Origin of the sequence: Hymenobacter translucens, assembly GCF_020685205.1 — a bacterium.
GTDB classification, from domain to species: Bacteria; Bacteroidota; Bacteroidia; order Cytophagales; family Hymenobacteraceae; genus Hymenobacter; species Hymenobacter translucens.
Genome location: NZ_JAJERB010000004.1, coordinates 114,422 through 170,315 on the forward strand (window position 1 = coordinate 114,422; position 55,894 = coordinate 170,315).

The following is a 55,894-nucleotide window of genomic DNA, read 5'->3' on the forward strand; positions in this document are numbered from 1 at the left end:
CCAGGAACACCACGGTCAGGTGGCGGTCCACCATCACCGTCACGAACAGATTGCCTTCCAGGGCCTTCAGGTCAAAGATGTCCCGGCTCAGGCGGGTGTCGAAGGAAGCGGCGCGGATCAGCCCCTGGCGGCCGTCGAGGCTGGCTACCCACAGGCGCTGCGGGGCGTATTCCGACTGAAACAGGGCGTACACATTGGTGCCTTCGGCGCAAAGCCGGGAGAAGGCGTACTCCTTGGGCACGTCGATCGGCCTGGTCCACACTTCTTCCAGGGCCCGGTTGTACTTGCGGAAGCTGAACGTGCCGCGGTAGGACATCAGGTTTTCCTGCTCTACCAGCAAGATCAGGCTGCTGTCGGCAGGCAGGGCCTGCACCCGTACCTCACTGTTGTACGAGTCCAGGGGCAACTCAATCCGGGCGGGCTGGGCCGGCTGAGACCAGCCCGGCAGCGCAGCCAGCAGCACCACAAACAGAACTCCCAAAGTGTGTTTCATAGAGGATGCGCCGTCAGGTAGGGCGCGGACCTCTAAGATACGGCAAAACGCGGCGACCCGCCTACCTTTTTCACCCGCTTCCGAATTGGATTCCGGGGGGCTGATGTAGCCAGGCAAACCTAGCTGCCCAGCTCCAGGATCAGGTCAAACTCTTCTTCCCGCAGCGGCATCACCGACAGGCGGGACTGGCGCAGCAGCCCAATCTGGCCCAGGCGGGCATCCTGCTTGATCTGGGCCAGACTGACGGGCCGGGGCAGGGGCTGGTGGGGCTGCAGCCGGACGGCCACCCAGCCACTGTCGGCGCCGGCGGTGGCATCGGGGGCGGGGGCGGCGGCAACCCGGGCCACGCCCACCACGGTTTTCTCCGTGACGCTGTGATAAAACAAAACCAGGTCCTGGGGCTGCATCTGCTGCAGGTAGTTGCGGGCCTGGAAGTTGCGCACCCCGGTCCAGTCGGTGGCGCCGTCGCGGGTAAAGTCAGACCAGGAGTAGGCGGCGGGTTCGGATTTAACGAGCCAGTAGTTCATGCCCGCAAATTACGCAGGAACCGTCGGGCTAGGGCAGGCGGCGCGCCTTGAGGACGTCGTTGGCCAGGGAAATCAGCTCCAACCGGTAGCTCACCACCTGCCCGCGCATCGTATAGGTGAGGCGGTAGGTGCCGGCGCCCTCCTGCTCCCAGCGTCCGGGGTAGGTTTCGGGGGCATCGGCCGGCGAGGCTCCGTAGGCAGTAAGAACGCCTCCATCGTCGAAGCGGAAGCCTTGCCGGGGCCAGGAGGGCGGAAAGGCGTAGGTATCGGGTCGGTACACCTGTACGTCGGAACCCGCCGGCCGCTCTTCGTGCGACTCCAGCCAGGTCCGGCCCGTCAGGTCCGCCGGAGCAAGTAGGTCGGCATCAGGCTGGCAACTCAGCAAGGCGCCAATCAGGCAAAGCAGAAATAAGATCAGGGTGCGCATAGTCAGGAAGGAACGTACCTCCCCATGATTTCAGTATGCGCGGCGGGGTTGCAAGCGCTAGGGCAGGCGCCGCACTTTCAGCACGTCGTTTTCCAGCGACACAATCTCGAGGCGGTAGTCGGGCTCCCGGTGGTCGTCGAGGGAAATGCGCAGCACGGTGCTGCTTTCGGCCTTCCAGACGCCCCGGTGGCCTTCCAGCCCATCGGTAGGGGCAATGTCGTACTGCGTGAACAGGCCGTTGTGGTCGAAGCTGAAGCCGGTGCGCCCCCGCGACGGCGGAAAGGCGTAGGTGTTGGGCCGGTACACGCGGATGTCGCCCTGGTCATCTTCGTGGGCATGCAGCCAGGTGCGCTCGAGCATTTTCATCTGTGGCAGTTTACGGGGGTCGGGGTTGCATGTGCCCGCCAGCAGGACTATACTAAGGCAGCCGAGCAGAAGGAAGAGGCGCATAAACGAAAAATAGGAGGGAAGTCAGACAACAGGCCCGGCCGCCGCGTAAAGCGAATGTACGACATTGCCCCGTACCTTTACTTCCGCCACCCGGCCCCGGTTGCGGGCCACAGCCACTATTTGCCTTGGACAACCGCGCCCTTACCCGCGCCTTCCGCCTGGCGGCTTCGCTGCTGGAGCTGCATGACGAGAATCCCTTCAAGATCCGGGCCTACGAAGGCACCGCCGCCGTGCTTGAGCGCCTGGAGTTTCCTGTTGCCGACCTCGACCGCACCGGCCTGCCCGACCGCACTGGTCTCAGCAAAACCGCCGCCGCCCGCGTGGCCGAGCTGCTCGATACCGGTACTTTCCCCGAGCTGCAGCGCCTGCTGGAAATCACCCCGCCCGGCGTCGTGGAAATGCTCAAGATCAAGGGCATCGGACCCAAGAAAATCCGCGCCCTGTGGCGGGAGCTGAACATCGAAAGCCCCGGGCAGCTGCGCGAGGCCTGCGAGCGGGACGAGGTCAGCAAGCTCAAGGGCTTCGGCAAGAAAACCCAGGAAAGCATTCTGGCGGCACTCGAGTTCACCCAGCAAAGCCAGGGCAAGCTCCTGTATCCGCAGGCCGAGGAACTGGGCGAAGACCTGGCCCGCCGCCTGCGCGACGTGCTGGGCACCGGGCAGGTGGAAGTGGCCGGGGAAGTACGCCGCCGCCTCGAAATCGTAGAAACCATCGTGCTGGTGGCCGCTACTACCCAGCCCTGGTTGGCCCACGACCTGCTCAATGCCCTCGATGGCCTTACGCCCGACCCCGTGCGCTCGGGCCCGTTTGCCTGGCGCGGACAGGCCACGGCCTCGGGTGTAAAGGTAGAAGTGCGGATGGTGGCCAAGGAGTGCTACACCAACGAGCTGTTTCTGCTGACCGGCACCGAAGCCCACCTGAGCGAGCAACTGCCCCAGGCCGGTCCAGGCCAGGCGGGTACGCTGCGTCAGCTGCTCAAGCGCGACAAATTCTACCAGGAAGAAGCCGTTTACCAAAAGGCAGGGCTCCAGTATATCGTGCCCGAGCTGCGCGAGGGGCTGGGCGAAATTACCCTAGCCAGCGAGCAGAAGCTGCCCGCTCTGCTCGTAGACAAAGACCTGAAAGGCAGCCTGCACAACCACAGCACCTGGTCGGACGGGGCCCACTCCATCCGGCAGATGGCCGAGTGGCTGCGCGACCACGGCTACGAGTACCTGGGCCTCTGCGACCATTCGCAAGCCGCGCACTACGCCAATGGCCTCAACGCCGAGCGGGTGCGGCAGCAGCAGCGCGAAATTGACCAACTCAACCAGGACCTGGCGCCGTTCCGCATCTTCAAGGGCATCGAAAGCGACATTCTCGGCGACGGCGCCCTCGACTACCCGCCCACGGTGCTGGCCTCGTTTGACTTTATCGTGGCCTCGGTGCACAGCAACCTGAAGATGGACGAGGCCCGGGCCACCGAGCGGCTGCTGCGGGCCATTGCCAACCCCTACACTACCATGCTGGGCCACCCCACCGGCCGCCTGCTTTTGCGCCGGGAAGGCTACCCGCTCGATCACAAAGCCATTATCGACGCCTGCGCCCGGCACAACGTCATCATCGAAATCAACTCCAACCCCTGGCGGCTGGACCTCGACTGGCGCTGGGTGCGCTACGCTCTCGACCAGGGCGTGCAGCTCAGCATCAACCCCGACGCCCACCACACCGACGGCTACGCCGATATGCGCTACGGCGTAATGATGGGCCGCAAAGGCGGGCTCACGAAGGAAATGACGTTCAACGCCAAGTCGGCCGCCGAAGCTGCGGCATATTTTGAGCAGCGCAAAGCCGGCATCAAGCCCGCTGAAGAGTTTAAGGCGACGCTGTTTGGGTAAAGGAGCGGCAAGCTTCAAGCCGCAAGTTTTTTTCGTTCGGCTGTAAGGAAGCATCGCGCCAGATAAGGGCCTGCACAACCCCTCCTCATCTGTGTTCAAGCGTAAGGTTTGCAGCTTGTAGCTTGCGGCCTGTAACTCTCATCCATAAAAGCTTGCAGCTTGTTGCTTAAAGCTTGCGGCTTAACCATGAAGATTCTCATCCTGCGGTTTTCCTCTATCGGCGACATTGTCCTCACCACGCCCGTGGTGCGGGCTATCCGGCAGCAGGTGGCCGGGGCGCGGGTGCACTACTGCACGAAGCCCGCCTACCGGGTCATTCTGGCGTCGAACCTGTACGTGGACAAGGTGCACTGCCTGACCGGCTCCCTGGCCGAGCTGGTGGCGGAGCTAAAGGCCGAGCAGTTCGATTTCGTGGTGGACCTGCACAACAACCTGCGCACCACGCTGCTGAAGCTGCGGCTGGGCGTGCCGTCAGCCTCGTTTGAGAAGCTCAACCTGCGCAAGTGGCTGCTGGTGCGCTTTAAGTGGAACACCCTGCCGCCCGTGCACATCGTGGACCGCTACCTGGCCGCGGCGGAGGTGCTGGGCGTCCGCAACGATGGGCGGGGCCTCGACTACTTTATCCCGCCCGCCGACGAGGTTGACCTCGAAACCCTGCCGGCGGCGTTTCAGCACGGCTACGTCGCCTTTGCCATCGGGGCCCAGCACGCCACCAAGCGCCTGCCGGTGGAGCGCATTATCGAGCTGTGCGCCGAGCTGCGCCGGCCCATTGTGCTGCTCGGCGGCCCCGAGGACGAAAGCACCGGCCACATCATCGAGCTGGCGTTTGAGAAGAATGCTGCCCCGGCTCCACTCCCGGCATTGCCGGGCTTTCCTGCGCGGGCCGATGCACCGGTTCGCGCGCTTCCTCACTCCCTGATCTACAACGCCTGCGGGCGCTACAACCTGAATCAGTCGGCCTCTCTGGTCAAGCAGGCCCAGCTCGTGGTCAGCCACGACACCGGGCTGATGCACATTGCAGCGGCGTTTAAAAAGGAAATTTTCAGCGTGTGGGGCAACACGGTGCCGGAGTTTGGGATGTACCCCTACCGTACCGAGTTTCGCATCCTGGAGCGCCCGAATCTGTACTGCCGGCCCTGCTCCAAGATCGGCTACGAGAAGTGCCCCCAGGGCCACTTTAAGTGCATGCGCGAAATCAAGTTCGACCTCGACCTGCCGCCCACCCAGGACGGCCGCTAACCAGCTGCTTTTACTTTATGCCCGACGTCTGCCAGCACCTCGCCTCGGTTCAAAGCCTGAAAACCGCCCCGGAGTACGTCTGCCCTGAGTGCGTGGCCCGCAACGAAACCTGGGTGCACCTGCGCGTGTGCCAGGAGTGCGGGCACGTCGGCTGCTGCGACTCCTCTAAAAACAAGCACGCCACCAAGCACTTTCACCGCTCCGGCCACGCCGTGGTTGCCTCCGCCGAGCCCGGGGAGCAGTGGCTATGGTGCTATGAGGACGAGCAGATGGTAAAGTATTAAGACACATTCTCTCCGCCTGCCGCCGGACCAACACAAAAAGGCCCGGCTACTGCGGTAGCCGGGCCTTTTTGTAATCGAGAAGCCGTGGGCTACCCAATCTGGCTGAATCCGCAGTAGCTGTGCAGCACTTCGGGCAGGCGGATGCCGGCTTCGGTCTGGTTGTTTTCCAGCAGGGCCGCTACGATGCGCGGCAGCGCCAGGGCCGAGCCGTTGAGCGTGTGCAGCAGCTGGTTTTTGCCGTTCTCAGCCCGGTAGCGCAGCTTCAGGCGGTTGGCCTGGTAGGTTTCGAAGTTCGAGCAGGAGCTGACTTCCAGCCACCGGCCCTGGGCGGCGCTCCACACTTCCAGATCATAGGTGAGGGCCGAGGTAAAGCCCATGTCGCCCCCGCAGAGGCGCAAGACCCGGTAGGGCAGCTCCAGCTTCTGCAGCAGCCCTTCGATGTGGGCCAGCATGTCTTCCAGGGCGGCATAGCTTTGGTCGGGGTGGGTGATCTGCACGATTTCCACCTTGTCGAACTGGTGCAGGCGGTTCAGGCCGCGCACGTCGGCGCCCCAGGAGCCGGCCTCCCGGCGGAAGCAGGGCGTGTAGCCGGCGTTGCGGATCGGCAGCTTGTCCTGGGCCACGATTTCGTCGCGGTACAGGTTGGTGATGGGCACCTCGGCCGTCGGAATCAGGTACAGGTTGTCCTGGGCGTCGTGGTACATCTGGCCTTCCTTGTCGGGCAGCTGGCCGGTACCGTAGCCCGAGGCCTCGTTGACCAGAATCGGGGGCTGCACCTCGAAGTAGCCGGCGGCCAGGGCCTGGTCGAGAAAGAAGTTAATGAGGGCGCGCTGCAGGCGGGCACCCTGGCCCTTGTACACCGGAAAGCCGGCGCCGGTAATCTTGTTGCCCAGCTCGAAGTCAATGATGTCGTACTTCTTGATCAAATCCCAGTGGGGGAGGGCTGAGGCCGCCAGCTCAGGCTTGGCGCCTACTTCACGCACTACCTCGTTGTCCTGAGCCGAGCGTCCTTCGGGCACCGAGCTATGGGGCAGGTTGGGCAGCTTGTAGAGCGTGTTTTGCAGCTCCTTTTCCACTTCCAGCAGCTCTTCGGCGTGGGCTTTGGTTTGCCCCTTCAGCTCGGCGGTGCGGGCCTTGAGCGTTTCGGCCCCGGCCTTGTCGCCCGACTTCATCAGGCCCCCAATCTGCCGGGCCAGCTCGTTGGCTTCAGCCTGGGCTGAGTCGTGGGCGGTTTGCAGGTCCTTCCGGCGCTGGTCGAGGCTTAGGATGGCCTGCACGTCGGCCTCGGCGGTTTTGTAGTGCTTCTTGGCCAGCCCGGCCAGCACCAGGTCGGTTTGCTCTTTAAGAACGGAAACTTGCAGCATAAGGCAGAAAGCGCGGTTTAGTCGGTGGGCAAAAGTAGGGAGAACAACCGGAAGGGCCGGCGCCCCGGCGTGCACTTTGCAAAGCGGGCCTGTAGCGGGCCGCGAGGAGCTGCCTGGATGGGGGCCGGGACGCCAAATAAAGCGGCGTTGCAGGCAACTCAAAATTCGCGTATCCCGTTTGGCAGTTTGGGCGTATTACCCTAACATTGCGTTAGCAAGCCGGCGGCTGATGCCGGGCCCGCAGCAGTTTACTGCGCTCTTGGCCCGCTCTTATTTCCAGCGCCTTCCCTCGTTATCACCCCCGTTTTTCCCGAATCCTGTGCTTCGCGCCGCCCTGCGGTAGCCATAAGCGCCCAGACCGGCCCGTGCTGTTTGATTCTGGTTTCGTACCCGCCTGATTTTCCCTCCCAGTTTAGTGTATGTACAATATTGAAGAGTTGAAGGACCGCCTGCTTTCCGAGCTAAAGGAAATTGCAGAACAACTGAACGTCGGTAACTTCAAAAAACTCAGCAAGCAGGATCTGATCTACAAGATCCTCGACCAGCAGGCCGTTACTCCCGACGACCAGCTGCCCAAGAAAACCCGTCCGGCGGCGGCTAAAGCCCCGGCCGTCGAACAGCCCTTCTCGGATGTGGCCGTTGCGGCTGCCCCGGTGGCGGTAGCTGCTCCGGCCACGGCCGCCCGTGCTCCCCGGGCCGCCGCTCCCCGCCGCGAGTCCAGCACCCTGCGCAACAGCCGTGTGGCCGCTGCCGTAGCGGCCGTGCCGGTTGACGCACCGGCCCCGGCCGTAGAAGAAGCTACGGCAGCCGCGCCGGCTCCCGTAGCAGAAGTTGCGCCCGACAATGTGCCAGCCGCTGCTGAGACTGCGGAAGCGCCGCGCCCGGTTAAGCTCTACCAGCGCCCCGAGCGCCGGCCCCGCAACGATGCGCCCCGGGGGCAGGACAACGGTCAGCCCGCGCCGGCCCCCGCAGCAGCCGAAGACAACCCCACCTCCCTGACTCCGGAGACGGAGCCGACGGGTGCCACCACCAGCTTTACCCCCGAAGTAACGGCCCAGGTGCCCGCCGACCAGGCGGCTCCCGAAGTGCCGGCGGCAGCGCCCTCCAACGGGCAGGCCGATCAGCACGGCCGCAACGGCCGGGAATTCCGCGAAAACCGGGATGGTCGTGAAAACCGGGACGGCCGGGAAAATCGCGAAAACCGCGACGGTCGTGATGGACGTGATGGACAGGTCCGGGAAAACCGCGAAGGCCGTGAGCCCCGGGGCGATGCTCCCCGCGAGCCCCGGGAAGGCCGCGAGATGCGCGACCAGCGTGAGCCCCGGGGGCTGCGCGACCAGCCCCGGGAAGGCCGCGAAGGTCGTGAGGGCCGCGAGCCCATGCGCCGGGAAGACCGGTTTGCTGCCCGCGACCTGCAGCGCCAGCAGCGTCAGGCCGAGCGCCAGGCCCAGGGCGAAGGCCAGGGTCCGCGGCAGGGCGACCAGCCCGCCCGGCAGGGGGAGCAGCGGCCCCAGCGCAACGAAATCGACATCGTACTGCCCAGCGAAGGCACGCTGGAGATGATGCCCGACGGCGGCTACGGCTTCCTGCGGTCACCTTTCTACAACTACCTGGCCTCGCCGGACGACATTTACGTGGCGCCCCAGCAGATCAAGCAGTTTGCCCTCAAGGCCGGCGACACGGTGAAGTGCACGATCCGCCCGCCCCGCGAAGGCGAGAAATACTTTGCCCTGGTCGGTGTAGAAGGTATTAACGGCCGCTCGGTGGAAGAAGTCCGGGACCGGATTCCCTTCAGCCACCTCACCCCGCTGTTTGCCGAGGAGCGCCTCAAGCTCACCACCAAGTCGACCCTGCTCAGCACCCGCATTCTCGACCTGTTTGCTCCCATCGGCAAAGGCCAGCGCGGCCTGATCGTGGCCCAGCCCAAAACCGGTAAGACGGTGCTGCTCCAGGAAATTGCCAACGCCATTTCCGAGAATCACCCCGAAGTATACCTCATCATCCTGCTGATTGATGAGCGTCCCGAGGAAGTGACGGACATGGCCCGCTCGGTGAAAGCCGAGGTGCTCAGCTCCACCTTCGACGAAACCGCCGACCGTCACGTCAAGATTGCCTCCATTGCCCTCGACAAAGCCAAGCGCCTCGTGGAGTGCGGGCACGACGTGGTGATTCTGCTCGACTCCATCACCCGCCTGGCCCGGGCCTACAACACCGTGCAGCCTGCTTCCGGAAAGATCCTGTCGGGCGGTGTGGACGCCAACGCCCTGCACAAGCCCAAGCGCTTCTTTGGCGCGGCCCGCAACGTAGAGGACGGCGGCTCGCTCACCATCATTGCCACGGCCCTGATCGAAACCGGCTCCAAGATGGACGAGGTAATCTTCGAGGAATTCAAAGGCACCGGCAACATGGAACTGCAGCTGGACCGCAAGCTGGCCAACAAGCGCATCTTCCCGGCCATCGACGTGCCCGCCTCGGGCACCCGCCGCGAAGACCTGCTGATGGACCGCGACGAGCTCAGCCGCATCTGGATTCTGCGCAAGTTCATGGCCGACATGACGGCTTCCGAAGCCATGGAGTTCCTGAAGGACCGCATGAAAGGTACCAAGGACAACACCGAGTTCCTGACCTCGATGAACGGCTAGCCTCCCGGTTCAGCTTTCAATAAAAAAAGCCCGCTACAGCAATGCAGCGGGCTTTTTTGTGCCTTGTTTTCCTGCCGGTCAGGTGGCCGACCAGTAGCAGACCATGAACAGCACGAAGCGGTAGGGCACCAGGAGCACCAGCAGGAAAGCCACGCTGTAGAGCAGGCCTTTGCCCCAGCGCAGCAAGGCGGGTTGGTGAGAGAATGCTCCCTTAAAAAACAGGCTGGCGTAGGTAATCGTCAGCACCAGCATCACCGGGCTGATCAGGTCATCATTATTGAAGAACCGGAGCAGGGGCGGAATGCCTGTGGATACCCAGGCCATCAGTGACATCAGCGCATACAAAAGCAGAATGCCGGAGAAAAGGTACGTGCTAACCATGATCCACTCGACGAAGTAGCGCCGCTGCCGCCAGAACATCAGCCATAGCGGAACCATCAGCAGCGGAATAAACAGGAAAACCAGGCTCTTGGAGTAGCTGTGGGCCAGAGCGTCGAAGGCCGGGGCAAAGGTTTCGTAGGCAGTGCCGGTCCGGGTAAGGTGCGCTTCGACCAGGCGCTGGGCAAACCGGTTAAACCCGTTCAGGGAGTGCAGCTGGCTTTGCAGCCCTGACTCGAACGGGCTGAAGTGCGACACGCTGGCCAGCAGGTAGAACAGCAGGTTGGTAATCAGGAACAGCTGCACCGGCGGGGCGTGCCGCACACGCCGGCCCAGCAGCCACTCCGCCGCTAGCAGGCCCGGCCGCCGGAGCTGGGTCCACAGGTCACGCAGTACCCGCAGGTCGAAGTGCGTAACGGTGTCGATGGTGTGCTCCAGGAAGTGCTTGAGGGCGTAGTCGTGGCGGTGCAGGCGCTTTTCGCCGCAGGCGTGGCAGTAGGCCCCGGCCAGCCCGGTGCCGCAGCTGACGCAGGCTTCCGGCGCCGGCGCGGCAGATGAGGTGGTGGAAGCAGCGGGTGGGTGCGTCAGCGTCGGGGTTTCCATCAGAAGGCTGGTTGCCAGGATAAATCCGGTAAAAATTGCCCTTTCCCGGCCTTATTTCCTAGCTCTGGGCCGCTGGGCGCTGAAACTTGCACCGGCCGGCGGCAGTAAAGACCTTTGCACGCCATGGAAAACAACCCCGAGCTTCCCGAAGTCCTGTACATCTACGACCCGCTCTGCGGCTGGTGCTACGGCATGAGCCCGGTCATCCGGCGCGTCAAGAACGCGTTTCGGGGGCGCATCACGGTATCGGTGCTGAGCGGCGGCATGGTTACCGGCGACCAGGTAGGTCCGATCCGGCAGATGTGGCCCTACATCAGCAGCGCCCTGCACAACGTGGAGCAGGCCACCGGCGTCACGTTCGGCGAAGCCTACCAGCAGCTCGGGGCCGAAGGCAGCTACATCCAGGACTCCGAGCCGCCCTGCCGGGCCCTGACGGTGTTCCGGCAGCTGGACCAGCAGAACCGGGCCATCGACTTTGCGCACGACATCCAGAAAGCCCTGTTTGAGCACGGCCACGATCTGAATGACTCAGTGGTGTACGAGGCCCTGGCCGCCGATTACGGCCTTGATGTAACGGAGTTTAGCCGGGAGCTGGCCCGGCCCGAAACGGCCACCGCTACCCGCCAGGAGTTTGCCGCGGTGGGCCGCATCGGCGTGCAGGGCTTCCCCACGGTCATTCTGCGCGTCGGGGCGCAGGGGTACGTGCTGGCCCGCGGCTTCCAGCCCTACGACCATTTCGCGGCCGGGCTGGAGCAGGCCCTGCAGGACCTGGCCGACGGTAAATAAAATTTAGCCGCCGAAGGAGCCCAGACGCACCACCTGCTTTTTCAGGGGCGACCAGGCAATGCGCCGCCGCTCCTCCTTGCCCACGAGGTACTCGAAGCTCACGGCGTCGGCGCGCTGCTTGAGGTCGTCCCAGGTGGGGCGCTCCAGCTCCCCGTTTCGGTAGGCTTCGCCGGGGCTGATGGCAGGCCGGTGAAAGTTCTGGTCGGCGAAAAAGCTGTCCATCCGCCGCCGGATAAAGGCTTCGCGCTGAGCCGGCGTGGCCGACGGCGTCTTGAGCTCATACACCAGCGCGGCCTCCAGGTCGGCGGCGGGCAGGGCCTCGCGGAAGATTACCTGGCCGGCGTGGTCGGTGATGGTAAACGTGGCCTCGCCTTCGAGCACCGACGGGCCGCGCAGCTGCAGCGTAAACAGGTCGGGCGTGCCGGGAGAGGAGAAGACGTGGCGCCGGCGCACGGTTTTAAGCGTATCGGAGTGGGCATCAACCTGGGAAGCCCCGGCGGTGTCGAGCGGCTCTACGGCCACGGGAGCAGGCGGGGCGGTGGTAGTCGGGGCCTCTTCGTTGCGGGAAGAATCGGGGGCCGAGCAGGCAGCCAGCAGCGCCACCGGCAAGGCCAGCAAAAGAGTTGTGCGCATAGCGGGTTTCATTAAGCTACGGAAGACTAGTATACGCCCGGCGGTTTCAGGCCCTACAGGGAACGAAGCAGCAGAATGGCTATGAATGCTCCGCTCATACACAGCGACGATACCTGATTCATCTGCATGGTATGCTCGAAGTCGGCGGCGGCGGGGTTGCGCCACACCTGCCACACCCAGCGGCTGAACAGAAAAACGACCGGGCCGGTAGCCACCAGAAAAATCAGCAGACTGCGGGTTTCCTGACGCAGCAGATACGCCAGGGCCAGCACCGAAGCTCCTACCAGTAAACCCACCCCGGCAAAGACGAACGTGCCCCGGATGCCCAGCACCAGGCTCAGCGTCTGGTCGCCGCGCTGCCGGTCTTCCTGGTGCTGGTATACCTGCGTCAGCGGATAGGATCCGCACAGAAACAGCGTGCTCACCAAAGCCAGCAGCAGGTTGGTGGGCTCCCGCAGCTGGGCCAGGTCCGCGCCCGTGCCCAGCTGGGTGAGCAGAAAGGTAAAGGCGCCCTGAAATACGACCACGACGGCCGTGCTGATGAGCGGATACTTTTTCAGGCGGATGCCCTCGTAGCTGTAGGCTTTCGAGACGAGCAGGTACACGAGCAGGCCGGCGGCAAACCACGGGGAAAGCAGCAGGGCGCCGAGCAACGCCAGTGCGTCAAACAGCCAGACCAGGTGAATCAGCTCCTCCGACACCTTGGGCGGCTGCTTCAGGCCCCCGATGCTGCCCTCGTCCCGGTCGTAGTAGGAGTTGTAGCCGTTGGAAGCCGGATACGCCAGCAGGTGCAGCACCACAAACACGCCCAGAGCCCGCCAGGGGCTGAACGGCTGCGGCAGGGCGCTGAGGCCAAACCAGAACACCGGCATCAGGTACACCGAAAACGGTATCCGCAGCAGGGGCAGGGCGTTTTTATAATTAGTAATTGACAATTAGTAATTAAGAATTGAGGGTGGAGAAAAGTTTGGGCTGCAAAAGGTGAGTAAAAGCCGCAAATAGAGTCAGCCGGTGCTTAGCCAGGCTGACTTTCAATTCATGCTACTGACATGTTAGGCTGATTCAATTCTTAATTGCTGATTCTTAATTATTCATTAAAAATAGGCCAGCCCACCAGATACGTAACCTGGGACCCGGACCAGTGCTTCACCTTGCCGGCCTGCCAGTGGAACTGACCGGCGGGGTCGGCGGCGCGGGCCAGGGCCAGGAGCTGGTCGGGCGGGTACATGCGCAGAATGGACACGGTACCGTCCCAGATGGTAAACAGCGGAATCAGCGGGATGATGTAAGTGAAGAACAGCCGGCTCAGGCGGAAGGGCCGCATAAAGGGCGTCGCCAGCAGCTGGAGCACCGGCAGAATCGTCCATGCCAGCAGGATTTCGTGCCAGTGCTTGCCGGCGCCTTCGAAAATGCCGATACCGGCTTTTTGCCGGACGGCATCCGCCAGCAGCGCCTCGGCGGCAGCGGGGGGGAAGTGGTGGAAGGCGGAAAACACCGTCCGGAAGCCGGTTAGGTTTGCCGGCACATTCAGGGCGTCCACGGGCGCGGGGGCAAGGCCAAGCAAACCCTGGGTGCGCCGGGCCAGCAGCTCCCAGGCGGCGGGCTGGGGGTAGAGGTCGGTGAGGGTGACGCGCAGATCGGCCAGCCCGGGCTGCTTTTGCAGTGTAAGCGCCACGCCTTCGGTACCGCCCCCCGCCCCTGCGCACAGCTCCAGTAAATGCTGCTGGCCGGTGGCTTCCAGAGCTTCTTGCAACAAAGGCACGATGGGCTGGTAGATGCCCAGGTGGCTGATCATAAAGCGCAGGTAGTCCATCATGCCTGCCCGGATGACGCCGGGAAAGCAGGGCAGGTCTTCAAATTCGAATAGCTGGAGCCGAAGGCGCATGAATAGGGGAGTAGGCTCTACCGGAGCCGGGTTACTGCAAGCTTACTAAGCCAGGGGCATTTTGTTTTGCGGCCGCGTTGTGTGCTTCGCGCCCGGCCCAAATAAAACGGTGCGGTAACGCCAGCCAGTTACGGCCAGACCAGCCAGCAGGTAAGGAATTGCGGCCACTGGGAAATACAGAAAGGGTTCAAGTTTGGACGGCTGCGGGAAAAAGGGTGTTTTGGCCGGCTTGGTCAGCAAGGCTACCGCCAGGGCAGGCAGACACAAAGACAGACACCGCGTAGGCCACCAGAATCAGCCCGGTAGTTCCTGTCAGCCGCCGGCGCTGCGTAGCTTGGTGAACGGCCCGGTGCAAACCCAGGCGGAGCAGGAAGGCCCCGGGCACCGAGCTTACGGTGGCCGCCACGGCAATACAAATTGATAGGGTCAGCAGCGTAGCGTCGACCGGGCGGGCGTCCGACGTTTCAGGTTCCGTTAATGAAGCGAATAAGATAATCAGCGGGTAGACCAGAGTTCCGGCCAACAGGTTTTTCCCCAAAGTTCCAGGGATGCAACTGATTTAGACGAATTGAGCATACGAATCGGCCTTATTCAGAAAAAATATGCAGCCTCAATGATACAAACCCACCGGCTTCTACGTTACTTTGCAGCACAAAGCACTCTGAAAGCATGAAGCCAGCCGTCGACCCATTAGCCCAGCTCACCGAGATTCGCGCCATCATGGAGCGGTCCTCGCGGTTTATTTCCCTCAGCGGCCTCTCGGGCGTAGGGGCCGGGGTGGTGGCACTGGCGGGCGCGGCGTTTGGACATTGGTACCTGCACAACCAGTTCGAAGGAGCCGGTAGGGGCGGGGAGTACGGCAGTTCCGTCGTCGATGCCTCCGGGTTTGTGCGCCTGATGGAAGGCTCCGAGGCCGACCGGCTGGCCACGCTGCCGTTTCTGCTGGCGCTGGCCGTGGGCATTGCCGCCCTGGCCACGGTAGTAGCCTTCTGGTTTACCCGTCGCCGGGCCCGGCGCGAGGGGCTGCCGCTGTGGGGCGCCGTGTCGCGCCGCCTGTTCTGGAGCATGGCCGTACCCCTGGTGGTGGGCGGGCTGTTCTGCATCCAGCTTTACCTGCGCGGGGCCGCCGGGCTGGTGGTGCCGGCCATGCTGCTGTTCTACGGTCTGGCGCTGCTCAACGCCAGCAAGTACACCGTCGACGAAATAAAGCTGCTGGGCATTAGCCTGCTGGCGCTGGGGCTGGTGGCCGGTTTGCTGCCCAACTATGCTTTCCTGTTCTTTGCCCTCGGTTTCGGGTTTGGCCACATCGGTTACGGCCTGATCATGTACAACCGCTACGAACGTACGCCCCGCCCGCAGTGAAGCACCTCATCCATACCCTCAATAAGGCGTTCGACAACCGCGTGCGGCTGGGCGTGATGGCCGTGCTGATGGCCAATGACTCGGTGAGCTTCAATGAGCTGAAGGAAGCCCTGGATCTGACCGACGGCAACCTCGCCAGCCACGTTGCGGCCCTCGAAAAGGCCGAGTACGTGCAGGTCACCAAGCAGTTTGTGGGCAAGAAGCCAAATACCACCTACTCGGCCACGGATGCGGGAAAAACGGCCTTCAAAGACCACCTGACAGCCCTGGAAAAATTGCTGCGCAGCTGAGGCGCCCTTTTTTTTGTCTTATCACTTTGAAACACAAAGTTCTTTTTAAATAAAACCTCTCATCTATGACCACTTATTCTGCCCTGGCGCCGGCCGCCACCCGCCCGGCCGCCCCGCCGCTCACGATTCTGCAAAAGGTGCTGCTCCTGCTGGGCGCGGTCCTGTTCGACGGCCTGTTCTGGGAGCAGCGCGCCGCCCTGAACATGCTGCTCTTTACGCTCTTCGTCGTGGCGGCCGTGCTGGCCGGCCTGCCGCGGCACGCCCCGCAGTGGCGCTCGGGCTACTTCTGGCTGACGCTCGGCGGCACCGCGCTCAGCGCCCTGATGGTGGCCGTGTACGGCTCCAGCGCCGCGCTGCTCGCGTGCTGGGCTTCCCTGACGGCCTGGCTGGGCTACGTCAACCAGCCCAAGCTGAAGCTGGTCGGCTTTGCCTTGCTGACGGGCTTAGGCAACGTCTGGAACGCCGCTGACCGGCTGCTGCAGCTGGTGCGGGTGCCTCACAACCTGAGCGGGCAGATGAGCCGCTCGCGCTATTATGGCCGCCTGCTGCTTTTGCCGCTCGGTGCCCTGCTGCTGTTCCACTTCCTGTTCGTGCTGGCGAATCCCCGCTACGCCGCTTTCACCGGCCGCCTGCTCACGTTGCTGGGCAACATCCTTACCCGCATTTTCGCCCATCTTTCCGTGCCCCACCTGCTGTTTATGCTGCTGGGGCTGCTGCTCACGGCCGGGGCGCTGCTGATCCTACCCCTGCATTTCTTTACCGACCAGGAATCGGCCTTCGGAGAGTTTGTGCGCCGGCAGCGCGACCGGGTGGCATCCTTCGCCGTGCCCCGGCCCGACTTTCGCACCCAGACGTTCCGGGTGCTGGACCTGCGCAAGGAGTACCAGATTGCCCTGGCCATGCTGGCTTTGGTAAACCTGCTGCTGCTCGTCGTCAACGCCATCGACATCCGCTGGCTGTGGTTTGGCTTCGTGCCCGCCCCGGGCTTCGACCTGACGCAGTTTGTGCACGAGGGCACCTATGTGCTGATCCTGAGCATCCTGGTGGCCATGGCCATTGTGCTGCGGTTTTTTCGGCGCAACCTTAATTTCTACCAGGCCGGGCTGCCTGCCCTGCGCTGGGCCGCCACGATCTGGATTGTGCAAAACATGGTGCTGGCCGGGTCGGTGGGGCTGCGCAACTACTACTACATCGTGCACACCGGGCTGGCCTACAAGCGCATCGGCGTCTACGGCTTCCTGCTGCTGACGTTGTTTGGCCTGATTACGATTCTGCTGAAGATCTGGCAGCAACGCTCGGCTTACTCCCTGGTGCGGCTCAATACCCTGGCCGCCTACGCCGTGATGCTGCTTTTCGCGGTGGGCAACTGGGAAGCGTGGATGGTGCGCTACAACCTGCAGCCCCGGTTCCGGCAGGTCGACTATGGCTTTCTGCTCGACATGCCCGACCGGATTCTGCCCCAGCTGGCTGCCCGGGAAGCTTCCCTGACCGGCCGCGCGCTGAACCGCGACAATGGCTACGGCCGCTGGGAAACCCTGCCCCTGGGCGAGGCCCGGTATCACCTCCACGCCCGCATCCGCGCCTTTCAGGCCCAGCAAGGCCGGCGGAGCTGGCTTAGCTACACCTGGGCCGACTACCAGGCCGCCCGCTACTTCGACGCCCACCCCGCCACCGACGTTCGCTATGCTGCAGTTTGCCATTAGCCTCGGAATGGTGCTGCTCTGCGGGGGCGGAGTGGCCATGCTGGCCGTGCTGCTGGGCTGGCAGGAGCAGGCGGCGGCTCCCGACGTGCGCCGGCAGCGCCTGTTGCTGCTGGTGCCGGCCGCCAGCGGCGTGCTGGCCCTGCTGCTGCTCGCCGTGTTCGTGCTCATGATGCTCTGGTCGCCGCAGGGCGCTGATCTGCTGGCAAGCCTGTAAGGAAGAAGCTTTTGCCAATGACCGACCCTCTCCCGCGCCAGCTGCCCCAACCCGTAACCTTGAACTTCTACCAGCGCCTGGTCCGCCAGTTGATTGCAGCGGCCTTCAACCATGTACTGATACCAGCCTTATGGTGGCTCTACGGACCCCAGGACACCCAGGCCCTGGGCGACTACCTGCCCCGGCTGCCCATCGGGACGCTGGGCCGGGGCGTGGCCGACCTGCTGGTCCGGCACGAGCTGCAGCTTATTCCGCACTACCAGGACCACGACCTCAAGCACGTGCTGCTGGGCTACGACATGACGTCGGAAGACGAGCTCCGGCTTAAAGCTTTTATGCTCGGTAACGGCGACTGGTCCCTGGCCTGCCTGGGGCTGCTGGCGTTTGCCCTGCTCACTCCCGAGCTCTGGCCCGGCTTGTACCTGCACTACCGCCGGGGCCGGCGCACCCAGTCGGTCGTGCACTGGCGGCTGGCAGATTATGCTGCTGAGTCAGTGGAAGCCCTGCGTTACCAGATCGGCTTCTACGAAGCGCAGGAAAACTGACTTAACTGCCGCCTTGCCAGTCACAGCCATCAGGCTGACAATCTTCAACCCTTATGCCCGTATCCTATGCTGACTGATGCCCCACTTTCAGATCGACTGCTTGCTTTTGCATTGCGGGTAGTGCGCCTGGTTCCACCCCTGGCCTGGTGGGCGCTGGCCGGGCTCGTGCTGGGGGTGCTCAATACCTCCCTGCACCAGGAGCTGTGGCCCAACACGCCCGGAGCCAGGTATTTCTTTACCAGCCTGAGCATCGTCAGCGGAATGTTGCTGCCCTGGCTGGGTGCCCGCACCTGCTGGCGGGTGGCCGATACGCTGCCGTTCGGCTTCTGGCAGGTGCTCTGGCGGCTTACCGGCGTGGGAGCGTACGGCGGGGCCTGCGTGGCAACGCTGCTGGGGTTGATAGTTCTGGCGGTCAAACTTTAGCGGCGTGGGGTAGGGCGGGTGGCCGGCAGCACCGGAATTTTACGTTCTTGCCGACCCTCACCCTGCATTCTGTTCCTGATGGCCCGAACCGCGCTGCTGCTCCTTCTCGCTCTGTCCTTGCTGCTGGAGCTGACCCTGGCCGTGGGCGGCTTTGTGATGCCCGATGTGCTGCTGGCGAAGTTTGGCGTCGGCAACACCCCGGATACGCAGTTTATGGCCTTCGTCCTGGCCTGGCTGCTGGTGTTTGTCTCCCTGATGATCGGGCTGGCGCTGGTCTGGGCCTGGCGGCGCCACCCGGGCTACCCGGCCCTGTGCTACGCGCTGGGTTTCTGGTGGATAGGCATCGGGCTGGGCCTCTACCTCGGCTACGGGCGCTTCGACAATCTGCTGCTGGATACAGTGAAGGGGCTGCTGCTGGTAGGAGCAACCCGGGCTAGCCGGCAGGCGACTCTGGCCGCAACGGCCGGCCGCTAAGCCCGACTTTGTAGCCGCCGGGCCGCGCCCGTCTGGTATATTTGTAGCTCCTTTTCCGATCTTGTGGTCCGCCACGGCTCAACGTGACCTGAATGTCCGCTCCCGACCAGACTCCAACCACCCCCGAATCCCGTCCGCGCCGCCGCTGGCCCAACATCCTGACGCGGTCCATCTGGGGCATTTTTGTGGTCGGGCTGGGCCTGTTTCTGCTGTACCCGATTCTGGTCAGCACCAACTTTCTGTTTCTGTTCGGGAAGTCGCCAAGTCTGGAGGACCTGGAAAACCCCCGGGTCGAGCAGGCCTCCCAGCTCTACACCTCCGACGGCGTGCTGATCGGCAAGTACTTCCGCGAAAACCGGGTGCCGGTGCCGTTCAGCAAAATGTCGCCCCTGCTGGTAAAGGCCCTGGTGGCTACCGAGGACGTGCGCTTCTACGAGCATTCCGGCATCGACCCCAAGGCCATGGTGGCGGCCGTAGCCGCCACGCTGCGCGGCGAAAAGCGCGGGGGCTCCACGCTCACCCAGCAGCTGGCTAAAAACCTCTACAACACCCGCCGGGGCCAGACCCGGGGCGGGCTGGGCTACATCCCCGGCGTGAGCCTGATTGTCGCCAAAACCAAGGAGTGGCTGACGGCCGTGGAGCTGGAAAGCCGCTACACCAAAGAGGAGATTCTGCGGATGTACCTGAACACCGTGGAGTATGGCTCCAAGGCCTATGGCATCAAGGTGGCCGCCAAAACCTACTTCAGCACTTCGCCCGACTCTCTCAGCCCCGAGCAGGTGGCTACGCTCGTGGGCGTGCTCAACAACCCGACCGCCTACAATCCCCGCTTTCATCCCGAGGCCTCCCGTAAGCGCCGCAACGTGGTGCTCGAGCGCATGGCTCAGGCCAGACTGATTTCCGAAGAGGAAGCCAACCGCCTGGCTCAGGAGCCCATTGTGCTTAAGTACCAGGTGGAGCAGCACATCGACGGACCGCCCACCTACTTCCGCGGGGCTGTAAGTCAGTTCGTAAACAAATGGTGCGAAGCCAACGGCTACGACATGTACCGCGACGGACTGCGCATCTACACTACCATCGACTCGCGGATGCAGAAGTACGCCGAGGAGTCGGTGAACAGCCGGATGAAGCGCCTGCAGCGGGAGTTCGACAACTTCTGGCGCAACCGGGGCGGCAACCCCTGGGTCGACGACGAAGGCAAGGAAATCCCCGACTTCATCGAAACCCAGATGAAGCGCACCGAGGTGTACAAGTCCCTGGCCAACCGTTACAAAGGCCAGCCGGCCCACCTCGACTCGGCTTTGCACGCCAAGCGTCCCATGAAGGTGTTTACCTGGAAAGGCGACGGCGACACCACGCTGGTCATGTCACCTATCGACTCCCTGGCCTACTACAAGCACTTCCTGCACGCGGGCATGATGACGATGGACCCCTTCACCGGCTACATCAAGGCCTGGGTGGGCGGGCTGAACTACCGCTTCTTTCAGTACGACCACGTCAAGCAGGGCAAGCGCCAGGCCGGCTCCACCTTCAAGCCCTTCGTCTACCTCACCGCCATCGACAACGGCTACTCGCCCTGTGACCGGATCCGGGACGAGCGCGTGACCATCAAGTACGTGGAAGACGGCAAGGACATGGAGTGGAAGCCCGACAACGTGACCCGCGAATACACCGGCATTAACATGACCCTGCGCCATGCCATGGCCCGGTCGGTGAACTCCGTGACGGCCCAGCTAACTGAGCTCGTGGGCTGGGACAAGGTGGGCGAGTACGCGCACAAGGTGGGCATTACCAGCAAGTTGCTGCCCGTGCCCAGCATCGGCCTGGGCTCGGCCGGCGACGTAAGCGTGTACGAGATGGTGAATGCCTACAGCACCTTCGTCAACAACGGCTTCCGCACCGAGCCGCTTATCGTGACGCGTATCGAGGACCGCAACGGCAACGTAATTCAGCAGTTTGACCCCCGGCAGAAGCGTGCCATCTCCCCCGAAACAGCTTGGCTGATGCTGTACATGCTGCGCGGCGGCATGGACGAGCCCGGCGGCACTTCCCAGGCGCTTTGGGACTACAAGCTCTGGCGCAACAACAACCAGATCGGGGGCAAGACCGGCACCACCTCCAACTATTCCGACGGCTGGTACATGGGCGTTACCAAGGACCTGGTGACCGGCGTGTGGGTAGGAGGGGAGGACCGCAGCATTCACTTCTTCCGCTCCCAGCAGGGCGAAGGCGGCCGCATGGCCCTGCCCGTGTTCGGCACCTACATGGAGAAGCTGTACGGCGACGAGTCCCTCGACATTACCATGGGCCCCTTCCCCAAGCCCCAGACCAAAATCAACAAAAAGTACATCTGCTCGTCGCCGGCCGAGCCCCGCAAGCGCAAGGCCATTGCCATCGACACCGTAGCGGCCGACGACCTGCTGGAGCAGCTGAACAGTGGCGCCGTGCCCGTGCCGGACAGTCTGTAGCGGTAGCGCCGCCTGCTCGCCCGTCGTATCCGGTCCGGGAACTACTTTTTCTGCGCGTAGGCCACGCTGTCCAGTACGATGCGCCCAGGCGCGGCCGTGAGGTGGTAAGTGGCCTTGAACTGGCTGGAGTCCACTTCGGCAATACCGCGCTCTACCAGCTCCGCCAGGCTTCGGGTCGAATCCTTCCCCGGTGGCCGCAGAAAACGGAAGTTCACCAGCATATAGTCCTGGTTGACCAAGCGCAGGCGGGCTACCAGGGAGTCAGGATACGCGCTGATTCTGCCCCGGTAGGTGTAAAAGCCCCCGTCGGAAGCGGAATAGCCCTTCTGGTGATTTTTGATTACGACGGGCAGCTTTTCCAGGAAGACGGAGTCGCTGCGAATGGTAAGCCGGTTTTCGTGGTACCATCGGTCGGTGGTATCCTCGGGCGTGATGTCGGCGTGGCTCGGGCCCATGCTTTCCAGGCCCACGTAGAAACCGGAAGCCGGTAGCGCCAATGGCTTCGGGGCCGGGTTGCAGGCGGCCAGCACCAGTAAGGCAGGCCACAGTTTCCGGCTGAGCATTACTCTTCCTTGGTGTAGAACGACTCCAGCGCGGCACCCAGGTGGGGATACTCGAACGTAAAGCCCTGGCGCAGCACTTTGTCGGCACTCACGCGCTGGGAGGCCAGCACGATCTCGCTCATCTCGCCCAGCACCAGCTTCAGGCCGAAGGCCGGAACCTTGGGTAGCACCAGGGGCCGGTGCATCACGGCGGCCAGGGTTTCGGTGAACTCCTGGTTGGTGACCGGGTTGGGCGCCACGGCATTGTACACGCCTTCCCACTGGGGCTCTTCCAGCATCTGCAGCAAAAGCCGGCACAGGTCATCGATGTGAATCCAGGACATAAACTGCCGGCCCGAGCCCAGCGGGGCACCGGCCAGCAGCTTGATGGGCCGGGCTATCTGGGGCAGGGCGCCTCCTTCCGTGCTCAGCACAATGCCGATGCGGGGAATCACGGTACGGATGCCCAGGGCGGCGACGTGCCGGGCCGCCTGCTCCCATTCCTGCGTCACGTCGGCCAGAAAGTCGTGCTGTGCCGGGGGCGTTTCCTCGTGCAGCAGCTGGCTGCCGGTGTCGCCGTAGATGCCGATGGCCGAGGCCGAAATCAGCGCCCGCACGTGATGGTCGCCCCGGCCCAGCGCCTCGGCCAGCAGGTTGGTGCCCTTGCGGCGGCTGTCCATGATGTCGCGCTTCCGCTCATCGGTCCACTTGCCATCCGACACGCTGGAGCCGGCCAGGTTGATGATGTAGTCGGCATAGGCAATGGCAGCCGGGTCGAGCTGGCCTTTCTCGGGGTCCCAGCGGAAGCGGCGCACGCGCCCGGCTTCGCTGTGGCGGCTGAGCAGCGCTACTTCGTAGCCCGCGTCAATGAGCAGCTCCGACAGGCGGCTGCCAATCAAACCAGTACCGCCCGTAATCAGGACTTTTCGCGACATGTTAGAGAAGCCGGAAGCCGGGGCTTTCAGCGGATGGCGTTTACCAGGATGGGAAAGAGAAAACAGACCGCAAGCTACTCGTTGGGCGGCAATAGCCAACCGTTCAGCTTATTTTCCCAGCTGCCGCAGAAATTCGGCCCGCAGGTCGGCATCAGCGTTGAAAACTCCGCCGTACTCGGCCGTAATGGTGCTGCTGCTGGTATCGTTCACGCCCCGGCTCATCACGCACAGGTGGTCGGCCTCAATGAGCACGGCCACGTCGTCGGTGCGCAGGCTTTGTTTGAGTTCCTCGGCAATCTGCCGGGTCAGGCGCTCCTGCACCTGGGGCCGGCGGGCGTAGTACTGCACCACCCGGTTCAGCTTCGAGAGGCCCACCACGTTCTTGCCGGGCAGGTAGGCCACGTGGGCCTTGCCGATGATGGGCACGAAGTGATGCTCGCAGCAGGAGAACAGCGTGATGTCGCGCTCAATCAGCATCTGCCGGTACTGGTAGCGGTTCTCAAACAGCTTCACGTGGGGGCGATGGGCGGGGTCGAGGCCCCGGAACCACTCCTGCACAAACATCTTGGCAACCCGGCGGGGCGTACCATCGAGGCTGTCGTCGGTGAGGTCCAGGCCCAGCACCGTCATGATCTCGCGGAAATGCGTGGCGATGGTGTCAATCTTCTGCTCATCGCTCAGGGCAAAGGCATCGGGGCGGAGCGGGGTGCGCAGCTCGGCGGGCAGGTGGGCATCGGCCAGAGCCGACGCTTCGGGCACGGAGTTATCCATGGTATTCTACAAAGTTGCGGTCCGTCTCGTAGAGCGTAACCGACAAGGCGAGGTTGGATTCGAGGTGGGGCCGGAGCCGGAGCCAGATGACGCGGGCAATATTTTCGGCCGTGGGGTTGAGGGTGCGGAAGTCTTCCGTATCCAGATTCAGGTTGCGGTGGTCAAAGGTATCCAGAATCTCGCGCTTGATGAGGTCGCTGAGCCGCTTCAGGTCGTACACGTACCCCGTGTCCGGGTCGACCTCCCCAGTCAGCCGGACCGTCAGATTGTAGTTGTGGCCGTGGTAGTTGGGATTGTTGCACTTGCCGAAAACGCGCTGGTTCTGCTCGTCGCTCCAGGCCGGGTTATGAAGCCGGTGAGCTGCGTTGAAGTGCTCGGTACGTCCTACTGTTACTTGCATAGAGGCTTAGAACAGGGCGACCCGGGATTTGGTTGTTGTTCTGCTTATAATCTTCCGGTTTAATTATTAAGGTTTCATATGTAAGGACAAATTCTTGAAATACACTTGGATAAGGTTGTTGTATAATAGGATTTAATCAACAAAAACCGAAATCAAATCAAAAAAAGCGGGTCTTAGTCGCTGATATGAAAGCAGTCTGGTTAAATTTGGTGAACCGGATTACCTGCGCCGGTGCCGGATCCTTCTGCAACACCATTTTTCAATCAGACCATTTAGTATGAAACCAGGCGTACTCCTCTCCTTGCTTCTTGTCTTCTTCCTCTCCGTGACGGGCTTCGCCCAGAAGTCGCCCGTGGACGAGACGGATATGGCAATCAAAGGCATTCCGCGTAAGGGCCAGCGCGTAACTATCCAGCTGGATAGCAAACGTGTGGATGACTCGTGGAAAAAGCAGCTCGACGAACGGTTTGGCGGTAAGGTAAAGGCCGACAAAGGCATTTACCAGATGACGGCGGTGGTGATTGAGGACATCTCGAAAACGCCGATTACCATCATCAGCAAAGTAGACGCCGTTCCCACCGGTACCACCGTGTGGTGGTCGATTGACCTGGGCAACGCCTACCTGAGCAAGGATGGCACCCCCGCCCAGTGGAAGGCTTCGGAGAAGTACCTGAAGGACTTCGCCCGCATGCTCTACCGCGAAGACCTCGCCATCCAGGTTTCGGAAGCTGAAAAAGCGCTCGTTTCTTCTCAGAACAACCACATGGCCGTAATTGCCAAGGCTGACGCTATCAAGAAGGACATCGAGAAGAACAAGGCCAAGAAGGCTGAAATTCAGCAGATGCTCGCCCAGAACGCTGCCGAACTGCTGCAGTACAACAACCTCATCGACTCCAACCTGAAAGAGCAGGAAGCCGCCCGCGCCGACATTGTCAACATGCGCGTGGCGCTTGAAGCTGTCAAGGAGCGCATGAACAAGATCGAGTAGTCCTGCTACTTCGCTTCAAGCAAAAAAGCCCGGCCTCTGCAGGCCGGGCTTTTTTGTGCACTCCGGTGACGCTTACTGCATGGCAACCCGGACCTGCTGCTCGGCGGCTTTCTCGTCTTTCCAGCCCATCACCCGCACTTCCCCGTCGTTCCCGCGGTGCTGAAACCAGATGCGCAACGACTCCTTGACGCTGGGGTACTGCTTAAGCAGCTCTGCCCAGGTGGTAATGTCCGGGAGGATGCGCTGGCTGGGCCGGGCTGGTACGGCCAGCACCACCTGCTCCAGCATGCCGGCATTGTCGAGCAGCAGCAGACCAACGGGCAGCACTTCCACCACTGTACCGGCCGGCTGCGTTTCGGCGAGCAGCAGGATCGGCAGGGGGCGAGAAGGTACCGCTGCGGAATGGGTGCCGGGCACGAACCCGTAGTTGCCGGGAAAGGGCAGAAACTCCACCTGCCGGTCCGTACCAGCCCGCTGCACCCGCCGGAATTCACCGGTAGCCGGGTCGTAAAGCTGCTCGTGGTTGGTGCCGGCCGGAATCTCGACTACCATCTGCAGCAGCTTGCGCTCCGTCGAAAACGTGGGCAGCTCGGTTAGCTTGGGCTTGCAGGCCGGTAGAGCCGCGGACAGCAGCCCGGCCGTAAGCACCACAACAGGAATGCGCATAGGCAGGAAAAGGGAGTAGCCATTTAAAAGCCGGGGTCCGCACGCTGCGGCGCGGACCCCGGTCGGAAGCTTGGTTTACTGACCCAGCTGCTCGTCCATAAGGGTAAACGGGTTCAGCTGGTCCAGGCGCAGCACAAAGCGGACCTGGTCGGTAAAGTTCTTGAAGTTGCTCGGCAGCCCGTTGCTGTACTGGGAGCCGGCTACGGGCAGGTAAATACTGACGACGTTCTTAATAAGCGGAAACGAAAGACCGGCGTCGTAGTAGAGGCGCTGGGGGTTCCGGCCGGCTGCTACCGTGAATTTCTCTTTGGTGGCACCAAAGTCAGCAAAGACGGAGTAGCTGGTGTAGGGAATGGTGGCTTCCAGGTTCAGGGTAGAAAGCCACCGGGTGCTGCCTACCGGCATATACGCCTTGAAGGCTCCGTCGCGGTTGTCGGTCTGGTGCAGCTGGGCCGTGAAGGTCTGGGAAATCTGCTGCCGGTCGAGGAAAGCCGTCTGCCGCCGGTAGTCGGGGCTGCCGCTGAGCCCGATTACGAACGGGGCCTGGTTTTCATCCTGCAGGAAGCGGCCGCCGAACAGCCGGACCCGCACGCTGCTTTTCGGCGAGTAGAAGAACTCATAGTTGGCGGCAGCCCGGATCATCCGGCCCTGCTCGGAAAAGTTTTCTACCGAAAGGTCCGGCGTAAGCTGGTTGAACTCCACGTGGGCGCCCCACTTCTGCCGGGCGTGCCCGCCCCGCACCTGGTACTCCACGGTCTGGATGCTGGTCGTGAGCTTGGTATCGTCGGAGCGGATGGCGGTGTTGGCCAGGCGGAGCAGGTGCTGCGGAGCGTCGAAGGCATCGTGGGGGAAGCGGAAGGTAATGGCGGGCTCCACCTTCCGGTACCGCTCATACCGCTGCACCGTGGCGCTGGTCACAATCAGCCGGGAATACTGGCTGGGCAGGATGTTCAGCTTGAGCGTGGCGCTGCCGTTGAGCTCATTGCGGCTGAAGCTGTACATCGGCATCACCACGAAGTTAAAGCGCCGGGTGATGAGCGGGCTGTTGTAGAACGCCGCGCCCAGCATGAACTTGTCGGAGGTGTTGGCGCCCAGCACGGGCAGGTAGTTGAGCGTACCCCGGTCCCACCGCTCCACGCTGGCCAGGGGCTTGATCTGGATAGGCTCAAACTTGCGGAAAGCGCCGGTCACCTTCATCCGGTCGTTGCGGCGGTTGAGCTGGGGCGTCAGGTACTCGGCGTCCACGACCACGGCGGCCACGCCTTCGCGGCGGAAGTCGAGCTGGGTGTCGAGGTCCTCGTCGGTGCGGCCAAATACCGGCGTCCAGAGGGTCTGTAGCACCTTGCCCTGGGCATCCACAGTGGATACGGGCACGGCAAACGGGGCCGGCGACTCGTTATGCACCAGCACTTTTACCTGCGTGTCGGTCACCTGCATATCCGAAAGCGCGGCGTCGTAGCGGTTCTGAGTGGTCAGCATGTCGGTGAAAAACCAGTCGAGCTGCTGCCCGGAAGCTTCCTCAAACACGGCCTGCATGTCCTCGGGGTAGGGGTGCTTAAACTTCCACCGGTCAAAGTACAGGTGCATGGCCTTGTCAAACGTGTCCTGACCCAGGTAGCCGGCCAGGTACTTCAGCAACGACGCGGTTTTGGTGTAGACGATGATGCCATAATTGAGCTTGCCGTAGTGGGCGCTGGCTACCCCGCTTACCGGCTGGTCCAGGCCCCGCCCGGCCACGGCCTGGTAAGGCACCTGGTTGATAGCCGTAGCTGTCAGGCCGCTCAGGCCAAAAGCCCGGGCTACCTTATCGTTCTTGAGCACCGCGCCAAACTGACCGGCGTAAGGGTCGTCGCGCTCGGCAATTCGGTTTTCCAGGTAGGAGTTGACGCCCTCGTCCTGCCAGGCGTAGTCCCGCTCATTCGAGGCCAGGATGCCGTAAAACCAGTTGTGGCCCACTTCGTGCACAATAGCCTCGGGCTCGGTCACCGTGACCATCGGGTATTCCATGCCGGAACCGGCGCTGAGGGCCCCGTCCACGGCCGTGGCTGCGGAGTACGGGTACTCGCCTACCCACTTCGAATAGTAGGTAATGGCGTCGTTCACGTCCTGCAGGCCCTTGATCCATTTCTCGGCGTCCTTGTTGGTGAACAGCACCCAGGAAGTAACCTGCCGGCCCGAGGCCAGCGTAACGCCACCTTTGAGCACGTTGAAGCGCTTATCGGCAAACCAGGCAAAGTCATGCACCCGGTCCTGCGTGTAGCGCAGGGTTTTGGTTTCGGCCGCGGAAGCCGGGAACGTTACCGCCGTGCCGAAGTCGTCCGCGGTTTTCTTTTTGGCGCCGGCCTCGGCCAGCTGGTCCATGCGGGCCCGCTCGTCGGGGTTCTGCAGCTCCCCGGTGGCGCCCACCACGTAATTGGCCGGCAGCGTGATGCGCACGTCAAACGATCCGAACTCCGAGAAGAACTCACCCTGGTCGAGGTAGGGCATCGGGTGCCAGCCTTTGCGGTCGTATACGGCGGGCTTGGGATACCACTGGGTTATCTGGTACGACTGGCCCACGTGGCCCATGCGCGAAAAGGAGTCAGGCAGCTTCACGCGGAAAGGCGTGGTGATGGTGATTTTGCCGCCCGGCGCCAGGGGCTGGGGCAGAATCAGCTTGGCCATGTCAGGGTTGGCCGGGTCCAGGGCAAGCTGGGCCGCCTGGCCGTCCACCTTGAAGTCGAGCTGGTCGATGAAGCCCCGCTGGCTGTCCTTGGCAAACTCAAACTTCAGGCTGCCGTTGCGGCGCTGCTGCCGGGCAAAAGCCGTCGAGTTGTCGCGGTAGGCGTTGGGCCAGAGGTGAAACCAGATAAAGGTGAGCTGGTCGGGTGAGTTGTTGGTGTATTGCAGCTCCTCCTTGGCCGTCAGCATGTGCTGCTGGTCGTCGAGCGCCACGTCGATGGAGTAGTTGACTTCCTGCTGCCAGTAGCCGGCGGGGCGGGCCGCCTGCGCAATCGATACGAGGGGTAGAGCCGTCAGCCAGAGGCCAACGAGTAATTTTTTCATGCGCAAAGTGCTAATGTCGGATTGAATACCCGCGAAAGTACGTCTTCGGGGCCGAAAAGGTGTGTCCGGGATAACCCCAACTCGTCCGTCACGTTACCGGAGGAGCAGTACCACAATCCACCTAATACTTTGCCCACATGGAAAAGAAAGATGTTCAACACCAGGTTCACCTCGATAGCGCCGTTCACCTTCTCAGCGGCGACCTGGCCGAAGCCCTGACGAAATCCGGCCTCGACAACCAGCTGCAGCGCTGGATCGAGGATCTGAAAGAGCAGAACAACCCCGATATGCACCAGCTGATCCAGGATCTGCAGTCACTGAAGGCGCACTTCGGCGGCACGTCCACGCCCGATGGCGACCTGGTAGTACAGCTGATCAGCCGTATGAGCACGGAGACGGCGCGGCTGGCAACCTTCGCGACGGGCAACACCCGCCCGCGGGTAGAGAAGCTCAGCGAGGCCCTGGCCGCCGCCGCGCAGCAGCTCAAGGGTGGCGAGTCGAACTTCGACCCCAGCATTCCCCAGGATATGTCGTCGCACAAGCCGATGTAGGCTTGCCCACCGTAGCATAATGCAAAAAGCCGGCTTCCCGCGAGGGGAGCCGGCTTTTTGCTGGGCCCGAAGGCCGAAGCAATAACTAGTTGCGCTTCTCTTTGATACGAGCTGCTTTGCCCGACAGGCCGCGCAGGTAGAACAGACGGGCACGGCGTACTTTACCGCGACGCACCATCTCGATTTTGTCGATGTTGGGCGACAGCAGGGGGAAAATCCGCTCGGTGCCGATCTGGTTGGAAATCTTCCGGACGGTGAAGGTCTCGCCGTTCGAGTTGGGGTTCTTGCGCTGGATAACCACGCCCTGGAACTGCTGGATGCGTTCCTTGTTGCCCTCGCGGATCTTCACGTGGACGTTGATGGTGTCGCCAGCGGCGAAAGCGGGGAAGCTGGCGCGGCGCTCCTGGGATTCCTGCTGGATAAAATCGAGTAATACGCTCATGGCTGCAAAAAACTGAATAGGACGACGCCGCCGCCCGTGGGTTCTAGGTAAAAAGAGGCGCAAATATACTCCTCTGTTTTGATGAATGCAAGTCAGTAAGTGAATGAGTAAATGAGGGAATGCGTGATTTATTTGAATCGGCGCTGTTTGGCCACAAAATCCACGGTTCTCATTTAGGTTTCACTTATTCGCCCAGCAGGTCGGGGCGGCGCTGCCGGGTGCGCTGCAGGGCCTGCTCGTGCCGCCAGGCTTCCACCAGCGGGGTGTTGCCCGACAGCAGAATGTCCGGCACCGACTGCCCGCGCCACTCGGCCGGGCGGGTGTACACCGGCGGGGCCAGCAGGTTGTCCTGAAACGAGTCGCTCAGCGCCGATTCCTCGTTGCCCAGCACGCCTGGCAGCAGGCGCACAATGGCATCGGTCAGCACCGCCGCGCCCAGCTCGCCCCCGCTCAGCACATAGTCGCCGATGCTGATTTCGTGGGTGATGTAGGCCGAGCGAATCCGCTCGTCTACCCCTTTGTAGTGCCCGCAGAGCATGATGATGTTCTGCAGCAGGGAAAAGCGGTTGGCCAGGGGCTGACGCAGCGTTTCACCATCCGGGGTGAGGTACACCACCGCGTCGTAGGCGCGCTCGGCCAGCAGGCCGTCCAGGCAGGCGGCAATGGGCTCCACGCGCAAAACCATGCCGGCCCCGCCGCCAAACACGTAGTCGTCGATCTGTCCGTGCTTGTTGATGGCAAAGTCGCGCAGCTCATGCACATGAATCTCCACCAGCCCCTTGTCCTGGGCCCGCTTCACGATGGAATGGGCAAACGGGCTGGTCAGCAGATCAGGCTGGCAGGTAACAATGTCGATACGCATGCTTGAAAGCTCCAAGCTGCAGGCTTCAGGCTGCAAGCGTCGGCCAGGAAAGGCTGGCGGCTTGCAGCTTAAAGCCTGCAGCTCCATTAGGGTTTTTCGAACTCGTCAGGCTCGTCCCGCTCCCGGGAGGCGGGCGTCAGGTACACGTCGAGCAGGCCATCGGGCAGGGTTACGTAAAGCTTCTTCTCATCCTCATCGGCATGCGAGACCAGCTCATCCACCACCGGAATCAATACCTCCACGCCCTTGTAGCGCATGGCCATCAGATCCTGCTGGGTCATCTCGTAAAAAGCCTCGACCACGCCCAGCTCGCCCAGCTGCTCGTCCACGACCGTAAAGCCAATCACGTCGTGAAAGTAGAACTGGTCTTCGTCGAGCTCGGGCAGCTCGGCCAGGGCCCGGTAGAGGATGGCGTTGCGCAGGGGCTCGGCCGCCTCAATGGTGTCGATACCCTTCAGCTTAAGCAGAACGCGGTCCTCGGTCTGGGGCTGGATGCGCTCCACGGCATAGGGCACGAGCTTGTCGGGGGCCGTCGGCAACGCCAGCAGCACCGACTTCACCTTGCGGTAGGCGTCAAGGTCATCCACGTCCAGAAAGGCCACCATCAGGCCCCGCAGGCCGTGGGGCTTCACAATGGAGCCAAGCTGATAATAGTCGTCGAGGTTCATGGCAGTAGGGCAGAGGTGAAAAAAGTTGAGAGTTTAAGAGTTGCTGAGGCGGTTTAACCCGGCCGGCAGCAACTCTTAAACTCTCAAACGGCTGTTTCCTCGAAAGGAGACTAAGCGCCGGCTTCCTCGGTGGTTTCGGCCGGGGCAGCAGCCTCGGACGTTTCGCCTTCGGCAGCAGCGTCAGCCTCGGCTACGGGAGCCGGAGCGGGCGTGTTCTTCTTGCGGATAGCCTCGGCGCGAGCCTCACGGACCTTGGTTTCAGCGGCCAGCTGAGCCTTGCGGGTCTCATCCTTAGCCGAGCCCAGGGTGGTGCGCTTGCCTTCGATCTTAGCGTCTTTCTGCTCTTTCCAGTCGTTGTAGCGCTGGTCGGCAACCTCCTGCGAGATTGCGCCTTTCAGCACACCCAGCTGCAGGTGCTTGCGGTACAGCACGCCGCGGTACGACAGCATGGCGCGTACGGTGTCGGTCGGCTGGGCACCCTTCATGATCCAGTCGAAGGCTTTGTCGCCGTCGAAGTTGATCGAAGCCGGGTTGGTGTTGGGGTTGTAGGTACCGATCTTCTCGATGAAGCGGCCGTCGCGGGGCGAGCGGGCGTCAGCAATTACGATGTCATACTGTGCGGCTTTCTTGCGGCCGCGGCGGGCGAGGCGAATTTTAACTGCCATAAACCTGGTGGGTTAAGCGACGGAACCCGTCCGTCTGGTTGAAAATGAGGTGCAAAGGTAGGGAAATAATGAGTAATTAGGAATGAATAATTAGTAATTGCTGCCTGAACAGGCGGGAATAGTGGCTCGTCGGCTTGTCATGGGCTGGCAGCAACGGCAATGAAAAAGCCCCGGCGTGCGCGTACGCCGGGGCTTTTTCGGTAACAGGAGAAAGGGCGGGTAATTGGCGCGCTAAGCCGCGGCGCGCAGCTTCTCGGCCTTTTGCTTTTTCTTGATCTTGATAATGCCGGTTTTGTCGAGCGTCCAGATTACCGGGTAGGTGGGGTCCACTTCCCACCACTTCACGCCGAAGTTCAGGCGGTTGGGCAGCTTGTGGTGGTTGTTCTGAAACAGCTCCCCGCCGGTGAGAAAGTCGAAGAACAGGGAGTTGCGCGACTTGTCATGGTTATCGAAATTCTGGTAGCCGTACTTGTGCCCGCTCCAGTTTACGATAGCGCCGTGGATGGGGCCCATCAGGAAGTGAATCGGCAGCAGCAGATATTGCCACCAGGCCGTGGCAAAAGCTACGTAGAACAGCACGTAAGCCGTACCCCAGGCCAGGCGGGAATACCACTTATCAGCGTAGCGCTCCATCACGTTCCACACCGGGTAGTCGCCCTCGAACCGCTCGGCGGCAGCGTAGTTGCGGTTCAGCACATCGTTGTAGATGTTCTTGGTCTTCCACATCATCGTGAAGGCATTCGACGAGAAGTGGGGCGAGTGCGGGTCCATCTCCGTGTCGGAGTAGGCGTGGTGCATACGGTGCAGCAGCGCATACGCCCGGGGCGAGAGGAAGGAGGAGCCCTGGCAGACGTAGGTGAAGGCGTAGAAGAACTTCTCCCAGAACGCGTTCATCGTGAACATTTTGTGAGCCGCATAGCGGTGCAGGTAGAAGGTCTGCACAAACAGCGACAGGTACCAGTGGGCGACGAAAAAGATGAGTATAGGCATAAGCCGAAAAAGGTTGGAGGCTGGGTTAGGCAAGCAGCCGGTGCTGGCAAAAGCACAACGGGCAGGCGGAAGTTCACGCCGCGGGTGCAAACCTACGGCCGGACCAGCCCTGGTTCAATAAAAGCGGCTAAAAGGCCAAAATGTTGTTCAGACCCCGAAGTCTACTGCGTGCTGCATACGGCCTATACTATTTAAACGCCCCCGCGCCGCCGGGTAGCAGCACAGGGGCGTTTAAATAGTATAGGCCGTTAACCGGCAAAGGCTCCGGCTACTTCCCAGTGCGCGATATCCGGCAGGGGCGCCTCGATGCGCATCAGTTCCCCGCCTACGGGATGCTTGAACTCCAGGCGCCGGGCGTGCAGGGCAATGCTGACGTCGGGCAGGGGGGCCAGGAAGCCGTATTTCACGTCGCCCACGATGGGCGTGCCCAGGCCCGTAGCCAGCTGCACCCGGATCTGGTGGGGCCGGCCGGTAATGGGGTTCACCTCAATCAGAAACCGGTTGCCGGCCGGCCCCAGCACCCGGTAGTCGAGCTCGGAGCGCTGCCCCTGGGGGTGGGCCTGCGTGTAGGCCTTGGTGACGTTGCGGATCGGGTCTTTGACGAGCCAGTGCGTCAGGTGGCCGCTTTCAGCCTCGGGCCGCTTGCCTACCAGCGCCCAGTACGTCTTGTGCATGTGGTTGTCGCGGAACATCTCGTTTAGCCGGCTCAGGGCCTTGGAGGTCTTAGCCAGCACCACGACGCCGCTCACGGGCCGGTCGAGGCGGTGCGCCACGCCCACGAAGGCAGCGCCGGGCTTCTTGTACTTGAAGCGGAGGTATTCGGCGGCTTTCACCGACAAAGGCTCGTCACCGGTATTGTCGCCCTGCACGAGCAGGCCGGCGGGCTTGTTGATGACGAGCAGATGATTGTCTTCGAACAGAATTTCCTTCTGCTCCGACCACAGATTGGGGCGGTTCACGCGGTAGAGTTAAGCGGACTGAGTTTTGGCCGCAGGGGCGGCAGGAAGGGCGTACCGGTTGAGGCGGCGCAACAGGGACAGGCAGGGAAACCGTCCGACGAGCAGGTAGTGAGCAGGGCGGGTTCCCTGCTGCTGCACCACAAACCCGAAGCCTTGCACCCGCACCAGTACCCCGACTGTAGCAAAGATAAGCTGATGCCCCGGAAATTGCCGGCGGTACTCCCCAGGAGCGCTCCGCCAAGCTGGTCCTGGCAGCCGACCAGAAGCGAATCCCTAGTAAGCTTCGTCCTGGGTGGGGAAGTCGCGGGCTTTCACGTCGCTCACGTAGCGGGCCACGGCGTCGTGCATCAGGTCGCCCAGGTCGGCGTAGCGGCGTAGAAAGCGAGGCTTAAACTCCTTGGTGATACCGAGCATGTCGTGGACCACGAGCACCTGACCGTCCACGTCGGGGCCGGCCCCGATGCCGATAACCGGGATGGTCAGCTTCTCGGCTACCTGCCTGGCCAGGGACGAGGGAATTTTTTCCAGCACGAGGGCAAAGCAGCCCAGTTCCTGCAAGAGCTGCGCGTCCTCAATCAGCTTCTGGGCTTCGGCGTCTTCCTTGGCCCGCACGGTGTAGGTGCCAAACTTGTAGATGCTCTGGGGCGTCAGGCCCAGGTGGCCCATCACGGGAATGCCGGCGGTGAGAATCCGGGTAATCGACTCGCGGATTTCGGCCCCGCCCTCGAGCTTAATGCCGTGCCCGCCCGATTCCTTCATGATGCGGATGGCCGAACGCAGCGCCTCGGAGGAGTTGCCCTGATAGGAGCCAAACGGCATGTCGACGACCACAAAGGCCCGCTTGACGGCCCGCACCACGCTCTGGGCGTGGTAGATCATCTGGTCGAGGGTGATGGGCAGCGTGGTTTCGTGCCCGGCCATGACGTTAGAGGCCGAGTCGCCCACGAGCAGCACGTCGATGCCGGCGCCGTCCAGGATCATGGCCATGGAGTAGTCGTAGGCCGTGAGCATTGAAATCTTTTCGCCCCGCTGCTTCATGGCCAGCAGCTGGTGCGTGGTCACGAGCTTGACTTCTTTGTGCTGCGACATGCTAGTCTGGTACTTAGTGCTTGGTAGGTAGTGCTTCTGGGGCTGAGGGCCGCAAACAGCGGCTCAACCACAGGCCAAAGCTGGGAATTTTTCCTGAACCGGGCCTCAATCCATTCCGCTGCTGCACCGCCGGGCGGAGCTCTGCCGGGCCGAACTGGGGCGGCACCGGGCAGCTGAGGCTACCGGTTCAGGAACGAGCGGTTGCGGTTCAGCTTCAGGTCCTGGAGCAGCGACGATTTGGCCGCAATGGTCACAAAATAGCCCTGGCGCGGCCCCAGCGGCACCCAGTTGCCGGTAATCTGCCAGCAGTGCAGGTCGCGGTACAGATCCAGCGAAGGCGCCACGATCTGCTTGTTGACGAAGTCGTAGCTGGCGTTGTAGCCGATGCGGAAGTTGGGCGTCAGCTTAATGGAGCCGGTTGTGGTGAGCGACACGCTGGTGTAGGCCGAGGGGCGGATGCGGCTGGCCGTGCCGGGCAGGGGACCCGGGTCGGAGTAGTTGGCCGAGAACATGCTGTTGAGCTCCCAGGGAATCTCGAAGTCCACGTAGTCCTCGTAGGGGTCGGTGCGCCGGGGAGCTCCCAGGGCCGGATCGTTGAGCGGCGCCACTTCACGTCGGATGGTCGACTTCTTTTGCCGGGACGAAGGGTTGAAGGCGTAGTTCAGCGACAGGGTGGCGCCCATCAGCCGGGCCAGACGGCGGCTGCGCTGCTGCCACAGGTACCGGTCGATTTCCCTGCCCGTGGAGTCGCGCTGATAAAAGCTGAAGCCCGAGGAAAACGTGACTCCCAGCTTCTGGGCCACCTGGGTGTGGAAGTTTACCGACAGGGGCTTCAGCCGGAAAGAGTCGGCGGCCAGGTCGTACAGCACGTTCAGATCAAGGCCGTCGATGATGCTCACTTTCTTGAAGGGAGTGGTGCCGGTGGTGTCGTTGCGGTTGCGCACCTTCATTTCCACCTGGTTCTGGATCAGGAAGGACAAGGTGCTCTGCTGCTGGCCCCCGGGCAGGTCGTAGCCAAACGAGCCGCCGTTGAAGCGGGAGTACGTGCGCTGCCCGTACAGCTGCCCGTTCGGACTCTGCAAATCCAGAAAGTCGATGTTCTGGTAGAAGTTGGGGTTGCTGGTAAAGTCGGGGGAAAAGGAAAGCGCGACGGAGGGCGTGACCTTGTGCCGGACGGCCTCCACTACTTTGCCCTTGATGGGCACGATGCCGTAGAAATTGGTGGCCAGGCTTACGTTGGCCGAGCCCCGGTACACGCGGTTAAAGCCCCGGACCGTATCGATGCGCACGGCGCGGGCCGCCGCAATGTACTGGTAGTCGAGCCGTTTGTTGTACCACGACTCACCGTAGTCGATGGACGGGGAGAGGTTCAGGTGTTTGAGCACGGTGTAGCTGCCCAGCGTGATCTGGAACGTGTGCTTTACCCCGGAGCGGGAGTTGCGGAGCAGCGGGGCCAGGTTGCCTAGGCTTACCGGAATCTGGGTGCCCGTGCTGGTGCCGCCAAGCAGGGGAATGCCGTTTTCGAACTGGCGGGCGCCCACCTGGTTGGAAATCTGGTTTCGCCCGCTCAGGGTGTAGCCGATGGCGAACTGCTCGTAAAACCGGCCCCGCGGGGTGATGCCCAGCAGCTCGTACGGGTACTGCCGCGCCACGCCCACGGTAACGTCGGGCAGGGTGAAGTCCATGGCGCCCGTCTGCGTGTTCTGGTTCTGAGTCAGGTTAAAGCTGTAGTTGATGGGCGAGTTGCGGATCTGCTTCTGGTAGCTGATGGTGGAGTTGAACACCGCGCTCAGGTAGTCCCGCTGGTCTACGGAGTTCTGCTCGTTAAAGGAGTTGCTGCCCGCGCCCACGCTGGCGGAAAACCGGCCGCCGCCGGGCCGCGGGGTGGGCGTATGCCCCCAGTCGATCCAGAAGCTGCGCGGGGAGCGGGGGCGGATGTACACCGGGCTGGTGTTGGCGTCGTTGGTTTGCAGAATCTTGGCGGCGGGGCGCTGGCTGTAGCGGAAGCTCAGGCGCCCGGTGTAGGTGTAGCGCTTGATGTACTGCATCTCGGCCGTGGTATTGAACCCGCCCCAGTCGCGGCCGGCGCCGGCGTACACGTCGCCGGTCAGGCGCACGCCGATGTAGTCGTTGGCCGCCCAGTAGTAGCCGCCGTTGCGCAGAAAGAAGCCGCGGTCGGTGCTTTGGCCGAAGCTGGGGATAATCAGGCCCGAGGCCCTGCTTTTGGCCGGCGTGGGAAAGTAGCCGAACAGAAAGCCCAACGGCGTCGGAATGTCGCCGATGACGAGGTTGAACGGGCCCGTGACCACCTTTTCCCGCGGAATCACCTTCATCTTGGAGGCGTTGATAAAGAAGTGCGGGTGCTCGAGGTTGCAGGTGGTATAGCGGCCGTTCAAACCGAAAATCTCGTTCCGCTCGTTTTTCTTAACCACTTCAGCGTGCACGTAGCCCTCACCTTCCTGGGTTACGGCTTCCGAGATCTTGCCTTTGCGGGTTTTGAAGTTGTAGTTGATGCGGCCGGCGGTGTACACCGAGGCGCCCTGCTTGAACACGGGCTTGCCCCGCACCTTGCCGGTGGAGTCCTGGGCGCCCTCGGCCGTGAGCAGGTTGCGGCTGTAGTCTACCGTAATCAGAGCCGACTTCAGGGAAATGTCGCCGTAGTCGATGCTGGCTTCCCGGTACAGCCGGGCCACCTTGTTCTGCACCTCGAAGCGGATGGAGTCCTTGGCCTGGTACTTAACGGTGGTTTCCACATCGCCCTTCGGGGCTACCGACGCGCGCAGCGAATCGGCATTGCCGCTGACGGCGGTGCGGGCCGTGTCGGGACCGATGCTGCGGGTGGGGCGGACCGGGTTAGGTTGTCCGTCGGGTCCCCGGGGCGTGACCGGCGGCTTGATACCCTTGGGCGCCTGGGCCCGGGCGTGGTGCGCCGAACCCAGGCCGGTCAGCAACACCAGCAGGAACACCAGCCCCGCCGGGGCCGTAAAACGGCGAAACAAAGACAAGCAGAACAGCGCGGTGAGGGCCACGTGGTTTTTAATCGTTTATTTTGTGGCTGTTTGCAAAGGTAGCGCCTAGCTGACCCAACTAACGAACACTGTGCGGAATATTGTAGCTCTTGGCGTGGCGGCCCTTTTATTTGTGGCCGGCCCGTCGGCCGTGGTGGCTCCCGGCAAAGCCCATCCTTCCCCGGGCAAGTTTCGTTTGCGCACCGTCGTGCTCGATGCCGGCCACGGCGGCAAGGACCGCGGCTGCCACGGCGTGAAAGCCCGGGAGGCCGATGTGTCGCTGAAGATCATCCTCGCCCTGGGCCGCCTGATCGAGGAAAACCAGCCCGGCGTGAAGGTGGTGTACACCCGAAAAACCGATGTCTTCGTGGAGCTGGCCGACCGTGCCGGCATCGCCAACCGCCATAATGCCGACCTGTTCATCTCGGTGCACTGCAACTCCGGCCCTTCATCGGCCTACGGCACCGAGGTCTGGACCATGGGTACGGCCAAAAGCGCGGCCAACCTGGCTTTGGCCAAGCGCGAAAACTCGGTTATTCTGCAGGAAGAAAACTACAAGGAGCGCTACAGCGGCTTCGACCCCAACTCGCCCCAAAGCCACATTCTGTTCTCACTGTACCAGAGTGCCCACGTCGAGAACAGCCTGCGCTTCGCCGACCGCGTCGACCGGCAGCTGCGCACCACGGTGGGGCGAAAGTCGCGGGGCGTAAAGCAGGCCGGCTTTCTGGTGCTATGGAAATCCACGATGCCCTCGGTACTTATTGAAGCAGGCTTTTTGACCAACCGGGCCGAGGAAAGCTACCTCAACGATAAAGCCGGACAGTCGTATATGGCTACGGGCATTTACCACGCTTTCCGGGACTATAAAAAAGAGCTGGAAGCCATGAACGACGAGTAACTGACGGTTCTGTTAGCTTTACCCGTAAGTGCCTGCCTATCAATTCATCTATTCTTCTTCGCACCGTGTCGAAAGAAATAAAAGTAGCTCTCCTGGCCATCGTGGCTTTGGTAGCTTTATATTTTGGTTTCCAGTTTCTGAGGGGCAGTGAGCTGCTCTCCTCCAACCGTACCTATTTCGCCAAGTATGCCAACGTAGACGGGCTCACCGTGGGCAACGCGGTTATGCTCAACGGCATCAAGGTGGGGCAGGTCAAGGAAATGCAGCTGCTGCCCAAGGAGGGCAACAGTATCAGGGTTGCCATCGAGATGAACAAGGACATCGTGGTAGGCGACTCCACCGTGGCCAGCCTGTCGGGCTCCCTGCTGGGCTCCAAGACCATTACGCTCTTCATGGGCAAAAACTCGAAGATGTATAACGGGGGCGAGGAGCTCAAATCCTACACCGTAGCCAGCATCACCGACGCCTTCCAGGCTAAGGCCCTGCCCGTGCTCGGCACGGTCGACTCCACCCTGATCAAGATCAACGGCTTTCTGAATGCCGACTCCAAGCAAAGCGTGCAGCAGACCCTGGCCAACGCCCAGGGCACCACGGAAGCGCTGAAAAACCTGATTCTGATGAATCAGCGCAACGTAAACAAGATTACCGGCAACGTGTCGGAGCTGACGTCCTCGCTCAAGCTCACCATGGCTAAAGTCGACAAGCTGGCCAACAACCTTTCCGCTATTACCGATACGCTGAAAGGCGCCCCCATCGGCCAGACCATCGCCGACCTGAACGTAGCCGTAACGGATGCCAAAGGAGCCATTACCCGGCTGAATGAGGGCATTACCAGCACCAAAGGCTCTCTCGGCAAACTCATCAACGACGACTCGCTTTACGCCAACCTGAATGCCACGACCATGAATGCCAACGCGCTGATGGTGGATCTGAAAGCTAACCCCAAGCGCTACGTGCACTTCTCGGTGTTTGGCGGTGGCAGCAAGGAAAGCAAGAAGAAAACCGAGACGACCATCAAGCCCAACGGGGAAGTGGAAAAGGAAGTGAAAACCAAGCCCGCCACCGGCATGACCGTGCCGCCCCGCTCCGGCGAGTAAGCGCCGCAATCTACCGTTCAGACGAAACCCCTACCTTTGAAATCCGCCCCCGGGCGGATTTTTTTGTGCACGCTCACGGTGCAATAGCGAGGTACACGAAAGCTGATTTCCCGTTCGGTCCGCGCCGGTAAGGCACCGGCAGAACAGCAGCTTCCGGCTTCACGATTTCACCAACTTCCCACTTCCCACCCACCATGGACGTCGAATTCAACAAGAACGAAGACCAACTCAAGCAACTCAGTTTCCAGCTCCGGCAGCGCCTCAAGAAAGTACACCTGGGCGGGGGCGAAAAGCGCATCGAAGCCCACAAGGCCAAGGGCAAGCTCACGGCCCGGGAGCGAATTGACTACCTGCTCGACAAGGGCGCCGAAACGGTCGAAATCGGGGCGTTTGTGGGAGAGGGAATGTACAAGGAAGAAGGCGGCTGCCCCTCAGGCGGCGTGGTTGTCGTCATTGGCTACGTGCAGGGCCGGCAGTGCGTGGTCGTCGCCAACGACGCCACCGTGAAGGCCGGGGCCTGGTTCCCGATTACGGCTAAAAAGAACCTGCGGGCCCAGGAAATCAGCATCGAGAACAAGCTGCCCATCATCTACCTCGTCGACTCAGCCGGGGTGTACCTGCCGATGCAGGACGAAATCTTTCCCGACAAGGAGCACTTCGGCCGCATCTTCCGCAACAACGCGGTGATGAGCAGTATGGGCATCGTGCAGCTGGCCGCCATCATGGGTCCCTGCGTTGCCGGGGGCGCCTACCTGCCCATCATGAGCGACGAGGCCATGATTGTCGACCAGACCGGTTCGGTGTTCCTGGCCGGCTCCTACCTGGTGAAGTCCGCCATTGGCGAAAGCATCGACAACGAGACCCTGGGCGGGGCCACCACCCACTCCGAGATTTCAGGGGTCACCGACTACAAGTTCCAGAACGACGAGGAGTGCCTCGACCACATCCGCAACATCTTCGACAAGATGGGCGCGATGCCCACGGCGGGCTTCAATCGTGCCCAGCCGGCCCTGCCCGCCGAGAAGCAGGAGGAAATCTACGGCCTGCTGCCCCAGGACCGCGCCAAGCCCTACGACATGATGGACATCATCCGCCGGCTGGTCGATAACTCGGAGTTTGAGGCTTACAAGGACGGCTACGGCCAGACCCTGCTTTGCGGCCTGGCCCGCATCGACGGCTGGGCGGTTGGCATCGTGGCCAACCAGCGCAAAATCGTGAAGAGCAAGAAAAGCGGCATGCAGATGGGCGGGGTTATCTACTCCGACTCGGCCGACAAGGCGGCGCGTTTTATCATGAACTGCAACCAGAAGCGCATCCCGCTGGTGTTTCTGCACGACGTGTCGGGCTTCATGGTCGGCTCCCAGAGTGAGCACGGCGGCATCATCAAGGACGGCGCCAAGATGGTGAATGCCATGTCCAATTCGGTCGTGCCGAAGTTCTCTGTCATCATCGGCAACTCCTACGGGGCCGGCAACTACGCCATGTGCGGCAAGGCCTACGACCCCCGCCTGATCGTGGCCTGGCCCACTGCCCAGCTGGCCGTGATGAGCGGCGCGGCGGCGGCCAACACGCTGCTACAGATTCAGGTGGCTTCGCTGAAAGCCAAGGGCGAGGTCATCACTCCTGAAGCCGAAAAGGAGCTGCTGGACCGCATCAAGAGCCGCTACGAGGAGCAGTTGTCGCCCTACTACGCCGCCGCCCGCCTCTGGGTCGACGCCATCATTGACCCGCTCGAAACCCGCAAAATCATTTCCCAGGGCATCAGCATGGCCAACCACGCGCCAATTGAGAAGGCGTATAACGTGGGTGTGATTCAGGTGTGAGGTAGCTAAGCTTAACAGAGTCGATTTCCAGCGGCCCGTCGTAACAACTTGTTGCGGCGGGCCGCTTTCATTTCGGAGGGCACTTGGCCACTCCCTGGCAAACTCACCTTGCCATTGCCCCAGCCCGCTTTTTTACCTAATCTGCGGCATCAATTAATGATCCTGCTATGCTCCGCCTCATCCGCACTACCTCCGCCAACCCCGACTTCCGCGCCCTGGTCGCTCTGCTTGACCACGACCTGGCCGTGCGCGACGGTGAGGACCACGCCTTTTATGCTCAGTATAACCAGGTCGACGCCATCAACCACGTGGTGGTGGCCTATCAGGACGACAAGCCGGTGGGCTGCGGGGCGTTCAAGGAGTTTGAAGCCGGGCAGGTGGAAGTGAAGCGGATGTACGTGCTGCCCGAGCACCGGAGCCAGGGCATTGCCGGGGCGGTGCTAGCTGAGCTTGAGAAGTGGGCCGGGGAGCTGCAATACGCTGCCTGCGTGCTGGAAACCGGTAAAAAGCAGCCCGAAGCCATCCGGCTCTACGAGAAAAGCGGCTACAGCTACATTCCCAACTACGGGCAGTACGCGGGCATCGAGAACAGCGTGTGCATGCGCAAAGAGGTAACCCCGGCGTAAGTGGCCGGCGGGGTGTCGACAGTGGGCAAATGCCTGCTATATTCGGTCGGCTCTATTGTCTTCCGAAAACCTCCCGCGCATGACGACCGACTACCTTATCAGCGTCCGCAAGCAGTTTGCGTACTATCAGCAGCTGGGCGAGAAAACATTCGCCCAGCTGTCCGACGAAGCCCTGTTCTGGCAGTACAACGCCGAAAGCAACAGCATTGCTACCATCGTGCAGCATATGGCCGGCAACATGCTTTCCCGCTGGAGCGATTTCCTGACCTCCGACGGCGAAAAGGAATGGCGCAACCGCGAAGCTGAGTTTGAGCCCGTTATTCAGTCCCGCGCCGAGCTGCTGGACCGGTGGCAGGACGGTTGGCAATGTCTCTACGCCGCTCTCGACGCGCTCAACGAAACCAACTGGCACAGCACCATCTTTATCCGCAACCAGGGCCATTCCGTGGTCGAGGCCATCAACCGGCAGCTTGCGCACTACCCCTACCACGTCGGACAGATTGTGTTTATCGGCAAGATGGCGCAGGACGCCGACTGGACGTCCCTTTCCATTCCGCGCGGCAACTCCCAGCAGTATAACGCCGAAAAGTTTGCCCAGCCCGCGCGCAAGGCCCATTTCACGGACGAGTATTTGGGTAGCAAGAAGGAGTAGCCGGTTTGCAGGGTCGCCCGTATAGGCTTCGACCTACTTATCGAAGACTATGGCCAAAACGACCATTGCCGAGCTGCTCGTGGACACCCTGCAGCTGGCCCGCGTCAAACACATCTACGGCGTGGCCGGCGACTCGCTGAATCCCATTACTGACACGCTCCGCACCCGGGAGGGCATCGAGTGGCTGCCGATGCGGCACGAGGAAACCGGAGCCCTGGCCGCCGGGGCCGAAGCCCACCTCACCGGCAACCTGACCGTCTGCGCCGGCTCCTGCGGCCCCGGCAACCTCCACCTCATCAACGGCCTCTACGACTGCCACCGCAGCCGGGTGCCGGTGCTGGCCATTGCCGCCCAGATTCCCGTCGGCGAAATCGGAGGCAACTACTTTCAGGAAACCCACCCCGAGCTGTACTTCCAGGAGTGCAGCCACTTCTGCCAGGTTATCTCCTCGCCCGAGCAGATGCCCCGCATTCTGGAAATTGCCATCCAGACCGCCCTCACCAAGCGGGGCGTAGCGGTGGTTATCATCTCGGGCGATGTGATGAAGATGGAAGTGGACAAGGTGGAGCCAAAGATTCCGGCCCTGCGCGGCTTTTCCCGTTTGCGGCCCCAGGATGCCGACCTGCAGGATGCCGCCGGCTTGCTCAACAGCGCCGGCAAGGTGACCATCTTTGGGGGCGCGGGCTGCGCGGATGCCCACACTGAGTTATTAGAACTAGCCGAAGCTCTGAAAGCGCCCATCGTGCACGCCCTGCGCGGCAAAGAGTTTATCGAGCCCAACAACCCATACGATGTGGGCCTGACCGGCCTGCTGGGCTTTGCCTCGGGCTACCACGCCATCCGGGAGTGCGACGTGCTGCTGCTGCTCGGCACCGACTTTCCCTACCGGCAGTTCTACCCCGAAGATGCCAAGGTGATTCAGGTGGACGTCCGGGCCGAGAACCTGGGCCGCCGCACCCACGTGGACCTGGGTTTGGCCGGCGATGTGGGCGAAACGTTGCGCGGGCTGCTGCCTCTGCTCGATGTCAAGCAGGACCGCGACTTTCTGGATAAGGCCCTCGACCACTACAAAACCTCCCGGGAGAACCTCGACGATATGGCCACCGGCACGCCCGGCAAGCCCAACATCCATCCCCAGTACCTCACCCGCCTGCTCAGCGACCTTGCCACGGAGGACGCCATCTTCACCTGCGACGTGGGCACGCCCACCGTCTGGGCTGCCCGCTACCTGAAAATGAACGGCAAGCGCCGCCTGCTAGGCTCGTTCAACCATGGTACCATGGCCAACGCCATGCCCCAGGCCATCGGCGCCCAGCTCGCCTACCCCGGCCGGCAGGTGATTTCGATGTCGGGCGACGGGGGCTTTGCCATGCTGATGGGCGACTTTCTGACGCTGAAGCAGCTGAACGTGCCGGTAAAGATTGTTATCTACAACAACAGCGCCTTGGGCTTCGTGGAGCTGGAAATGAAGGAGGCCGGGCTGGTCAGCTACGGTACCTCCCTGACCAACCCCAACTTCGCCGAGCTGGCCACTGGCTGTGGCGTGAAGAGCTTCCGGATCGAAGATCCCGCCGACCTATCCGCCCAACTCGCCGAGGCCTTGGCCTATGACGGTCCGGCGCTGATTGACGTAGTCGTGAACCCGCTGGAGCTGTCGATGCCGCCCACGATTGAGGTCAAGCAGGCGGCGGGTTTCAGCCTTTATGCCCTGAAAGCCGTCATGAGCGGGCGTGGGGATGAGGTGCTGGAGCTGGCGGCCAGCAACCTGCTGCGCTAAGGCCCGGTTCACCTTAAAACACAATAACTGCTTACCCCCGCGGCTTTTTGTGCGATATTGCCACTTAATTGGCCGCTGCCGGTTGGGTGAACGATAGTTAGGCCGTACGCTGTTGCTAAACGATGGGAGCTATCCGGCCGGGAGCATATGTTGCCCAGGCCGCGTACCCGGCTCCGAATACCCTGAGCGGCAGGTGCGCCGTGCTTCTAGATTGAATGACGAACAAAGAGATTAAAGCCCTTATTTCCCTGCTCGACGATCCGGAAATCGCGCCGCAGATTCAGGAAAAGATTCAAACCCTGGGCGAGAGTATTATTCCGTTTCTGGAGGAGTCCTGGGAAGAAAGCCTGGACCCCCAGCAGCAGCAGCGTCTTGAAGACCTGATTCACAACCTGCAGTTCGATGGCCTGCAGCAGCGCCTGCGCGTGTGGCGCGACTCCGGGGGCGAAAACCTGCTCGAGGGCATGTGGTTGCTCAACTCCTACCAGTACCCCGACGCCGACCTGCAGGCCCTGAACCGGGCCATCGAGCAGCTGCGCTTCGAAGCCTGGACCCTGCTGGGCGACACCCTGCACCCGGCCGATCAGGTGCAGGCCCTCAACTACGTGCTGTTCCGGACCCATAAGTTTTCGGCCAACACCCAGAACTTTCATTCCCCGGCCAACTCCATGCTCCATCTGGTGCTGGAAACCCGGCGCGGCAATCCGCTTACCCTGTGCGTGATTTACCTGCTGGTAGCGCAGCGCCTGGGCTTACCGGTGTACGGGGTGAACCTCCCCAACCTGTTTGTGCTCACCTACCGGCCCGCGCTGCCCGGGGCCGAGCCGTTTTACATCAACTGCTACAACCGCGGCCTCATTCTATCCCGCACCGATATCGAGCACTACGTGGGCCAGCTCAACCTCTCGCCCAACGACATCTTCTACGAGCCCTGTTCCCACCTCGACATTGTGCGCCGGGCGCTGCGCAATCTGGTGCTGAGCTTCGAGAAGATGCAGGAGCCGCGCAAGGCCGCCGAGGTAGGCAAGCTGCTGGCCATCCTCACCGATGAAGAGCAGCCCAACCCGGCTGCGGAAAGTGAGGAAGCCGATGAGGACGAAGACGAAGAATAGCGTCTGCTTTAGAGCTTCCCGGTGAATAGAGAAAAACAGCAAGCCCCGATGTACCGCGTACATCGGGGCTTGCTGCATGAATAGAAATGCGGTTAGCCGTTAGGGCTTCTTGATCAGGCAGCCGGCGGCGCGTCGGTCGGTTACCGCAATGGTTTTGCCGGCCAGCAAGCTTTCCAGAGCCTGGTTCAGATACCGGTCCTTCACGTAGGCCTCTACCTGCGGGTTATCGTCGATGGCACCTTTGTAGCGCACCACAAAGCCATTGCCAGCCGGTTGCAGGACCACTACCTCCGGGGTTTTCGTGGCGCCCAGCAGCGTTGCTACTTTCTGGGTCTCATCGGTCAGATAAGGAAAGTCGGAGCCGTCACCGGTCGTTTTGAGCTTTATCTTCTCCACGTCAGCATCCAAAGCCGTGGCTTCCAGGTTGATGGGCGCCTTGATGAACAGAAACTGCACGCCCCGGCTGCTGTAAGCCGAATTCAGGGTGTTCAGACGGGTCTGGTAGAGCTTGGAAAAAGCACAGGACGGATTCACAAACACCACCACCACGGCCTTGCTTCCGGCGAAGCTGCGCAAGTGCATTTCCGTATTGTCGCCGGTGCGCAGGGCGAAATCGGTGACCGTGGAGCTACCCGACTGGGCCTGGGCCACGCCAACGGCGACAGTGCAGAACAGCAGCGCCGCAGCGGCTACAATGGAAATTCGACGAAAAGACATGGGAGCAGGAATCAGAGGGGGAGCGGAACAGAGGCGGTTTCGAGACAGTACGTAAGCACGTAGTCGGTGGCCAGCCGCTGGTAATGAATCTGGTGTTGGCTGCGGAAGTTTTCTACGAGCAGGTGCCCCGTCAAAACACCTGCCTTCCGCAACCTGAACGGGTCGAGCAAAAGCTGCTCTCTGAACACCAGGCCCCGGCGGCTATGCAGCTTGTAGAGCGTCTCCTTGGCACTCCAATAGAGACTAAACTTCGCTGCGTCGTCGCCGGCGTCGGCTCGTTCCGATTCAGCTAAGAATCTGGGAGCCAACTTTTGCGCTTTCTCCCGGATGCACTCAACATCTGTGCCAACCCGGCCCCGGGTGGAAACAACGGCGGCCACCCAGGCGCCGGAATGGGAAAGGGAAAGCGCCAGTTCAGGCTGGTGCTGAAAGTAGGGACGGCCGTTTTCGTCGTTGCCGATGGGGGCATCAACTGCGCCGGGCAGCGTCCGGAGCACGGTGTGGGCCAGCACCCGCCCGGCCAGCCACTCGGCCCGGCGCTGGGCATGGGTAATTGGTGGCTGCCGGGTTTCATACTCGGCGGCGTAGGGGAGGAGAGGCAGCAGCGCCGACGGCTCCTCCGTAAGCTGCCATAAACCCAGGGCGGCGCAATCGGACAGAGGCTGGATGGAATGAAGCGGCATAGCGGGCGACGGGCACGAACCCGGTCAGCAGATCAAACCTGGGAAATCCGGGGCTAACTTACGCCCTCAATTCTCATCCCTGGCACCATGCCCATGCTTTTTCGGCCGGAGGTAGCGAAAGTGGCCCAGCTCAGCGGCCACCGCGACTGCGTGTACGCCCTAGCCGGCACGCCTACCGGCGACACGATCTACTCGGCCGGGGCCGACGGCTTTGTCGTGGCCTGGAGCGTGACGCAGCCCGAGCAGGATGGGGAATTGGTAGCCCGGGTCGAAAACTCAGTGTATGCGCTGCGCTGCCTGCCGGAGCGCAACCTGCTGCTCATTGGCCACAACTACCAGGGCGTGCAGGTTATCGACCTGGCAGCCCGGAAGCTGGTTTTTGCCACCGCCCTGCCGCCCCTGGCCATCTTCGACCTGGCGCACTCTGCCGTGCGGCAGCGGGTGTATGTGGCCCTGGCCGACGGAACCCTGGCCGTGCTGTACGCCGACGATTTCCGGGTGGAAAAGCTGATCCGCCTCGCCGACAAAAGTCTGCGCTGCCTGGCCGTGCACGAGCAGCGCGGTGAGCTGGCCGTGGGCAGCAGCGACGCGCTGATCCGGATTCTGGACCTGACTACGCTGGAAGTAAAGCGCGAGCTGCCGGGTTCCACCAATTCCGTATTTACCGCCGCCTACTCGCCCGACGGCCGGTGGCTGCTGACGGCGGGCCGCGACGCTCACCTGCGGATCTGGGACGTGCAGCGGGGCTACGCCGAGCACCACAGTATCGTAGCTCACCTGTTCGCCATCAACCACCTTGCTTTCAGCCCCGACGGGCAGCTTTTTGCCACCTGCAGCATGGATAAGTCGATCAAGGTGTGGGATGCCGACGACTTCCGGCTGCTGCGCGTGGTGGATAAGGCCCGACACGCCGGGCACGGCACTTCGGTAAACAAGTTATTTTGGTCGGGCGCCCAGAATAGGCTAGTTTCGTGTAGCGACGACCGCAGTCTGGCCGTGTGGGACGTGAGTCGGGGAGAAGTTAGGAGCTAGAAGTCAGGAGTTAGGATATAAAAATGGTTGCACTCAGTGCGTGCAAGCCCTGTCTTAGCTCTTTGCTGATTCCTGCTTCGTCCTAATTTCCCGACAGCCGCACGCTTGACTCAGACTCCTGGCTCCTAACTCCTAGTTCTTAGCTCCTCCATGAAAATTACCGCCCTCGACATCCGGCAGAAAACGTTTGAGAAAGCCTTCCGGGGTCTTGACCAACACGAAGTGCAGGCCTTCCTGCTCACGCTTTCCCAGCAGTGGGAGCGGATGGGCGACGAAAACCGCGAGCTGCGCCTGAAGCTGGAACACGCCACCCAGGAAGTGCAGAAGATGCGGGAAGTGGAAACCTCGCTTTACCGGACCCTCAAGACGGCGGAAGATACCGGCAATAGCATTACGGAGCAGGCCTCGCGCGATGCCGAGCTACGGGTGCGGGAAGCCCAGCTGAAAGCGGACCAGCTGCTGTCCGACGCCCGGCAGCGGGCCCGCTCGGTGCTCGACGATGCCTACAAGCAGGCCGAGAAGACGGTGGTGGATATGCAGACTGAAGTAAACGGGCTCGGTCAGGAATGCCAGCGGCTGGAGCAGGTGCTCGAAGGCCTCGTGCGCGACCTGCAGCGCCTGGGCACCGACGCCTTGGCAAAAGTGGAAAAGGCCCAGGCTCGGCCCAAGCCCTCGACGGCCGCCATCCTTTCCCGGGCCGCGAACGTAAAGGTGAATCGTCCTGAACCTTCACCCGAAACCCCTTCGCCCGTGTTCATAAGCTCCTCTTCATCTTCTGCAGCCGCTGCCATTGCCCCCACCGCCCCGGGCGCGCCGGCCGGCCGCAGCATCGACCTGCCCACTGACCGTCCCATTGGCCCCCAGCCCGGGCAGAACCCGCAGCCTCAGCCCGGCGCACCGGAGTTTGACCCCACCCGGCCGTCGGAAAATCCGGGCGTTTCGGAGCCTTCCCGCATCTACCAGCCCGAGCCCGCCCGGGTGCCCGAGCCGACTGGCCCGCAGGTTGAGCCCACCCGCCCGGATATCCAGCCGGTAGGCCCCAGCCGCCCGGAAATCGAGCAGCCAAGCCCGGCGCCCCAGCCCGGTGGCAACCCCGGCATGGTCGTAGCCGAGCCCGTGGAGGCAGAAAAATCGTTTTTCGACGAAATCTAAGCATCGATCAGCACCAGCTGATTCCTTAAAGCCTGCCCCTTGGGGCAGGCTTTTTGGTTGGCAGCCCGCCCCAGCGCCTACCTTTGGGCCTGACGGCCTGCCCCGGCCCTTTCTCACCTCTTAACATCACGACCATGGGCCAGATTGCACTGGAAGGAATGGAGTTTTTCGCCTTTCACGGCTACTACGACGAGGAACAGAAAATCGGCAACAAGTACGGGGTCGACCTCTACATCCGCACCGACCTGTACGGAGCCGGGGCGTCGGACAAGCTGCAGGAAACGGTGAACTACGAAGTGCTGTACCGCATGGTAGCCGAGGAAATGCGGGCCCCGGCCCGCCTGCTCGAGCACGTGGGCTACCGGGTGATGGACCGGGTGATGGTCGAGTTTCCGCACGTACGGTCGGTGAAGGTGTGCGTGTCCAAGTTCAACCCGCCTTTGGGCGGAATCTGTCACCGGGCCCGGATTACGCTGAAGCGCCGCCGCGCCGAGCAACCTAGCTAACCTTATTTCCATCCTTGGATAAGCTGCTGGCATTCATGCGGCTGACCGGAGGCGTAAATTATATACGAATAAATTCGTAGTAGCTATTGCATCTACGATGACGTTCGTATATGTTTGCTGTACGAATACCTTCGTACGCACCTAAACCTGACGCAATGAGTAAGCCGCATATCCCGAAACCAACCGAGTCGGAGCTTGAAATCCTGCAGGTGCTCTGGCAGCACGGACCCACGACCGTTCGGTTTGTAAACGACGAACTGAGCCGCAAGCGCGACATCGGCTACACCACCACCCTGAAGCTGTTGCAGCTGATGCTCGACAAAGGGCTGGTGTTGCGCGACGACGACAGCCGCACCCATGTGTACCGCGCCGCAGTGCGGGAAGAGGAAACCCAGGGCTTGTTGCTCGACCGGCTGATGAACTCTGCTTTCGGTGGTTCGGCCCTGAAGCTGGTAATGCAGGCATTGGGCAACAAGCGCACCTCTCAGGAGGAGCTGCAGCAGATCCGGACACTGCTCAATAACATGGAAGAACAGAAAGGCGCCAACGAGAAACCCGACTCCAATGAACTGGCTTGAAACCCTTCTCTCGCCCGCGCTGGTACGCGCCATGGGCTGGACCATTGTGCACTCCCTGTGGCAGGGTACGGTTGTGGCCCTGGCCCTGGCGGGCCTGCTGCTCGTGCTGCGCCGCCACTCCTCGCAGGTGCGCTATGGCGTGGCCTCGGTGGCTTTGCTGACGATGCTTGGTTTGGCTTTGGCGACGTTTGTGCGGCACTACCAGGTAGCCTCCGCCGAAGCAGCTGCGGAGGCCTCGGTTCCGGCAGAAGTACTGCCAGCGGCTGCTAACCCCACCGCCTCCTACGCCTTTATCAAGCGTCCCGCGGCGGAAGTACCGGTCGTGGAAGAAAGTCAGTCGCCGCTGCGGCTCGAGGCCTGGCTGCCTTACTTCGACCACAACCTGCCCCTGATTGTAACCGCCTGGCTGCTGGGGCTGCTGGCCATGACCCTTCGCCTGCTCGGCGGGCTGGCCTACGTGCAGCGCCTGCGCCACTACCGGGTACGGCCCTTACCGGCCGAGTGGAACCAGCGCCTCGCCCAGCTTAGTGCCCGCGTGGGCCTGCGCCGCCCGGTGCGGCTGCTCGAATCGGCCCTGGTGAAGGCCCCGCTGGTAGCCGGCCACCTCAAACCGGTAATCCTGCTGCCCCTCGGTACGCTTTCCTGGCTGAGCCAGGCCCACCTCGAAGCCATTCTGGCGCATGAGCTGGCCCACATCATGCGCCGCGACTACCTGATGAACCTGCTGCAGTCGGTGGCCGAAATCCTGTTCTTCTACCACCCGGCCGCCTGGTTTATTACCGCCTGCCTGCGCACCGAGCGCGAAAACTGCTGCGACGACGTCGCGACTACGCTCTGCGGCGACCCGATGGTGCTGGCTCAGGCCCTCACGACGCTGGCCGAGCTGGGCCTCGACGTAACTCCGGTGCCCCAGCTGGCTATGGCTGCCGTCGGACCGGACGGCTCCCTGCTGGGCCGTATCCGGCGGCTGGTGCAGCGCCGCGCGGCTCCCACGTTCTCCGAAGGCTTTATGGCGGCCCTGGTGGTCGTGGTCGGGATGGCCCTGCTCGGGCTGAGCTCAGTGGTTTCGCTGGCCGCGCCCCTGTCGTGGGTACACAAAACGCGGGTAGCTCTCCATATTCCCTTTTGGCGCGATGATACGCAGACCCAGCCCGCAGCGCCGGCTGCCCCGGTCAGCCCACATCCGGCCGAAGCCCGGGAAGCGCTTGAAAGCCAGGAAGCCCGCGACGATGACGGAGACCGGAAGAAAAAGCGCCGGGCCAAAGACACGAGCAGCACCGTCATCATTCGCGACGAAAACCGCCGCCGGCGGGAAAGCGACCCAGCCGTGGTTATCAAGCGCGACAAGAAAGGCCGGGTAACCGAACTGTACGTGGACGGCCGCCGCATCGAGCTGGATGATGCGGATGACAAGAAAACCAAAGGCACTAAAACCGAAATCATCACGCTGGCTCCTGAGAAAAGCCGTCGGACACGCACCAGCGTAAGCAACAGCTCGTCGTCGGTTTCCTACGGGATGTCGGACCAGGACCGGGAAGCCCTGGAGCGCGGACTCCAGCGCATTCAAAGCAACGCCGACCGCATCACGATTGACTCGCGCAGCGCCGGCAAAACCTACGTGTACCGGGATGGCAGCCGCGTGGAAGTGCGGAGCAGCAGTGCCGACGCCGGGGCTGCGTCGTACCGCAGTCAGGAAAAAGCGCTGGTTGAGGCCCTGAATGCCCTGCGCGCTGTGGAGCGCAGCGAATCCCGTCCGGAAATCCGCACCAAGATTCACCGGGAGCTGGAAGCGCTGGACCGGCAGCGCGAAACCCTGCGCCGGCTTGATGAGCACAGCCGGGAGCGGACCCGGCTCGAGCGGGAGCAGGCCCAGGCCGAGCGGGAAAAAGTCCGCGCCGAGCGGGAAGCAGCCCGGGCGGAACGGGAAAAAGCCCGCGCCGAGCGGGCAAAGAAGATGCACCAGACGGAGGAAAAGGTGATTGACGAGCTCGTAAAAGAAATGCTCATCAAAGACAAGGAGAACTTCCGGCTGGTAATGACGAGCACCGAGCTGACCATCGATGGTGAAAAGCAGCCCGCCGCCGTGCACGAGAAATACCGCAAGATGTACGAAGAGGGCAGCGAGCGGCAGATCGGGGCCAGCAGCTCCGTGATTTTCAGCAACAGCGGCAGCGCCAAGAACCGCATCTACAGTGACCGGGCCTCTTCCCCTTCAGCTTCCTATGGCCCGGGTAATCACTACGTGCGCGTCCCCACCCCGCCGATGTCCCCCCGGCCGGCCAAAACGAAAAGCGTGAAGGTAAACTCGGTGTCCCTGGGTGATGAGCTGCGCAAGGACGGTCTGATTGGACGCGACGACAAAAGCTATTCCGTTCAGCTCAATTCTACCGGCTTTACCGTGAACGGCAAGCGCCAGTCGGATGAGCTGGCCCGGAAGTACCGTACGCTGATGGGTAAAGGTGACGAGAAATCCTTCACCATGGACATCGTGGTAAACGAAGACTAAACGTCCTGATTTGCACGCCCCCAGGGGCCCGGCAGCCATGCTGCCGGGCCCCTGGCCTTTTTTAGCCGGTGCCCTTCTGCAAACATTTTGCGCACCGGCAAGCAACGATTAGTCGCCTTATTCCATCTGTCTCCCTACACCGCCCGCCGTCACCAGTAGTCTATGCGCCTTTTTACCGCCGTTTGTTGTCTTGTTGTCCTGGTAACAGGGGCATTTCAGGCCCAGGCCCAGACACCGGCCCCACCCGCCGCCAAGGGACCCCGCCGGCAGCTCACGGCTCTGCGCCTGACCAAGCCCGTAAAGCTGGACGGCGTGCTGGATGAGGAGGCGTGGAAGGAGGCCGAGGTAACCTCCGACTTTATTCAGAACCGGCCCAACCCCGGTCCCCACGAAAAGCACCCCACCGAAGTACGGATTCTCTACGACGACGCGGCCCTGTACATCGGGGCGGTGATGCACGACGTGGCGCCGGATTCCATTTTGCGGGAGCTGACGGGCCGGGACAACTTCGGCAACAGCGACTTTTTCGGCATCTTCCTCGATACCTACCACGATAACATCAATGGCTACGGCTTCTTTGTGACGGCCGCCGGCGTGCAGATGGACTCGCGCTATTCCCCGGCCGGGGGAGAGGATTTCAACTGGAACGCCGTGTGGGAAAGTCGTACCACCCTGCGCGGCACCGACTGGGTGGCCGAGATGCGCATTCCGTACTCGGCAATCCGCTTCAGCACCGCCGAGAAGCAGGTCTGGGGTTTGCAGTTTATGCGGCAGCGCAAGCGTGAAAACCAGGCCTTCTTCTGGAGCGAGGTAAAGCCCGAAGTTGACGGCTTCGTCAACCAGTGGGGCGATTTGCTGGGCATTACGGGCGTGAAAGCACCGCTGCGCCTTTCACTCACGCCCTACGTATCGGCCTACGCAAACCACTATCCCTATAAGGAGCAGGGCCAGCGCAACGTGAGCTCGTCCTTTAACGGCGGGGCTGACATCAAGTACGGCATCAACGAAAGCTTCACCCTCGATGCTACGCTCGTTCCCGACTTCGGGCAGACCCAGAGCGACAACGTCGTGCTGAACCTGTCGCCGTTCGAGGTGCAGTTCAACGAAAACCGGCAGTTCTTTACCGAGGGCACCGAGCTGTTCAACAAGGGCAACCTGTTCTACTCCCGCCGCGTGGGCGCCCAGCCCCTGGGATTCAACGACGCCGGAAAAAGCCTGCGCAAGCGGGAGCGGCTGCCCGACGGCACCTGGCGGCCGGGCGAGGAGCTGATCCGGAACCCCGGGGAAACCCGCCTGCTGAACGCCACCAAGATCTCGGGCCGCACGAGCAAAGGCCTGGGCATCGGGGTGTTCAACGCCATCTCGAACGACGTGTTTGCCACCGCCCGCGACAGCGCATCAGGACAGGAGCGCCTGATTCAGACCCAGCCGTTTTCAAACTACAACATTGTGGTGCTGGATCAGTCCCTGAAAAACAACTCGTACGTGTCGCTTATCAATACCAACGTAACCCGGGCCGGCCGTACCTACGACGCCAACGTGACGGGCGGGCTGTTTCGCTTTGCCAACAAGAAAAACACCTACGCCGTCGACGGGCAGGTGGTGTACTCCCGCCGCCGCGGCAACGTTTTCGGCTCCGATACGATGGAAGTCAACAACAAGAACGGCTATAAGTACCTGGTGGGCGTGGGCAAGATTGGCGGGCAGTTCACCTGGCGGCTCAGCCAGGGCATTGAGTCCGATACCTACGACCCCAATGACCTGGGCATCCTGTTCAACAACAACTCCATCAGCCAGGTCGCGGAGTTCAGCTACAACAAGTACAAGCCCTTCTGGAAGGTCAATAACTTCTATTCCTACCTCGTGGTGGAAAACGAGTACCTGTACAAGCCTACCCGGTTTCAGAAAACCGGCATCTACAGCGGCGCCAATACCACGTTCACCAAATCCTTTCTGACCGTAGGGGGAAACCTGAACTACTCACCGAAGTCGGACGACTACTTTGAGCCCCGCATGAACCCGATTCGGGGCAACTACTACGTGCGGGTGCCCGGCAACCTGGGGCTGAGCGGCTTTGTCTCGTCGGACTACCGGAAGAAGCTGGCGCTGGACGTGAGCGTGTCGGGGCGCTGGTTTGCGGCCGACGGCGACCGGACCGGCCGCGCCGGCTATGGGCTGAACATCAGTCCGCGCTACCGCGTCAACAACAAGCTGAACTTCCGGTACAGCTTCGACTGGAACCAGAGCCTCAACCAGATTGGCTTTGCCGGGGGCTTCGTGGGAGCCAACCGGGATACCACGCTGCTGGGCCGGCGGCAGGTGAATACGGTCGTTAACACCGTTTCAGGGGCTTACACCTTTAACAACCGGATGTCCTTTACCATCCGCACCCGCCACTACAGCAGCAATGTGCAGTACCGGGACTTTTTCCGCCTGCTCGCCGACGGCCGGGAAGTGCCCCAGGCTTCTGGCAACCGCAATACCACGTTCAATGCCTTTAACATCGATGCGGTATACTCTTGGTGGTTTGCGCCGGGGTCCCAGATCAGCGTGGTCTGGAAAAACGTGGGCTCTACCTTCCTGAACGCGGAGCAGGCCACGCCCCTGTATTTCGAGAACCTGAATAACACCATCAACACGCCCCACAATAACTCGGTGTCGATAAAGGTGCTGTACTACCTCGACTACCTTGACGTGCGCAAATGGCTGGGTTCGTAGCCGGAGCGAGGCTTGCTTAACCAGTGAACGGCTATGCTTACGCACCTTGGCACTGTCAGTCTGCTCGTCTCCGACTACGACGAGGCCATTGCCTACTACTGCGGGGTACTGGGCTTTGCGTTGCTGGAAGATACGGACCTCGGAGCCGGCAAGCGGTGGGTGCGGGTAGCGCCCGGGCCTGACGCGGCTACTTCCCTGTTGCTGGCGCAGGCCACTACCGCCGAGCAGAAAGCGGCCGTCGGCAGGCAGGGTGGGGGTAGAGTGTGGCTTTTTCTGCACACCAACGACTTCGCCCGCGACTATGCCGCCCTCCGGGGCCGGGGCGTGACGTTTCTGGAAGAGCCCCGGCACGAAAGCTACGGCAGCGTG

54 protein-coding genes (2 of these 54 cut by a window edge) are annotated in these 55,894 nt (G+C 62.0%); 29 read left to right on the forward strand and 25 right to left on the reverse strand.

The features are described from left to right. From LJY25_RS10660 to LJY25_RS10675, 4 genes are all read right to left on the reverse strand, one after another. Positions 1 to 493, reverse strand: partial view of a hypothetical protein gene (locus LJY25_RS10660; RefSeq protein WP_227608320.1) — the 5' portion only. The gene continues 1,007 nt to the left of window position 1, outside the view; only the first 493 of its 1,500 coding nucleotides appear in the window; its start codon is at positions 491 to 493; the stop codon falls past the left edge of the window. Positions 494 to 612: 119 nt separating this feature from the next. After that, entirely contained in the window at positions 613 to 1,020 is a 408-nt protein-coding gene (locus tag LJY25_RS10665) for an EVE domain-containing protein (protein ID WP_227608321.1), read from the reverse strand. A gap of 28 nt (positions 1,021 to 1,048) precedes the next feature. Beyond that, entirely contained in the window at positions 1,049 to 1,447 is a 399-nt protein-coding gene (locus tag LJY25_RS10670) for a hypothetical protein (RefSeq protein WP_227608322.1), read from the reverse strand. Positions 1,448 to 1,504: 57 nt separating this feature from the next. Beyond that, entirely contained in the window at positions 1,505 to 1,813 is a 309-nt protein-coding gene (locus LJY25_RS10675) for a hypothetical protein (protein ID WP_227608323.1), read from the reverse strand. A gap of 209 nt (positions 1,814 to 2,022) precedes the next feature. Between LJY25_RS10675 and LJY25_RS10680 the strand changes: the two genes are divergently transcribed. The 3 genes from LJY25_RS10680 (at position 2,023) to LJY25_RS10690 (ending at position 5,297) form a co-directional block, all read left to right on the forward strand. Further along, positions 2,023 to 3,774 carry a helix-hairpin-helix domain-containing protein gene (locus LJY25_RS10680; protein WP_227608324.1) on the forward strand — a complete coding sequence of 584 codons (1,752 nt, stop codon included), beginning with the start codon at positions 2,023 to 2,025 and terminating at the stop codon, positions 3,772 to 3,774. A gap of 186 nt (positions 3,775 to 3,960) precedes the next feature. Next, positions 3,961 to 5,013 (forward strand): glycosyltransferase family 9 protein, encoded by a 1,053-nt coding sequence (locus LJY25_RS10685; RefSeq protein ID WP_227608325.1) that lies wholly within the window; start codon positions 3,961 to 3,963, stop codon positions 5,011 to 5,013. Positions 5,014 to 5,030: 17 nt separating this feature from the next. Continuing rightward, a complete protein-coding gene (locus LJY25_RS10690; RefSeq protein WP_227608326.1) occupies positions 5,031 to 5,297 on the forward strand; it encodes a UBP-type zinc finger domain-containing protein in 267 nt (88 codons plus the stop codon). Between the two features lie 89 nt (positions 5,298 to 5,386). Here LJY25_RS10690 and serS read toward each other — a convergent pair whose 3' ends face one another. After that, positions 5,387 to 6,661 (reverse strand): serine--tRNA ligase, encoded by a 1,275-nt coding sequence (serS, locus tag LJY25_RS10695; RefSeq protein WP_227608327.1) that lies wholly within the window; start codon positions 6,659 to 6,661, stop codon positions 5,387 to 5,389. 419 nt (positions 6,662 to 7,080) lie between these two features. Between serS and rho the strand changes: the two genes are divergently transcribed. Then, positions 7,081 to 9,303, forward strand: coding sequence for a transcription termination factor Rho (rho, locus tag LJY25_RS10700; protein ID WP_227608328.1), 2,223 nt, complete (start codon positions 7,081 to 7,083; stop codon positions 9,301 to 9,303). A 78-nt stretch (positions 9,304 to 9,381) separates the two neighbouring features. On the opposite strand, the gene LJY25_RS10705 is transcribed toward rho, so the two are convergent. Continuing rightward, a complete protein-coding gene (locus tag LJY25_RS10705) occupies positions 9,382 to 10,284 on the reverse strand; it encodes a DUF3667 domain-containing protein (RefSeq protein WP_227608329.1) in 903 nt (300 codons plus the stop codon). A 123-nt stretch (positions 10,285 to 10,407) separates the two neighbouring features. Between LJY25_RS10705 and LJY25_RS10710 the strand changes: the two genes are divergently transcribed. Continuing rightward, a complete protein-coding gene (locus LJY25_RS10710; protein ID WP_227608330.1) occupies positions 10,408 to 11,070 on the forward strand; it encodes a DsbA family protein in 663 nt (220 codons plus the stop codon). 3 nt (positions 11,071 to 11,073) lie between these two features. Here the strand turns inward: LJY25_RS10710 and LJY25_RS10715 are convergent, their stop codons facing one another. From LJY25_RS10715 to LJY25_RS10725, 3 genes are all read right to left on the reverse strand, one after another. Further along, entirely contained in the window at positions 11,074 to 11,703 is a 630-nt protein-coding gene (locus tag LJY25_RS10715; protein ID WP_227608331.1) for a hypothetical protein, read from the reverse strand. Between the two features lie 53 nt (positions 11,704 to 11,756). Continuing rightward, the gene (locus LJY25_RS10720; protein ID WP_227608332.1) at positions 11,757 to 12,638 is read right to left on the reverse strand and encodes a UbiA family prenyltransferase; all 882 of its coding nucleotides are present in this window, start codon (positions 12,636 to 12,638) and stop codon (positions 11,757 to 11,759) included. 152 nt (positions 12,639 to 12,790) lie between these two features. Then, positions 12,791 to 13,588 carry a class I SAM-dependent methyltransferase gene (locus LJY25_RS10725; RefSeq protein WP_227608333.1) on the reverse strand — a complete coding sequence of 266 codons (798 nt, stop codon included), beginning with the start codon at positions 13,586 to 13,588 and terminating at the stop codon, positions 12,791 to 12,793. A gap of 669 nt (positions 13,589 to 14,257) precedes the next feature. On the opposite strand from LJY25_RS10725, the gene LJY25_RS10730 reads away from it, so the two are divergent. From LJY25_RS10730 to LJY25_RS10765, 8 genes are all read left to right on the forward strand, one after another. Continuing rightward, a complete protein-coding gene (locus tag LJY25_RS10730) occupies positions 14,258 to 14,950 on the forward strand; it encodes a hypothetical protein (protein WP_227608334.1) in 693 nt (230 codons plus the stop codon). Then, on the forward strand, positions 14,947 to 15,240 hold the full coding sequence (locus tag LJY25_RS10735; RefSeq protein ID WP_227608335.1) for a winged helix-turn-helix domain-containing protein: 294 nt from the start codon (positions 14,947 to 14,949) through the stop codon (positions 15,238 to 15,240). Before LJY25_RS10730 ends, LJY25_RS10735 begins: the two co-directional genes overlap by 4 nt. Positions 15,241 to 15,305: 65 nt before the next feature. Then, positions 15,306 to 16,943, forward strand: a complete 1,638-nt coding sequence (locus LJY25_RS10740; RefSeq protein ID WP_227608336.1) for a DUF4153 domain-containing protein — start codon at positions 15,306 to 15,308, stop codon at positions 16,941 to 16,943. Beyond that, positions 16,924 to 17,157: a hypothetical protein gene (locus tag LJY25_RS10745; RefSeq protein ID WP_227608337.1), complete on the forward strand. Its 234-nt coding sequence runs from the start codon at positions 16,924 to 16,926 to the stop codon at positions 17,155 to 17,157. Before LJY25_RS10740 ends, LJY25_RS10745 begins: the two co-directional genes overlap by 20 nt. A gap of 17 nt (positions 17,158 to 17,174) precedes the next feature. After that, positions 17,175 to 17,702, forward strand: coding sequence for a hypothetical protein (locus LJY25_RS10750; RefSeq protein WP_227608338.1), 528 nt, complete (start codon positions 17,175 to 17,177; stop codon positions 17,700 to 17,702). Positions 17,703 to 17,822: 120 nt separating this feature from the next. After that, positions 17,823 to 18,125, forward strand: coding sequence for a hypothetical protein (locus tag LJY25_RS10755; RefSeq protein WP_227608339.1), 303 nt, complete (start codon positions 17,823 to 17,825; stop codon positions 18,123 to 18,125). A gap of 78 nt (positions 18,126 to 18,203) precedes the next feature. Next, positions 18,204 to 18,599, forward strand: coding sequence for a hypothetical protein (locus tag LJY25_RS10760; protein WP_227608340.1), 396 nt, complete (start codon positions 18,204 to 18,206; stop codon positions 18,597 to 18,599). Between the two features lie 92 nt (positions 18,600 to 18,691). Next, entirely contained in the window at positions 18,692 to 21,067 is a 2,376-nt protein-coding gene (locus LJY25_RS10765) for a transglycosylase domain-containing protein (protein WP_227608341.1), read from the forward strand. A 41-nt stretch (positions 21,068 to 21,108) separates the two neighbouring features. Here the strand turns inward: LJY25_RS10765 and LJY25_RS10770 are convergent, their stop codons facing one another. From LJY25_RS10770 to LJY25_RS10785, 4 genes are all read right to left on the reverse strand, one after another. Beyond that, positions 21,109 to 21,630 carry a hypothetical protein gene (locus LJY25_RS10770; RefSeq protein ID WP_227608342.1) on the reverse strand — a complete coding sequence of 174 codons (522 nt, stop codon included), beginning with the start codon at positions 21,628 to 21,630 and terminating at the stop codon, positions 21,109 to 21,111. Further along, positions 21,630 to 22,544 (reverse strand): TIGR01777 family oxidoreductase, encoded by a 915-nt coding sequence (locus LJY25_RS10775; RefSeq protein ID WP_227608343.1) that lies wholly within the window; start codon positions 22,542 to 22,544, stop codon positions 21,630 to 21,632. Before LJY25_RS10775 ends, LJY25_RS10770 begins: the two co-directional genes overlap by 1 nt. A gap of 108 nt (positions 22,545 to 22,652) precedes the next feature. Further along, positions 22,653 to 23,315 (reverse strand): GTP cyclohydrolase I FolE, encoded by a 663-nt coding sequence (folE, locus tag LJY25_RS10780; RefSeq protein ID WP_227608344.1) that lies wholly within the window; start codon positions 23,313 to 23,315, stop codon positions 22,653 to 22,655. Then, positions 23,308 to 23,715 carry a 6-pyruvoyl trahydropterin synthase family protein gene (locus tag LJY25_RS10785; protein WP_227608345.1) on the reverse strand — a complete coding sequence of 136 codons (408 nt, stop codon included), beginning with the start codon at positions 23,713 to 23,715 and terminating at the stop codon, positions 23,308 to 23,310. Before LJY25_RS10785 ends, folE begins: the two co-directional genes overlap by 8 nt. A 301-nt stretch (positions 23,716 to 24,016) precedes the next feature. On the opposite strand from LJY25_RS10785, the gene LJY25_RS10790 reads away from it, so the two are divergent. After that, positions 24,017 to 24,703, forward strand: a complete 687-nt coding sequence (locus tag LJY25_RS10790; RefSeq protein WP_227608346.1) for a hypothetical protein — start codon at positions 24,017 to 24,019, stop codon at positions 24,701 to 24,703. 72 nt (positions 24,704 to 24,775) lie between these two features. Here the strand turns inward: LJY25_RS10790 and LJY25_RS10795 are convergent, their stop codons facing one another. Next, complete coding sequence (locus LJY25_RS10795) at positions 24,776 to 25,369, reverse strand: inorganic diphosphatase (protein WP_227608347.1); 594 nt, start codon at positions 25,367 to 25,369, stop codon at positions 24,776 to 24,778. A 75-nt stretch (positions 25,370 to 25,444) separates the two neighbouring features. Beyond that, positions 25,445 to 28,414 (reverse strand): M1 family metallopeptidase, encoded by a 2,970-nt coding sequence (locus LJY25_RS10800; protein WP_227608348.1) that lies wholly within the window; start codon positions 28,412 to 28,414, stop codon positions 25,445 to 25,447. A 137-nt stretch (positions 28,415 to 28,551) separates the two neighbouring features. Between LJY25_RS10800 and LJY25_RS10805 the strand changes: the two genes are divergently transcribed. Further along, positions 28,552 to 28,965 (forward strand): hypothetical protein, encoded by a 414-nt coding sequence (locus LJY25_RS10805; protein WP_227608349.1) that lies wholly within the window; start codon positions 28,552 to 28,554, stop codon positions 28,963 to 28,965. Between the two features lie 85 nt (positions 28,966 to 29,050). Here LJY25_RS10805 and rplS read toward each other — a convergent pair whose 3' ends face one another. From rplS to LJY25_RS10845, 8 genes are all read right to left on the reverse strand, one after another. After that, on the reverse strand, positions 29,051 to 29,407 hold the full coding sequence (gene rplS / locus LJY25_RS10810; protein WP_227608350.1) for a 50S ribosomal protein L19: 357 nt from the start codon (positions 29,405 to 29,407) through the stop codon (positions 29,051 to 29,053). Positions 29,408 to 29,591: 184 nt separating this feature from the next. After that, a complete protein-coding gene (gene trmD / locus LJY25_RS10815; protein ID WP_227608351.1) occupies positions 29,592 to 30,269 on the reverse strand; it encodes a tRNA (guanosine(37)-N1)-methyltransferase TrmD in 678 nt (225 codons plus the stop codon). Between the two features lie 86 nt (positions 30,270 to 30,355). After that, on the reverse strand, positions 30,356 to 30,937 hold the full coding sequence (gene rimM, locus LJY25_RS10820) for a ribosome maturation factor RimM (protein WP_227608352.1): 582 nt from the start codon (positions 30,935 to 30,937) through the stop codon (positions 30,356 to 30,358). Positions 30,938 to 31,047: 110 nt separating this feature from the next. Beyond that, complete coding sequence (locus tag LJY25_RS10825) at positions 31,048 to 31,602, reverse strand: 30S ribosomal protein S16 (RefSeq protein ID WP_227608353.1); 555 nt, start codon at positions 31,600 to 31,602, stop codon at positions 31,048 to 31,050. 231 nt (positions 31,603 to 31,833) lie between these two features. Beyond that, complete coding sequence (locus tag LJY25_RS10830) at positions 31,834 to 32,592, reverse strand: acyl-CoA desaturase (protein WP_227608354.1); 759 nt, start codon at positions 32,590 to 32,592, stop codon at positions 31,834 to 31,836. 248 nt (positions 32,593 to 32,840) lie between these two features. Next, on the reverse strand, positions 32,841 to 33,551 hold the full coding sequence (locus LJY25_RS10835) for an RluA family pseudouridine synthase (protein WP_227608355.1): 711 nt from the start codon (positions 33,549 to 33,551) through the stop codon (positions 32,841 to 32,843). Between the two features lie 273 nt (positions 33,552 to 33,824). Next, positions 33,825 to 34,640, reverse strand: a complete 816-nt coding sequence (gene panB / locus LJY25_RS10840) for a 3-methyl-2-oxobutanoate hydroxymethyltransferase (RefSeq protein WP_227608356.1) — start codon at positions 34,638 to 34,640, stop codon at positions 33,825 to 33,827. 179 nt (positions 34,641 to 34,819) lie between these two features. Further along, complete coding sequence (locus LJY25_RS10845; protein ID WP_227608357.1) at positions 34,820 to 37,639, reverse strand: putative LPS assembly protein LptD; 2,820 nt, start codon at positions 37,637 to 37,639, stop codon at positions 34,820 to 34,822. Between the two features lie 100 nt (positions 37,640 to 37,739). Here LJY25_RS10845 and LJY25_RS10850 point away from each other — a divergent pair, with 100 nt between their 5' ends. The 7 genes from LJY25_RS10850 (at position 37,740) to LJY25_RS10880 (ending at position 45,633) form a co-directional block, all read left to right on the forward strand. Continuing rightward, complete coding sequence (locus LJY25_RS10850; protein ID WP_227608358.1) at positions 37,740 to 38,546, forward strand: N-acetylmuramoyl-L-alanine amidase family protein; 807 nt, start codon at positions 37,740 to 37,742, stop codon at positions 38,544 to 38,546. Between the two features lie 65 nt (positions 38,547 to 38,611). Continuing rightward, positions 38,612 to 39,643, forward strand: coding sequence for an MlaD family protein (locus LJY25_RS10855; protein ID WP_227608359.1), 1,032 nt, complete (start codon positions 38,612 to 38,614; stop codon positions 39,641 to 39,643). Positions 39,644 to 39,837: 194 nt separating this feature from the next. Next, complete coding sequence (locus LJY25_RS10860) at positions 39,838 to 41,466, forward strand: acyl-CoA carboxylase subunit beta (protein WP_227608360.1); 1,629 nt, start codon at positions 39,838 to 39,840, stop codon at positions 41,464 to 41,466. Between the two features lie 167 nt (positions 41,467 to 41,633). Further along, on the forward strand, positions 41,634 to 42,092 hold the full coding sequence (locus tag LJY25_RS10865; protein WP_227608361.1) for a GNAT family N-acetyltransferase: 459 nt from the start codon (positions 41,634 to 41,636) through the stop codon (positions 42,090 to 42,092). Between the two features lie 79 nt (positions 42,093 to 42,171). Then, positions 42,172 to 42,744: a DUF1572 family protein gene (locus tag LJY25_RS10870; protein WP_227608362.1), complete on the forward strand. Its 573-nt coding sequence runs from the start codon at positions 42,172 to 42,174 to the stop codon at positions 42,742 to 42,744. A gap of 49 nt (positions 42,745 to 42,793) precedes the next feature. After that, a complete protein-coding gene (gene poxB / locus LJY25_RS10875) occupies positions 42,794 to 44,521 on the forward strand; it encodes a ubiquinone-dependent pyruvate dehydrogenase (RefSeq protein ID WP_227608363.1) in 1,728 nt (575 codons plus the stop codon). 215 nt (positions 44,522 to 44,736) lie between these two features. Beyond that, on the forward strand, positions 44,737 to 45,633 hold the full coding sequence (locus tag LJY25_RS10880; RefSeq protein WP_227608364.1) for a transglutaminase-like domain-containing protein: 897 nt from the start codon (positions 44,737 to 44,739) through the stop codon (positions 45,631 to 45,633). Between the two features lie 99 nt (positions 45,634 to 45,732). Here LJY25_RS10880 and LJY25_RS10885 read toward each other — a convergent pair whose 3' ends face one another. Both LJY25_RS10885 and LJY25_RS10890 read right to left on the reverse strand, forming a co-directional pair. Next, positions 45,733 to 46,350 carry a redoxin domain-containing protein gene (locus LJY25_RS10885; RefSeq protein WP_227608365.1) on the reverse strand — a complete coding sequence of 206 codons (618 nt, stop codon included), beginning with the start codon at positions 46,348 to 46,350 and terminating at the stop codon, positions 45,733 to 45,735. Positions 46,351 to 46,361: 11 nt separating this feature from the next. After that, the gene (locus LJY25_RS10890; RefSeq protein WP_227608366.1) at positions 46,362 to 47,033 is read right to left on the reverse strand and encodes a 4'-phosphopantetheinyl transferase superfamily protein; all 672 of its coding nucleotides are present in this window, start codon (positions 47,031 to 47,033) and stop codon (positions 46,362 to 46,364) included. 87 nt (positions 47,034 to 47,120) lie between these two features. On the opposite strand from LJY25_RS10890, the gene LJY25_RS10895 reads away from it, so the two are divergent. The 7 genes from LJY25_RS10895 to LJY25_RS10925 all read left to right on the forward strand — a co-directional run. Further along, entirely contained in the window at positions 47,121 to 48,065 is a 945-nt protein-coding gene (locus LJY25_RS10895) for a WD40 repeat domain-containing protein (protein ID WP_317206592.1), read from the forward strand. Positions 48,066 to 48,215: 150 nt separating this feature from the next. Beyond that, positions 48,216 to 49,217 (forward strand): DivIVA domain-containing protein, encoded by a 1,002-nt coding sequence (locus tag LJY25_RS10900; RefSeq protein WP_227608367.1) that lies wholly within the window; start codon positions 48,216 to 48,218, stop codon positions 49,215 to 49,217. Between the two features lie 134 nt (positions 49,218 to 49,351). After that, entirely contained in the window at positions 49,352 to 49,723 is a 372-nt protein-coding gene (folB, locus tag LJY25_RS10905; protein WP_227608368.1) for a dihydroneopterin aldolase, read from the forward strand. A gap of 155 nt (positions 49,724 to 49,878) precedes the next feature. Next, complete coding sequence (locus tag LJY25_RS10910; RefSeq protein WP_227608369.1) at positions 49,879 to 50,301, forward strand: BlaI/MecI/CopY family transcriptional regulator; 423 nt, start codon at positions 49,879 to 49,881, stop codon at positions 50,299 to 50,301. Next, on the forward strand, positions 50,288 to 52,807 hold the full coding sequence (locus LJY25_RS10915) for a M56 family metallopeptidase (RefSeq protein ID WP_227608370.1): 2,520 nt from the start codon (positions 50,288 to 50,290) through the stop codon (positions 52,805 to 52,807). Before LJY25_RS10910 ends, LJY25_RS10915 begins: the two co-directional genes overlap by 14 nt. A gap of 162 nt (positions 52,808 to 52,969) precedes the next feature. Beyond that, a complete protein-coding gene (locus LJY25_RS10920) occupies positions 52,970 to 55,525 on the forward strand; it encodes a DUF5916 domain-containing protein (RefSeq protein ID WP_227608371.1) in 2,556 nt (851 codons plus the stop codon). A 33-nt stretch (positions 55,526 to 55,558) separates the two neighbouring features. Then, positions 55,559 to 55,894, forward strand: partial view of a VOC family protein gene (locus tag LJY25_RS10925; protein WP_227608372.1) — the 5' portion only. The gene runs 60 nt beyond the window's last position; the window shows 336 of its 396 coding nt (coding positions 1–336); the start codon lies at positions 55,559 to 55,561; the stop codon falls past the right edge of the window.

What these genes read in the sequence shown, in the direction of transcription:
- folB (WP_227608368.1), top strand. Translation starts at nt 49,352, where the DNA reads ATGGGCCAGATTGCACTGGAAGGAATGGAGTTTTTCGCCTTTCACGGC.
- LJY25_RS10765 (WP_227608341.1), top strand. Translation starts at nt 18,692, where the DNA reads ATGTCCGCTCCCGACCAGACTCCAACCACCCCCGAATCCCGTCCGCGC.
- LJY25_RS10830 (WP_227608354.1), bottom strand. Translation starts at nt 32,592, where the DNA reads ATGCCTATACTCATCTTTTTCGTCGCCCACTGGTACCTGTCGCTGTTT.
- LJY25_RS10770 (WP_227608342.1), bottom strand. Translation starts at nt 21,630, where the DNA reads ATGCTCAGCCGGAAACTGTGGCCTGCCTTACTGGTGCTGGCCGCCTGC.
- LJY25_RS10725 (WP_227608333.1), bottom strand. Translation starts at nt 13,588, where the DNA reads ATGCGCCTTCGGCTCCAGCTATTCGAATTTGAAGACCTGCCCTGCTTT.
- LJY25_RS10900 (WP_227608367.1), top strand. Translation starts at nt 48,216, where the DNA reads ATGAAAATTACCGCCCTCGACATCCGGCAGAAAACGTTTGAGAAAGCC.
- LJY25_RS10750 (WP_227608338.1), top strand. Translation starts at nt 17,175, where the DNA reads ATGACCGACCCTCTCCCGCGCCAGCTGCCCCAACCCGTAACCTTGAAC.
- LJY25_RS10880 (WP_227608364.1), top strand. Translation starts at nt 44,737, where the DNA reads ATGACGAACAAAGAGATTAAAGCCCTTATTTCCCTGCTCGACGATCCG.
- LJY25_RS10865 (WP_227608361.1), top strand. Translation starts at nt 41,634, where the DNA reads ATGCTCCGCCTCATCCGCACTACCTCCGCCAACCCCGACTTCCGCGCC.
- rho (WP_227608328.1), top strand. Translation starts at nt 7,081, where the DNA reads ATGTACAATATTGAAGAGTTGAAGGACCGCCTGCTTTCCGAGCTAAAG.
- LJY25_RS10800 (WP_227608348.1), bottom strand. Translation starts at nt 28,414, where the DNA reads ATGAAAAAATTACTCGTTGGCCTCTGGCTGACGGCTCTACCCCTCGTA.
- LJY25_RS10915 (WP_227608370.1), top strand. Translation starts at nt 50,288, where the DNA reads ATGAACTGGCTTGAAACCCTTCTCTCGCCCGCGCTGGTACGCGCCATG.
- folE (WP_227608344.1), bottom strand. Translation starts at nt 23,315, where the DNA reads ATGGATAACTCCGTGCCCGAAGCGTCGGCTCTGGCCGATGCCCACCTG.
- rimM (WP_227608352.1), bottom strand. Translation starts at nt 30,937, where the DNA reads ATGAACCTCGACGACTATTATCAGCTTGGCTCCATTGTGAAGCCCCAC.
- poxB (WP_227608363.1), top strand. Translation starts at nt 42,794, where the DNA reads ATGGCCAAAACGACCATTGCCGAGCTGCTCGTGGACACCCTGCAGCTG.
- LJY25_RS10920 (WP_227608371.1), top strand. Translation starts at nt 52,970, where the DNA reads ATGCGCCTTTTTACCGCCGTTTGTTGTCTTGTTGTCCTGGTAACAGGG.
- LJY25_RS10795 (WP_227608347.1), bottom strand. Translation starts at nt 25,369, where the DNA reads ATGCGCATTCCTGTTGTGGTGCTTACGGCCGGGCTGCTGTCCGCGGCT.
- LJY25_RS10885 (WP_227608365.1), bottom strand. Translation starts at nt 46,350, where the DNA reads ATGTCTTTTCGTCGAATTTCCATTGTAGCCGCTGCGGCGCTGCTGTTC.
- LJY25_RS10825 (WP_227608353.1), bottom strand. Translation starts at nt 31,602, where the DNA reads ATGGCAGTTAAAATTCGCCTCGCCCGCCGCGGCCGCAAGAAAGCCGCA.
- LJY25_RS10805 (WP_227608349.1), top strand. Translation starts at nt 28,552, where the DNA reads ATGGAAAAGAAAGATGTTCAACACCAGGTTCACCTCGATAGCGCCGTT.
- LJY25_RS10730 (WP_227608334.1), top strand. Translation starts at nt 14,258, where the DNA reads ATGAAGCCAGCCGTCGACCCATTAGCCCAGCTCACCGAGATTCGCGCC.
- LJY25_RS10665 (WP_227608321.1), bottom strand. Translation starts at nt 1,020, where the DNA reads ATGAACTACTGGCTCGTTAAATCCGAACCCGCCGCCTACTCCTGGTCT.
- LJY25_RS10895 (WP_317206592.1), top strand. Translation starts at nt 47,121, where the DNA reads ATGCCCATGCTTTTTCGGCCGGAGGTAGCGAAAGTGGCCCAGCTCAGC.
- LJY25_RS10890 (WP_227608366.1), bottom strand. Translation starts at nt 47,033, where the DNA reads ATGCCGCTTCATTCCATCCAGCCTCTGTCCGATTGCGCCGCCCTGGGT.
- LJY25_RS10705 (WP_227608329.1), bottom strand. Translation starts at nt 10,284, where the DNA reads ATGGAAACCCCGACGCTGACGCACCCACCCGCTGCTTCCACCACCTCA.
- LJY25_RS10685 (WP_227608325.1), top strand. Translation starts at nt 3,961, where the DNA reads ATGAAGATTCTCATCCTGCGGTTTTCCTCTATCGGCGACATTGTCCTC.
- LJY25_RS10715 (WP_227608331.1), bottom strand. Translation starts at nt 11,703, where the DNA reads ATGCGCACAACTCTTTTGCTGGCCTTGCCGGTGGCGCTGCTGGCTGCC.
- LJY25_RS10690 (WP_227608326.1), top strand. Translation starts at nt 5,031, where the DNA reads ATGCCCGACGTCTGCCAGCACCTCGCCTCGGTTCAAAGCCTGAAAACC.
- LJY25_RS10675 (WP_227608323.1), bottom strand. Translation starts at nt 1,813, where the DNA reads ATGAAAATGCTCGAGCGCACCTGGCTGCATGCCCACGAAGATGACCAG.
- LJY25_RS10710 (WP_227608330.1), top strand. Translation starts at nt 10,408, where the DNA reads ATGGAAAACAACCCCGAGCTTCCCGAAGTCCTGTACATCTACGACCCG.
- LJY25_RS10785 (WP_227608345.1), bottom strand. Translation starts at nt 23,715, where the DNA reads ATGCAAGTAACAGTAGGACGTACCGAGCACTTCAACGCAGCTCACCGG.
- LJY25_RS10775 (WP_227608343.1), bottom strand. Translation starts at nt 22,544, where the DNA reads ATGTCGCGAAAAGTCCTGATTACGGGCGGTACTGGTTTGATTGGCAGC.
- LJY25_RS10760 (WP_227608340.1), top strand. Translation starts at nt 18,204, where the DNA reads ATGGCCCGAACCGCGCTGCTGCTCCTTCTCGCTCTGTCCTTGCTGCTG.
- LJY25_RS10860 (WP_227608360.1), top strand. Translation starts at nt 39,838, where the DNA reads ATGGACGTCGAATTCAACAAGAACGAAGACCAACTCAAGCAACTCAGT.
- trmD (WP_227608351.1), bottom strand. Translation starts at nt 30,269, where the DNA reads ATGCGTATCGACATTGTTACCTGCCAGCCTGATCTGCTGACCAGCCCG.
- LJY25_RS10740 (WP_227608336.1), top strand. Translation starts at nt 15,306, where the DNA reads ATGACCACTTATTCTGCCCTGGCGCCGGCCGCCACCCGCCCGGCCGCC.
- serS (WP_227608327.1), bottom strand. Translation starts at nt 6,661, where the DNA reads ATGCTGCAAGTTTCCGTTCTTAAAGAGCAAACCGACCTGGTGCTGGCC.
- LJY25_RS10745 (WP_227608337.1), top strand. Translation starts at nt 16,924, where the DNA reads ATGCTGCAGTTTGCCATTAGCCTCGGAATGGTGCTGCTCTGCGGGGGC.
- panB (WP_227608356.1), bottom strand. Translation starts at nt 34,640, where the DNA reads ATGTCGCAGCACAAAGAAGTCAAGCTCGTGACCACGCACCAGCTGCTG.
- rplS (WP_227608350.1), bottom strand. Translation starts at nt 29,407, where the DNA reads ATGAGCGTATTACTCGATTTTATCCAGCAGGAATCCCAGGAGCGCCGC.
- LJY25_RS10670 (WP_227608322.1), bottom strand. Translation starts at nt 1,447, where the DNA reads ATGCGCACCCTGATCTTATTTCTGCTTTGCCTGATTGGCGCCTTGCTG.
- LJY25_RS10910 (WP_227608369.1), top strand. Translation starts at nt 49,879, where the DNA reads ATGAGTAAGCCGCATATCCCGAAACCAACCGAGTCGGAGCTTGAAATC.
- LJY25_RS10870 (WP_227608362.1), top strand. Translation starts at nt 42,172, where the DNA reads ATGACGACCGACTACCTTATCAGCGTCCGCAAGCAGTTTGCGTACTAT.